Genomic DNA, 56247 nt, shown 5'->3' on the forward strand with positions numbered 1-56247 from the left:
TGTCGATGACGCGTCCTCCCCAGGCGTAGCTCGACAGCGCTGCACCGCCGCACCTCTCCTGAACAGCCGCGCCGAAACGACGGACGCACCGGTCCCTGCCGGTGCGTCCGTTGCTTTTGTGATGCAGGGCACTCCTCTAATTGCACTCCCACATAATTAGTGTAATTATTTACTTCATGACTGATAGTGCAATAACAGCGGAAGGCGGACTCCGCGAGCAGAAACGGACGCGGACCCGTGCTGCCATCGTGGCCGCGGCCCGCAGCCTCACGCTGGAGCACGGCCTCGGTGGTTTCACCATCGAACAGGTCTGCGCCCAGGCGGACATCTCACGCAGGACGTTCTTCAACTACTTCCCCACCAAAGAGGACGCAGTCCTCGCCTACCCCGACGACGGACTCCCTCGCGACCTCGTAGACCAGTTTTTGCGCGGCGCACCCGACGGCCACCGACCGCCGCTGCTCGACGCCCTGTCGACGCTGTTCGGGGAACTCGGCGACCGGCTGGCCATCTCCGGCGAGGAGTACCTGGCCGTCTCGGACCTCATCCGCAAGGAACCCCACCTGATTGCCCGCATCTTCACGAAGGCGGAGGTGCAGCAGGAGGAGATGACCGGGCTGATCGCACAGCGCGAGGGCCTGGAACCGGATGACCGGCGGGCCCGCCTTGCCACTTTCCTGATGGGAGGGCTGGCCCGACGCTCCGTCGACGAGTTCTTCAGCCTGGAAAACGCAGCGCCCTATCGGGACATCCTCCGGCAGAACATCGCTGCACTCGCCGCTCTCTTCGACATTCCCGCACTCCCCTCTCCGACTTCCCGGAAGGACGCATCATGATTACGACGACGTCGCGCGCCGACGGCCCGCACTCGCCTGCGGCACGCGCCCGTCACAGGTGTCAGCGTATGAAGTGCGGGATGCCGTCGGCGGTCGAGGCCGTGGTCACCAGCTCAAGGTGCCGTGCGTTGAGAGGCGGCAGTGCATCGAGCGGGAACCACCGGACGTCGCTGGATTCGTCGTCGTTGACTCTCGCCACGCCGCTGACGAAGCGGCAGCGGAAATCGTGGTTGAGGAACGTCACCACGTCGCCGTTGGGGAAGGTGACGGGCCCCACGACGCCGATGCCGAGGAGCATCTCGACCTCCACCTCCACTCCCGTCTCCTCGAGGACCTCGCGCCTGAGCCCGACCGCCGGCTCTTCGCCCGGCTCCACCATGCCGGTGATGATGGTCCACTGGCCGGTATCAGCCCGCTTGCCGAGCAGCACGCGTCCGGCATCGTCGTAGACCACCGCACCGGCTCCGGGCAGCCAGAGGGGCGCGGAGCCGATTTTTTCCCGAAGGTCGAGGACGAATTGGGGTGTGGGCACCAACTCACCCTAGGGCAGCCAGGGCGATCGCCGCGCCGCCGATCAGAAACGGACCGAAGGGGACCGACGCATGCCAGCCGGCCCGTTTCCCCGAAACCAGCAGGAGGCTCCACAGCCCGCCGAGGACGAAGCCGGCGGCAGCGCCTGCCACCACCAGCTGCCATCCGCCGAAACCGAGGTACAGACCCAGCAACCCACCGAGCTTCACGTCCCCGAACCCCAGGCCTGCGGAAGGCACCAGGTGTAGGGCGAGGTAGGCGACCCAGAGGACGGCGGCGCCGCCCGCCATGGACACCACCCGGTGCGGTTCCCCGGCCATCAGGGCCGCTCCGGCGAGAAGCACCGCGGCGATCGGATAGCACGGGAGGACCATCCGGTTCGGCAGGCGGTGCGTCCGGGCATCGATGATACTCAACCGCACACCCATGGCTACGAAACCTGCCAGCGCCGCGGCCAGGAGGAGGAACGCAGCCGGGGAATCGCCCCGGTAATCCGCCAGCGCGCTGATCACCGTCCCACCGTACTGAACACTCCGATGACGGGCGTCAGGCGTCGGTGCCCTCGAGGAGTTCCGTCACGAGGGCGGCGATCGGCGAGCGCTCCGACCGCGTGAGGGTGACGTGGCCGAACAGCGGGTGGCCCTTGAGGATTTCCACCACGGCCGCGACGCCGTCGTGCCTGCCGACGCGCAGGTTGTCGCGCTGGGCGATATCGTGGGTCAGCACGATCTTCGAGTTCTGCCCGATCCGGCTCATCACGGTCAGGAGGACATTTTTTTCGAGTGACTGCGCCTCATCGACAATCACGAACGAGTCGTGCAGGCTCCTGCCGCGGATATGGGTCAGCGGCAGGACCTCGAGCATGCCCCGGTCCATCACCTCCTCCACCACTTCGTTCGAGACCAGTGCGCCCAGCGTGTCGAAGACGGCCTGCGCCCAGGGATTCATCTTCTCGTTCTCGCTGCCCGGCAGATAACCGAGCTCCTGGCCGCCCACCGCGTAGAGGGGGCGGAATACCACCACCTTGCGGTGCTCCCGCCTCTCCAGCACCGCCTCGAGTCCGGCGCACAGCGCCAGCGCCGACTTCCCCGTGCCTGCCCTGCCGCCGAGGGAGACGATGCCCACTTCCTTATCGAGCAGCAGGTCGATGGCCAGGCGCTGTTCGGCGGACCGCCCGTGCAGACCGAACACGTCCCTGTCCCCGCGTACCAGCCTGACCTGCTTGTCGGCGCCCACCCGGCCGAGGGCGGAGCCGCGTGGCGACAGCAGGATGAGCCCGGTGTTGATCGGCTGCTCCGCGGCGGTGGCATTGAGGACCGGCTGGTGCTCGTACAGCGCGTTGACCTCCTCGACGGACACCTTCAGCTCCATCACGCCGGTCCAGCCGGAGTCCCTCACGAACTCGCTGCGGTACTCGTCCGCCTGCAGGCCCATGGCCGAGGCCTTGACGCGCATCGGCAGATCCTTGGACACCACGGTCACGTCGCGGCCCTCCCCGGCGAGGTACTGCGCCACCGCGAGGATCCTCGAGTCGTTGTCCCCACTGCGGAAGCCCACCGGGAGCACTTCGGGCGACACATGGTTCAGCTCGACCCGCAGCGTCCCGCCCTCCTCTCCCAGGGGGATCGCCCGGTCCAGTCCGCCGTGCTCCACCCTTAGGTCGTCGAGGAGCCGCAGCGCTTTCCGGGCGAAGTACCCCAGCTCGGGATCGTGCCTCTTGCCCTCGAGTTCGGAAATGACGACGACGGGAAGGATCACCTCGTGCTCGGCGAACCGCAGGACGGCCCGCGGATCGGACAACAGCACGGAGGTGTCGATCACATAGGTGCGGTTTCCCCTGCTTCGCGCAGACGGGGTGAGATCAGTAGCAGCCACGGAAACTCCGCTCCGGGGCACGGTCACCCCGAACTAGTAGGGGTGTGGGGCAGTTCGGCCTGGACGCCGGGCATGGCTTCCCCGAAGAAATCGACGTGCTGGTAAGCACGGTCGGCGTCATCGGTGGCCTCCCCATCACCGGCATGGACACCGGCTGATGGACCGACAATACGCTGTCCCCCCGGACTTTGCAGATGTGCTCCTGCGTGTCGGAGAATGGATGCGAGGACGGGCCGGGGGTGCCCCTACGAGCCGAAGCGTCGTTGCCGCCGGCCGTAGTCCCGCAGTGCCCGCAGGAAGTCCACGCGCCGGAAATCGGGCCACAGCGCTTCGCAGAAGTAGAACTCGCTGTAAGCGCTCTGCCACATGAGGAAACCTGAAAGGCGCTGCTCCCCGGAGGTGCGGATCACGAGGTCGGGGTCCTGCTGCCCGCGGGTATAGAGGAAAGCCGAGATGTGCTGGTCCGTCAGTTCCCCGGCGAGTTCCTCGAGCGACTTCCCCGCCTCCGCCGAGTCGAGCATCAACTCCTTCACCGCGTCCACGATCTCGCGCCGCCCACCGTATCCGAGCGCCACGTTCACGTGAAGTCCGTCGATGCCTTCCGTCTGCCCGGCGAGCGCCGTGAGCTTCCCCGCAAGGTTGTCCGGCAGGAGGTCGAGCGCTCCCACCGGCTGGACACGCACGCGGTTGCTCTCGCCGAGACGGTCGAGGGTATTCGCGATGATGTCGAGCAGCTGCTCCACTTCTTCGGGAGGGCGCCCCATGTTGTCGGTGGACAGCATATAGAGGGTGACGACGTCGACGCCGAGTTCCTCGCACCAGCCGAGGAACTCGTGGATCTTGTCGGCTCCTGCCTGATGCCCGTGGCTCGTGGGGGCCCCGGCAAGCCTGGCCCAGCGCCGGTTGCCGTCCACCATCACGCCGATGTGGTGCGGAATCCGTTCAGGGGACAGCGAGCGCTGGAGCCTGCGCTCGTAGTAGCTGTAGAGGAACTCGGGGAATTTCCACGTCACCCCTCCTAAGGTACCGGCTGTTCCCGGGGATTCCGGAAAGGGACGCCTGCGGGCGTTGTTACCACCGAGTAACCTGTCGGCTGCTGGGTTAGAATTTCCCCATGACTTCGCGATCCTCCGCGCTTCCGCCGTCGCCCCGGCCCGAACCCGGCACGGGTGCCGGTGCGGTTGCGGGAAGTTCCGGGAAGGACGTCTTCGAAAAGGCCGAGGAGGCCCTCGAGAGCAAGCCCGCCCTGCGGGGCTGGATCCATGCGGGCACCGCGCCCCTCGCCGTCGCCGCCGGCATAGTGCTCATCGCGCTTGCCCCCACCACCAGCCTCAAGGTGGCCTCCACCATCTACGCCCTGACCGGAGCACTGCTGTTCGGTGTCAGTGCTGTCTACCACCGGGGCAACTGGAAATCGAGGACCCGGGTGGTCCTCAAGCGCCTCGACCACACCAACATCATGCTGGTGATCGCGGGTTCCTACACCCCGCTCGCCTGGGCCCTGCTCGAGCGCGACAAGGCGACTCTGCTGCTGTGGATCATCTGGAGCGGGGCGATCGCGGGGGTCCTCTTCCGCAATCTCTGGGTCTCGGCCCCCCGGTGGCTCTATGTGCCGATCTATGTGGCCCTCGGGCTGGCCGCATTGTTCTACCTGCCCGATTTCTTTGCGGCAAGCATCCCCGCAGCGATCCTGATCTGCGGAGGGGGCGCCCTCTACATTGCGGGGGCCGTCTTCTACGGCATCAAGAGACCCAACTTCAGTCCGCTCGTCTTCGGGTTCCACGAACTGTTCCACGCCTTCACCGTTGCGGCCTTCGCGGCACACTACATCGCGATCGTGATGGCCGTGCTGAACCCCGTACAGGGAACCTGAGCTAGCAGGGAACCTGGGGCTACCTGTCGCCGGCACACCGCGTGCTCGCGCAGGTCCGATGCCTCGGCGCGGGACCGCCCGGGCATGTCCTACCGGGAGTCCGGGCCGTGCTTCCCGTCGGGAACCGGGCGGGTGCCCTGCTGCGGGGCACCGGAGGCCGGGTGTGTGCCCTGACCGGAGTCTCCTGGAGAGTCCGGACTCCGCCGGGCGGAAGGACGGCCGTCACGTCCACCGTCGTCCGCCGAATCCGTGGCACCCGCATCCTGCAGCCGCGCGTCCTCGACCATCGAGTTGTACCGCACGCGGCGGATGCGCTTGGTCATGTCGCGGATCAGGAAGAACACGCCGATCACCACGAACAGGGTTGCGAGGAACCCGAGCGTTCCCGGCGTCACCGAGGCGGGGTCCAGACCCTCCCGCAATGCCGGTTCGTCGGAGGGAGCCGTCGCTGCGGCCAGGGTCAGCGGGAAAAGCACAGGTGCACCACTTTCAGGAAGAGCTGCGGGCGGGCGGCCCGTTCCTGCCAATTCTACGTTGGATGGAACTGCCGGATAGAACTAGCGCGCGTCGGTGACGCCGGCGAAGAAATCATCCTCGGGCAGGGACGTCTCCACCCGCGACGAAATGAGCGAGTAGTCCTCCCAGGGCCAGACCTTCTGCTGGAGGTCGAGGGTGACGGCGAAGAAGAACCCGGTCGGATCGATCTGCGTGCGATGTGCCAGCAGGGCCTGCTCGCGGTTGGCGAAGAACGCGCTGCACTCGATCTGCGTGGTCGTGGCATGCGTCGGAGCCGGCGGCTGGTGGCCTTCGGGATCGGCCTCGAGCCACTGGGCTATCCGCTCCGCATAGGGCGACTGCAACCCGGCCTCCTCGAGTGCGAAGTGCAGGGCACGGAAGCGTTCGGGATTGAACGCGCGGTCGTAGTAGAGCTTGTCCACCCGCCACGCCTCACCCGTGCCGGGATAGCGGTCGGGATCGCCGGCGGCCTCGTACGCCTCGACAGCCACCCGGTGCGCCATAATGTGATCGGGGTGCGGGTAGCCACCGTTCTCGTCATAGCTGAGGATCACGTGCGGGCGGAACTCGCGCACGAGCTTCACCAGGGGCGCGGCAGCGCGCTCGAGTGGCTGCAGGGCGAAGCAGCCGAACGGCAGGTCTGGCAGCGGATCCCCCTCGGGCAGTCCCGAGTCGGTGAACCCGAGCCACCTCTGCTGGACCCCGAGCGCTGCGACGGCACCGGCCATCTCGATCCTCCGGAGCCCTGCGAGATCCCGGCGGGCATGTGCGTCCCCGCTCATGGCCTGGTTCAGGACGTCACCGCGCTCCCCGCCGGTGCAGGTGGCCACCATCACGGCCGTTCCGGCCGCTGCGTACCTCGCCATCGTCGCGGATCCCTTGCTCGACTCGTCGTCGGGGTGCGCATGGACTGCGAGTAGTCGGAAGCCGCTGGAGGACGCGGTGGGGGAATCCGTGCTGGGCAACGAGGGCTCCTGGGAGTGGTATTCGGCTGGTGGTTCCACAGAGGTCACTGGAGTCCGTGGATCGACGGTAAAATAGCGGAGGTGAGTTCCGCGTACACGCCTACCCCAAGAGTAGCCAATCGCTACGGTCCCCCCAAGCCGGTCAAACCGGCCCGGCCCTTCCGCCTCCTGGTGGTCACGGTGCTTCTGGCATGCGTCGCCGCCGTCGCTGTTTTCGCGCTGACCAGCGGTAATCCCCGCATCTCGTCGAAGGATGTCGGGTTCAGCATCTCGGGCGACCTGCGAGCCAGCGTCGACTTCGAACTCACCAAGCCCGCGGATGCTGCTGCCGAATGCGCCGTCCAGGTACTGAGCGAGAATTACGCGGTGGTCGGATGGAAAGTGGTCACCATCGGCCCGAATGCGGAGACCGACGGCGTCAACAACGGCCGGACCACGGCCCACCGCGTCGAGCTGCGCACCGACTCCCCCGGTGTTTCGGGCGGCGTGAACGCGTGCTGGCTGGTGACCGACTGACCGTCCCGGAGTGCAGCACACCTCACCCATCTTGGGTATTCTCTGCACCCGAACTAGAATAGAGGGATACGTCCTGCCCCGTCTCAACGGCGAACCGTGCCCGCACGGTAGCAATGAGGTGGGGTGTTTGCTTGTGTGCCGGACCGCATTCCGCGGTGCCGGACAAACCTAAGGAGATGTCCCGTGTCCACAAACAGCGCACCCGTTGCCTGGCTCACGCAGGAGTCCTTCAACCGGCTCAAGGCCGAACTCGAGCACCTCTCAGGCCCCGGCCGTACCGAAATCGTCGCGCGTATCGAGCAGGCACGCTCCGAGGGCGACCTCAAGGAGAACGGCGGCTACCATGCTGCCAAGGAGGAGCAGGGCAAGTCCGAAGCCCGGATCCGCCAGCTCACGGCCCTCCTTGACAGCGCCCATGTCGGTGAAGCTCCCGAGGACAACGGCATCGTGGAACCCGGGATGATGGTGCAGGCCAGTATTGCCGGTGACGTGGAGTCCTTCCTGCTCGGCAGCCGCGAAGTGGCTGGAGATGCCAATATCGACGTCTACAGCGAGAAGTCCCCGCTCGGTGCCGCGATCCAGGGCAAGAAGGCCGGCGACACCGTGGTGTACACAGCGCCCAACGGCAAGAACATCACCGTGGAAATCATCTCGGCGACGCCCTACCTCGGGTAAGCACGTCAGCGGAGAAGGCGGTCCGCCCCGGAAGGGGCAGGCCGCCTTTTCAGGATCAGGGCGGCGGCAACCCCGCCGATCGCACCGAAGAGGTGCGCCTGCCAGGAGATGTTGGAGCCGAAGACCGGGAGCACCCCCCACAGGATCGAGCCGTAGGCGAGGAACACCACGCCTGCAAGCAGGATCTGGAGCACGTTCCGGTTGTAGAAGCCGCGGGCGATCAGGTAGGCGAAGAGACCGAAGACCACCCCGGAGGCGCCGATGGTCAGTCCGCCGCCGAGGATCCACACGCCGAGCCCTGAAACGAGCCAGCTGGTTCCCAGTGCCACGACGAAGCGTCGGAGTCCATCAAGGAATGTCAGAAAGCCGAGCACCAGCAACGGCAGGGAATTGCTGACCAGATGCGGCAGGCCGCCGTGCAGCAGCGGCGCGAAGAGAATTCCGTCCAGGCCGCGAACACGCCGCGGTTCGATGGCGAAGTGACCGGTCAACACGTGGCCGGTCAGCAGGTTGACGAAGAAGACGGCCCAGAGGACCGCGACCAGTATGCCTACCGTCAGCAGGCCCGTCCGTGCCCGGTGTGCCAGCATGTCAGCCCTGGATGACAACGGGCTGGAAGCCCTCCGCGCGAAGGTTGCTCAGGACCTGCTCACAGTGTTCATCGCCCTTGGTCTCCATGTTGATGGTGATCGCGACGTCGCCCATGCTGATCGACCCACCCACCCTCGTGTGGTCCACGCCCGTGACGTTGGCGTCGGACTCGGCGATGATCCGCGAAATCGTGGCCAGGGAGCCCGGGCGGTCGTCCAGCAGCATGCGGACCACCAGGTAGCGCCCGGCTGCTGCCAGTCCGCGCTGGATCACCTTGAGCATGAGCATCGGGTCGATGTTCCCGCCCGAGAGGATGACCACGGTGTTGCCCGGCAACGCGCCGTCCTCGGTGAGCTTGCCGTCGAGCAGTGCCGCGACACCCACGGCACCCGCCGGCTCCACCACCATCTTGGAGCGCTCGAGCAGGAAGATGAGTGCGCGCGCAAGGGAATCCTCGCTCACCGTCACGACGTCGTCGACGAGCTCACGAATGATCGAGAACGGAAGCTGGCCCGGGCGGCCGACGGCAATGCCGTCGGCGATGGTCGAGACCTTGGTGAGCGGCACCAGTGCGTCGGCAGCGAGCGACGGCGGGTAGGCGGCGGCGTTCTCGGCCTGCACGCCGATGATCCGGATGGTCCTGCCGAGTTCGCGTGCCCTGGCCTTCACCGCGACAGCCACTCCGGCCAGCAGCCCACCGCCTCCCACCCCCATGAGGATGGTGTCGACGTCGGGCACCTGTTCGAGGATCTCCAGTCCGATGGTCCCCTGGCCCGCCACCACATCCACGTTGTCGAACGGATGCACGAAGACAGCTCCGGTCTCGTCGGAGTACCGCTTCGCTTCAGCCAGCGCCTCGTCGACGTTGTGGCCGAACAGCACCACTTCGGCTCCATGTCCGCGGGTCGCGGCGAGTTTGGGCAGCGCCACACCGAGCGGCATGTAGATCCGCGCCTGGATGCCGAGGCGGCTGGCTGCGACGGCGACGCCCTGCGCGTGGTTTCCGGCGGAGGCGGCCACGACGCCGCGCTTGCGCTCCGCCTCGGAGAGTTTCGCCATACGGGTGTAGGCGCCCCGCACCTTGAAGGAGCCCGCGCGCTGGAGGTTCTCGCATTTGAAGGAGACATTGGCGCCGATCAGCCGGCCCAGCGCCCTTGACTCCTCGATAGGGGTATGGGCGATCACACCGTCCAGCAGCGCCTGTGCGGCCTTGACGTCATCGAGGGTGACGGGCAGGTGCGGTAGTGCCGCCTTGTCGGCGAGGGCGGTTTGCTCGGTCACGTTGTCATCTCTTCCTGGAGGGTGTGGGGGGACGGGCTGGAGCCCGACGTGCCCGGAGGTGTGAGCGCAGGGTCGTACTCCCAGGCCCGGTGGGCTATATACCGGATGACGGTATTGGCCACGGCGAGCAGGGGTACCGAGAAAAGGGCGCCCGGGATGCCTGCCACGAGGGTGCCCCCGGCTACCGCCAGCACCACGGCGAGGGGGTGGAGGGCAACTGCCGGCCCCATGATGAGGGGCTGGAGGATGTGCCCCTCCACCTGCTGCACCACCAGCACGACAGCCAGCATGATCAGTGCATTGACCCAACCGTTGGCCACGAGGGCAAGGAGCACTGCGACCGAACCCGTGGCGAGGGCCCCCACGATCGGGATGAACGAGCCGAGGAACACCAGCACGCTCAGCGGCAGCGCAAGCGGCACTCCGATGATCGCGGCTCCGACGCCGATCCCCACGGCGTCGACGAACGCCACGAGCATCTGGATCCGGACGTAGCTCGCCATCGAGCTCCAGCCCCGCCGCCCTGCACCGTCCACGGCTGCGCGCGCCCGGGCCGGCGCCAGGCCGGCGACGAAGCGCCAGATACGGGCGCCGTCGGCCAGGAAAAAAATCAGCGCGAACAGGGTGAGCAGCACCCCTGCGGCGAACTGTCCCGCGTTGGTACCGAAGGACAGTGCCCCGCTCACGATCGAGCCGCTGTTGTTCTGGAGCGCGTCACCGACGTCCTGCAGGTACTGGTTGATCTGCGTCGCCGTCAGCTGCAGGGGGCCCTGCGACAACCACGCGAGCGCCTGCTCCGTGCCGGTCCGGGCCTCCTCCCAGAGACCGTTGAAACCCACGGCGAACTGCTGACCGACGAGAGAGAGCGCGAGGCCCACCAGGACAAGGAATCCCACCACGGTGAGTGCGACGGCGGACCCGTTGCCGACGCGACGGCGTAGCGCGTCGGCCACCGGTGCCAGCAGCGAGGCGAGGAGGCCCGCGATCATCAGCGGTATGACGAGGAGGGAGATCCGGCCGAGGAGCCAGACCAGGACTCCGACCACCACGAAGACGATACCGAGTCGCCACGACCAGGAGGCGGCCACTCTGAGGGCATAGGGAACGTCCTCCCGTCCGGGTCTGGAGGACGCCCGGGAGCCTGCACCGGTTCCGGCCGGATCCAGCGCCGGGACCTGCGCGGCCCCCCGCACCAGGCCTGCGGGCACCGGTGGAACCGGATCGCTCATGGCTGCGACACGCTGGGAGATGGCGCGCTGCAGGGCGCGTCCGGGTCGTCCTCCAGGAAGTCGCGGCATGGGCCAATCCTTCCACACAAGCACCCGTGCAGGACTATTCGAGACGCGGCTCGATACCCCACTGCGCAGTGAACCTGCCCGCCGGTTCCAGCCACCGCAGCCCCTCCCCCGAGTTGAACGCGTCGGCCGGCGCCGTCATCGGCTCGATGGCGACCGCCTTGGTGACGCCGGGGTAGATGGTGCTCACGTATACGTGCGCGAAGGAGAACGATGCATCACCCCATAGGGCCACCGACCGCCCGTCCGGAGCTGAAAGCACGTGCACATGCCTGCCGCCGCGCAGCTCCAGGCCGCAGAAGGCTGCATCGAACTCGACGTCGCCGATCCGCTGCCCTCGGCGGAGGTCGAACTGTCCGGAAACCGGAACCTTCCCCGTGGGAATCGAGCGCTCGTTCGTCTCGAAACGGAAGTCGGCCTGCAGCGTCAGCGTCAGGTCCTCGGTGGGCACGTCGGAGATCTTCAGGTAGGGATGGGCACCGAGCGCGAAAGGTGCGGCCGTCTCCGAAAGGTTCTCGAGCGACTGGGTCACGGTCAGTCCCTCCTCGCTCAGGGAATACTCCGCGGTGTGCAGGAGGTGGAACGGGTAGCCGTGCTGGGGAAAGATCTCGGCCTGCAGCCGCACCGAGCCTTCGGAGACCGCTAGGGCCTGGTAAGCGGTGTTGCGGAGCAGCCCATGGGTCGCGTTGCCCTTGCTCGGCTCGGTGATATCGAGGCGCTGTTCCTTGCCGTGCAGCTGCCAGACGCCGCCGTCCACGCGGTTGGCCCATGGGGCGAGGAGGATTCCGGCACCACCGGGAGGGATCGCGGAATCCTCCCAGGTCTCCGTGAGGTGGGTTTCGTTCACGCGATAGGAGCGCAGGGCGCCCGCGAGCGAGGCGACGACAGCGGTGGCCCCGCCTGCGGTGAGGGTGTAGTTGGTTCCCGACGCGGGAACGGAAACGGCAGTCATGAAGCCGATGCTACCCGTCCGGATGCCGGGGTGTTCAGGAACGGCCCGGTAGAATATTGTTATTTTTCGTTCGAATTAGTGCGGTTATGGGAGAAGGTGGCGCACGTGTTGGCAGCTGAACGTCACGCCGCGATTCTCGGTGAACTGGAGATGCGGCCGGCTGTCCGCGTCAGCGGCCTCAGCCTCCGGCTCGGCGTATCGGAGATGACCGTGAGGCGCGACATCGATGTACTCGCTGCAGCGGGCTCGCTGCAGCGAGTACATGGTGGAGCAACACGGCGCCTCAGCGCCACGGAAGCAGGATTCTCCGTCAACAGCGGGAGACAGGGCGCCGCGAAGCGCGCCATCGCTGCAGCAGCCGCCGCGCTGGTGCTGCCGGGTATGACCATTGCCGTCACCGGGGGCACCACCACGTTCGAACTCGCGCGGCACCTGGTGCGGGTCGCGGACCTCACTGTGATAACAAACTCGCTCCCCTTCGCCGAAGAACTGCACCGCCTGCGGCCGCCGACGGATTCGCCAGGACCGGCACCCCGCCGGCAGGTGCTGCTGACAGGTGGCGAGCGGACGCCGTTGGAAGCCCTCGTCGGACCGCTCGCGACAGCCGCTATTCGGGGACTCCACGCGGACCTGTGCTTCATGGGGGCACACGGCGTCGACGTGAAGGCCGGCATCACCACACCGAATCTTGCCGAAGCCTCCACGAACCAGTCCTTCGCGGAGCAGTGCGGCCAGTTGCTCATCCTGGCCGACTCCACCAAGTTCGACGTCGTCAGCCTGGCGCGCATCACGGGGCTCGACGCCGTTGCGGGCATCATCACCGACAGCTCCCCCGACCCGCTCTATGCGGCGCGAACCGCCATCACGACTCCCCTCACAGAGCCGGGCCTGCACCCCATAGACCAGTCCAGCGAAGAAGATACCCCGTGACCCAGCCACCCGATGCACCGCACCCAGCCCGTTCCCGGACCCGACCCGGGACCCGGGTAACTCCCACCAGGCTCTCCGATGGGCGGGAACTGATCTACTTCGACGCGTCGGAGGCTTCGGCCGCGCTGCATCGCGACGCCGCCGCCACTGCGGACCAGCGAGGGCTCCCGCCCCGGGGCGGCGCCGGTACCGCACGTTACGACGCACTGACCGGCGAATGGATCGCCGTCGCTGCCCACCGCCAGACCCGCACGCATCTCCCCCCTGCGGAACAGTGCCCGCTGTGCCCCACCACGGAGGCCAACTCCTCCGAGATTCCAGCCTCGGACTACGAGGTCGTGGTGTTCGAGAACCGCTTCTCCTCGTTCGGTCCCGGCCTCGGGTCCCTGCCGGAGGACGCCGCCTGGGGGACGACGACGACGGCGTTCGGCAGGTGCGAAGTGGTGGCGTTCGACTCCTCCCACGAGGGCTCCTTCGGTTCCCTGTCACCCGGGCGCGCACGCACCGTGATCGATGCCTGGGCCCACCGCACCGAGGCACTCTCGGCGATGGACGGTATTCGGCAGGTGTTCTGCTTCGAGAATCGGGGCCAGGACATCGGCGTCACACTCCTCCACCCGCACGGGCAGATGTACGCCTACCCGTTCATCCCTCCGCGGGCAGCGGTGATGGCCGAACAGGCGGTGGCCTTCCACGATGCCACCCGCGGCACCGGAACCCTCCTGGGTTCGGCCCTGGACGCCGAGCGCGAATCCGGCGAGCGCATGGTGATCGAGGGGAAGCACTTCAGCGCCTTCGTTCCCTTCGCGGCGCGCTGGCCGCTCGAGGTACACCTCGTACCGCACCGGCAGGTTCCGGACATCGCCACCCTCACCTCGGCGGAGCGGGATGAACTCACCATGGTGTACCTCGACCTCCTGGGACGCGTCGATGCGCTCTACTCCACCCCCACCCCCTACATCTCCGCGTGGCAGCAGGCGCCCCTCGACGCCCGGCTGCGTCCCGCGAGCTACCTGCACCTGCAGCTCACGTCGCCACGGCGGGCAGAGGACAAGCTCAAATTCCTTGCCGGCTCCGAAGCCGCCATGGGCGCTTTCATCAACGACACCACGCCCGAACTCGTTGCGGATCGACTGCGCAACGCCGCACCGGCAACCTCCCGCTAGGACCTTCCATGAACCTCACAGCATCCGAACTCGCCGCCGCGTTCACCGAGCGCTTCGGCGACGAGCCGGCAGGCGTCTGGTCGGCGCCGGGCCGCGTCAACCTGATCGGTGAGCACACCGACTACAACGACGGCTTCGTCCTCCCCTTCGCCATCAACCACTCCACGGGAGTGGCTGCGCGTTCCCGCTCCGACCGCACGGTGCGGGTCTGCTCGACCTTCGCCCCGAACGACGTCGTCCAGGCCGACCTCGATACCCTCGCCCCGGGGAAGATCGACGGATGGGCCGCCTATCCGCTGGGCGTCCTGTGGGCGGTCAAGCGCTCGGGGTACAGGTCCCCGGGCCTGGACCTCCTGATCGATTCCTCGGTGCCCGTCGGCGCAGGCCTTTCCTCCTCGGCAGCCCTCGAGTGTGCCGTCGCAGTGGCCGCCAATGACCTCTCCGACGCGAACCTGTCCCGAAGTGAACTGGTGGCCATCGGGCAGCTCGCCGAGAACGACATGGTCGGCGCGCCGACCGGGACCATGGACCAGTCCGCATCACTGCTGGGCGAGGCCGGGCATGCGGTGTTTTTGGACTGCCGTTCCAGGGAGTCCCGCCTCGTCCCGCTCGACCTGGAAGGCTCAGGGCTGGAGCTTCTCGTGATGGATACCCGCGTCAGCCACTCCCATTCCACGGGTGGCTATGCTGCGCGGCGCCGTTCCTGCGAACTGGGTGCGGAACTGATGGGGGTCCCGGCACTTCGGGACCTCTCGGTGCGCGATCTCGCGGAAGCCGCCGGTCTTCTCGATGAGGAGACCTTCCGGCGGGTACGCCACATCGTGACCGAGAACGCTCGGGTGCAGGATGCCGTGGACGTCCTTACCGACAAGGGGCCGGGCGCGCTGGGGCAACTTCTGAACACGAGCCACGCTTCCATGCGGGACGATTTCGAGATTTCATCCGCCGAACTGGACACCGCCGTCGACACCGCGGTCTCCGCAGGTGCTCTCGGCGCCCGGATGACCGGGGGCGGGTTCGGCGGGGCGGCGATTGCGCTGGTGAGGTCCGAAGATTCCGCGGCAGTGGCCGACGCCGTCACCCGCGCTTTCACGAGCGCCGGCTTCACCGCACCGGTGATTTTCCCTGTACTCCCGGCGTCCGGAGCGGGACGCGTGACCTGACCCTGCGCTGCAGGGCGTATCGAACTGTCCGGCTTTTGGCGCCAAAGCCGGAATAACCGGCGTGTTCCGCCGCGACACGGTGGTTCGCCCCCGGAAACCGGGCAGCATCACCCGCGTCGGCCCGGAAAAAGGCGGCACCTGCGGAACCGGTACGGCAGACGCCAGCAGCGCCCGGATGCATGAAGCGCAGGGCGCGCCAGTCAACGACGAACGCACTGGTTTCAGACAACCGCGCCAGTTCCATCCGGCGTGTTTGTCGTTATCGAAGGCGTCTGTCGGTTGTTAAGGCGGTCGCCGGAAGCATCCCGTTCAACGGGAGCGGCCGCTGCGACATCCAGGAATTCTGAATGCCGCAACGGCCGCCGGAGGTCAGTCCGCCCCGAAGGACCGGAAATTAGTCGTCGCCGCGCAGGATGGCGAGGAGGCGGAGGATCTCGACGTAGAGCCAGATCAGCGTCACCGTCAGGCCGAAAGCAGCCGTCCAGGAGTACTTCTGGGGTGCGCCGTTCCGAACACCCTCACTGATCGAGGTGAAGTCGATGATCAGCGAGAAGGCAGCAAGGCCGATCGCGAAGATGCCGATGAAGACACCGAGGGGGATACCGAAGAGCTCGATGCCGGTACGGAGGCCCCACGCATCATCGGAAACACCGAAGACCATCAGGCCGAGGTTGATCAGCGAGAAAGCCGCGTAGCTGATCATCGCGATCATGAAGAACTTCATGGCCCTTGGTGTGGCGCGCACCTTGCCGCTCTTGAAGAGGGCGAGGGTCACTGCGAAAACGGTGACAGTGCCGAGGACGGCCTGGAGTGCGATACCGGGGTACATGGCGTCGAGGAACATGGTGAGTCCGCCGACGAATAGACCCTCGAGCGCCGCATACGCAAGGATCAGGGCCGGAACCGGCTCACGCTTGAACGAATTGACGAGGCCGAGGATCAGGCCGCCGATCATGCCCAGGATCATCAGCGGAACAGCGAGCCCCGGCAGGAAGAACGCCGGCACCGAAGCGCCGAGCAGCACCACACCGATACAGAGGACGGTCTTGACGATGACGTCGTCGAACGTCATGCGGCCCATCTGCGAGGGCCCAGCCGATGGCTGGTTGTACATCTGCTCCAACTGCTGCTGGCTGGCCGCGGTCTGGCCGGCAAGCATCGTGGAACCGTAGGCCGCTGAATTGTTGCCGCGTGCAGCAGAACGGAAGTTCTTTCCGTTGAAAACCGGATTACCGCCAAGTGCCATTGTGTGTTGTCCTCCGATAGGGGGCCGAGCGTTGAAACGAACTCTACCAATATCAACGTGGAACGAGCGTTTTTGTTCCCCGCCCACTTGGGCGGGAAAGTCAATTCCTCAGGGCCCTGGGTAACCCAGTTGTTACCTAATCGCGACCTTCGAACGGCTTATTTGGCATTTGGCGAAACACCGTCCGAGTAACATGAAGCGACCGCACAGTGACTATGGTCACATGCTCCTACGCCCGGCGGTATGCCGCCGGGCCAGCCTTGACCGTGGAGGTTCCAATCTTGATTACCCAACCGACGCCTGCACGGATCGGGAGGATGCTGCTTCTTGTGCTCGGTTTCCTTGCCACCGTGCTCCTCAGCGCTCCTTCGGCGCAGGCGTTCCAGCCGCCCGTCCCTGCAATTCAGCCTGCAGCAGTATCGTCGAGCGTCCAGTCCCAGGAGTTCGAGAACCGCATCAGCGGCGTCCTTCGCGGAGTCGACGGCCCCATCGCCGACGTCACGGTCACCGCTACCGGGAACGGCTTCGAGGGCGAGGCGACCTCCGGCGCCAATGGGTCCTGGACCATCGGGGTACCCGAGCAGGGCACCTACGAGGTGGCAATCGACGAGGACACCCTTCCTGAGGGCATAGCCCTGGCCGAGGGGCAGGAAAACCCGCGCGATGTGACCTTCGCCGGGACCTCCACCGCCAGCACTCTGTTCCTGTTCGGCGAAGGCATCGTGGCGACGACCACGAGCATCTGGACCACGCTGGCCGAGCGGGCCCTTGCCGGCTTCAGCTTCGGCCTGCTCCTCGCCCTGAGCGCAGTGGGCCTCTCCCTCATCTTCGGCACCACCGGCCTCACCAACTTCGCCCACGGCGAGATGGTGACCCTGGGCGCCGTCCTGACCTTCGGCTTCGCCACCATGGGGCTGCCCGCTCCGGTGGCCATTCTCCTCGCCGTCCTGGGCGGTGGGCTGCTGGGCTACGTGCAGGACGCCGGCCTGTGGAAGCCGCTCCGACGGCGCGGAACCGGGCTGGTCCCCATGATGATCGTCAGCATCGGCCTGGCACTGGCACTGCGCTACATCATCCAGTTCAACTTCGGCGGCGCGACGCAGCAACTGCCCGGGTCACAGAGCGCGATCATCGACATCGGCTCGGTCTCCATCTCCCGCAACAACCTGACGTCGCTGATCGTCAGCCTCGTGGTGATCCTGCTCGTCGCCTTCCTGCTCCTGCGCACCCGCATCGGCAAGGCCACCCGCGCCGTCGCCGACAACCCGGCGCTCGCCGCGGCGTCCGGCATCGACGTCGACCGCGTGATCCGCATCGTCTGGGTGATCGGCGGCATGCTCGCAGCACTCGGCGGCATCCTCTGGGCCTACTACCGGCCCGGCGTCTCCTACAACATGGGCCAGCAGATCCTCCTGCTGATTTTCGCCGGAGTGGTCCTCGGAGGATTGGGAACCGTCTTCGGCGCCCTGATCGGCTCCATCATCGTGGGCTTGTTCGTTGAGATCTCGACCCTCTGGCTCGAAGCCGACCTCAAGTATGTCGGCGCGCTTCTCATTATGATTCTCGTGCTCCTGTTCCGGCCGCAGGGTATCCTCGGCCGCAAAGAGCGCATAGGTTAGGGGCTCCCATGGATTTCGGAAACATACTTCTCAACGCCTTCGGCGAGATGATCAGCCCGACGACGGCGGCCTACGCGCTCGCAGCCCTGGGGCTCGCCGTGCACTTCGGCTATTCCGGCCTGCTGAACTTCGGCCAGGCCGGTTTCATGGCGGTCGGCGCGTACGGCTATGCCATCTCGACCCTGACGTTCAATGCTCCCCTTCCCGTCGCCGTCCTGGTGGCGCTTCTTGCGTCGGTCATCTTCGCCATCGTGCTCGGTATCCCCACGCTCCGGCTGAGGGCTGATTACCTGGCGATCGTGACCATCGCGGCAGCGGAGATCGTGCGGTACATCGTGACCACCAACGGCCTCACCGACGTCACTGGTTCGGCCAACGGCCTTGCCGCGTTCGAGGGCGGGTTCTACGAGCTCAATCCCTTCCTCAACGACAGCTACAACGTCGGCCCGCTCGCCATGAGCGGCCGCGACCTGTGGATCCGCATCGTCGGCTGGAGCGTCGTCATCCTCGCCTGCCTGATCGTCTGGCTCCTCATGCGCAGCCCCTGGGGCCGTGTACTGAAGGGCATCCGCGAGGACGAGAACGCCGTTCGCTCGCTCGGCAAGAACGTCTACGCCTATAAGATGCAGGCGCTCGTGATCGGCGGCATCCTGGGCTCGCTCGCCGGCATCATCTTCACCCTCCCCCGCGGCGCCGTGCAGCCTGCCAACTACGCGACGGAACTGACGTTCTTCCTGTACACCTGCCTCCTGCTCGGCGGCATGGCAACAGTGCTCGGGCCCGTCATCGGGGCGATGATCTTCTGGGTGGTCCTCTCCCTGACCCAGGGGCTCCTCTACGGGGCCATCGAGGTCGGTGCCATCACCTTCCTCTCGAACGTGCAGGCAGGCCAGCTGCGCTACATCCTCGTGGGCGTAGCACTGATGCTGCTCATGGTGTTTCGACCTCAGGGTGTCCTGGGCAACAAGAAGGAGCTGGCGTTCGCATGACCGAGAATCCCAACGATTTCGCCGACGCGCCGAAGGGCCCGGCTCACCGGGCCGACGACGGCGCACACGGCGCCACGGCAGCGGGTACGTCGAACACCGCATCTGCATCCGGGCACGATTTTCTCAGCGACACCAGACCCATCGCCACCGGGGAGGCGGTACCGGGCTGCCGGAAGACCGACCCTATCGTCGTCGCGCGGAACGTGACCCGCAGCTTCGGCGGGGTCAACGCCGTCGACGTCGAATACCTCGAGATTCCGCGCCACAGGATCACTGCCCTGATCGGCCCGAACGGTGCCGGAAAGACGACGCTCTTCAATCTGCTCACCGGTTTCGACGTCCCGAACAGCGGCGACTGGGAGTACGACGGCAAACCGCTCGCCAAGGTCCCGTCCTACAAGGTGGCCCGTATGGGGATGGTGCGCACCTTCCAGCTCACCAAGGTCATGGGCAAGCTCACCGTCATGGAGAACATGCGTCTGGGGGCGGCGAGCCAGCCCGGCGAAAGCCTCGCAAAGGCACTGTTCAAGAACATCTGGGGCAAGCGTGAGCGTGAGATCACCGAACAGGCCGACGTGCTTCTCGCCAAGTTCAAGCTCGACGAGAAGAAGGACGATTACGCGGCGTCGCTGTCCGGCGGTCAGCGCAAGCTGCTCGAGATGGCTCGCGCCCTCATGGTGCGCCCGCGGTTGGTCATGCTCGACGAGCCGATGGCGGGAGTGAACCCGGCCCTGACGCAGTCGCTGCTCGACCACATCAAGAACCTCAAGGCCGAGGGCATGACTGTCCTGTTCGTTGAGCACGACATGCACATGGTCCGCCACATCGCGGACTGGGTGGTGGTCATGGCCGAGGGCAAGGTGGTGGCTGAAGGCCCGCCGGATGTCGTGATGAAGGACCAGGCCGTGATCGACGCCTACCTGGGAGCCCACCACGACGTCGACCTCGGTGATTCCACCGGCATCGAACGCCTCGAAGAGGAACTGGCACACGACGAAGAGTCCGTGGTCGGCACCGACGAAGAGGGCGTTCTCGGACACCGGATCGTCGAGCTGTCCGGCTCGGGCAACCTCTCCGACGGCCACGGCACCACCCCCCTGCAGGCACATCCCGACGCTGGGCCTGCTGACCCCGACCCCGCTGACAATGACACTGATCGGAAGAAACCATGAGCCGGGAAGCAACCACGAGCGATTACGATGCCGATTCAGTGGTCAAGGTCACCGACCTGGTGGCCGGCTACCTTCCCGGGGTGAATATCCTCAACGGCTGCAGCATCGAGGCGCGGAAGGGCGAGCTGATCGGCATCATCGGTCCCAACGGCGCAGGAAAGTCGACGCTGCTGAAGGCGATGTTCGGTCTGGTGAAGGTGCATTCCGGAAAGGTGGTGGTCCGAGGACAGGACCTCACCGGGTTGAAGGCCAACCGGCTGGTGACGCAGGGCGTCGGTTTCGTGCCGCAGAACAACAATGTGTTCTCGACGCTCACCATCGAGGAGAACCTCGAGATGGGGATGTACCAGCGCCCGAAGGACTTCAAGAAGCGCTTCGAGTTCGTCACCAGCCTCTTTCCCGAGCTGGGCAAGCGACGTGCGCAGCGCGCCGGGTCGCTGTCCGGCGGAGAGCGCCAAATGGTCGCGATGGGCCGCGCGCTCATGATGGAACCGGCGGTGCTCCTTCTCGATGAGCCCTCGGCCGGTCTCTCCCCCGTCAAGCAGGACGAGACGTTCCTGAGGGTGCATGAGATCAACCGGGCCGGGGTATCGGTGATCATGGTCGAACAGAATGCGCGACGCTGCCTGCAGATCTGCGACCGCGCCTACGTCCTCGACCAGGGCAGGGATGCCTACACCGGCACCGGCCGTGAACTGATGAAGGACCCGAAGGTGATCCAGCTGTACCTCGGCACGCTCGCGGATACCGCGTGAACCGGTAATACCCACGCACGGCAGGACGGGCGTTCATGGCACAGCTACTGACCAGTGCAGCGGGCCACGGCCTGACGGCCATCTTCCGCGCCCTCAAGAGGCTGCGGCCGGAACGGCCCATCCACTCCCGCGGGCTACGCCTGACGGGGACCGTCGAAGTGACGCCTTCGGCCGGGGCCAGCGGCATCTCCTGGGTCGATACTCCCGGCACCAGTACGGTGACAGCCCGCATCTCGCGTTCGGTGGGCCTCCCTGACGGCCTGCCCGACGTCGTCGGGCTCGCTTTCCGCATTCCGCGCGGACCCGACGCCCTCGGCGCGGGCGAGTCCGACTCCCGCGCCCCCGGCAGGCCCGACGCAGCAGGCCCCTCCGGGGGCGACGTGCTGCTGTCCTCCACCGGATGGTCCCGCCCGGGACGATTCGTGCTGTCCCCGAGGCTGAGGGCGGACCGGGCACCACTCACCACGATCATTCCCTACCGGGGCTCGGAAGGGCCGGTACTGATCGGTGCACGCGCCCTGGGTTCGGAGGCCCTGCCCGCCTCGCTGAAGGGCTTTGAGCGGAAGCTGGGCCGCGGGACGTGGGCCCTGGGACTGTACTACGCGCAGCCGCGCGGACCGTGGCACCGATTCGGCGTTCTGTCCCTGCGCCTCGACCTCCACGGCGAGGTTGAGGACCCCCGGTTCGACGCGGTCCTCAATCCCCTGCCGGGGGCAGGCACCTACGGTTGGGCAAGACGCCTCCGCGAGCCCTCCTACGCCGTCGCCCGCCAGCCACCTACCAGCCCCTAGCAGCGGCTTCGCCGTCGGCCCAGTTCCCACCTCCGGACCTCCTAACGCTGCCCCAGCGCCTGTACGCCCCGGCCTCCCTGGGCACTCGATGCCTGCACGCAGAAGGCCCCGCCGGTGCACTCCTTTCGGAGTGCGGGCGGGGCCTTCTGGGGTGCAGGTACTACAGGGGGTTACAGCTGGCCGAGTTCGGACCGGCTGGGCTGCGGTACGTTGTTGCCGTCGTACTCATAAATACCGATGGCAGCTTCGGTCGGGTCGCCGTTCTCGTCGAAGGAGACCGGTCCTGAGATGCCGTCGTAGTCGATGTCCCCGCCGCCGCGAAGCAGGGTGACGCAACCGGCGAAGTCGAAGCACTTCTCGCCGTCCTTGGACACGGCCTCGAGCTGCTCGCCGATTGCGGCGCCCTCAACGCTTCCTGCGGCCTCGGCTGCGAGGGCGATCAGGTTGACGGCGTCGTAGCTTTCGCCCGAGTAGGCCCAGCTGGTGAGTGCGGGGTCGATCTCGGCCAACGCGTTTTTGAATTCGTCTCCCGTGAACGGACCAGGAATGGTTCCCTGGGCGCCTTCCATGGTTCCGGGCTCCAGATCGGCGCTGTAGTCGGAAGTGTTACCGTCCACGAGGAACACCGTAGTGGGATCGATTCCCTTGGCGACGAGCAGCGGAACAATGCTCTTGGCCTCGTCGAAGGTGATCAGGACGATGGCATCCGGCGCTGCCGCGGCCAGTGCGTCGACCTGGCTCGAGAACTGCGAATCACCCGTGTTGAACATCTCGTTGGCGATGACCTGGCCACCGGCTCCTTCAACGGTTTCCTGGATGTTGGTCTGGAGACCGGTTCCGTAGGAGTCATTGAGGGTGATCATGCCGACGGTCTGCGCGCCACACGTCATGATGTAGTTGCCGAGCGTGCGCCCCTGCAGGACGTCCGAGGGAGCGGTGCGGAAGTAGAGGCCCTGATCGTCCCAGGTCGAGAATTCAGGCGAGGTGTTAGCCGGCGAGAAGTGGACCACTCCAGCACCGGTGATCTGGTTGATCACGGTCTTGGAGACGCCCGAGGAGGCGGCGCCGATGATCGCGCTGACGTCCTGCGACAGGAGATCGGTGACGGACTGGGTGGCGATGTCCGTGGTGGTGTCGCCCGAGTCGCGGTGGGTGATGGTGATGTCCTGGCCGAGGACACCTCCGGCTTCGTTGACCTCCTGAACGGCGAGGTTGACGCCGGCGATCTCCGGAGGACCGAGGAACGCCAATGTTCCGGTGGTCGGAAGGATGGAACCGAGCTTGAGCGGCTGGTCGCTGATGGTGGTTGCTGCAGGAACAGCAGCGGGGTCCCCCTTGGGATTCGGTTCCGCGGCCTGTCCTCCTTCGCTCTCCGGACAGGCCAGTCCTCCCGCTGCTGCCTCGGATGCAGGAGCCTCGCTCGCTTCGGCCTCACTCTCCGGTGCGGAGGATCCGCCGCAGCCGGAAGCCAAGAGTGCGATCCCCAGGCCCAGGGCGGCGACCTTCGCCGCCCGCGGGGCATTCTGCCCAGTGCCAAAGCGCACTGAGTTAAGTGTTGCGATCATGAATTGTTCTCCTCGACCGAAAGGCGTCATATGCCTTTGCTGCAGTCACCAGGTGTTCCTGGTATGTAGAAAAACTAGTGCAAAATTGGAACGAAAATAAGGGAATCGTGTTACATCCTTGTAACGCTCATCACGAAGCGTAGAAAGAAGTATTGACACCAGCAATTGGACAGTATCCTGCCTTGTTCCGCTACTTGCGCAAGTAGCGGCTTTATGCCGTTGGTACCCCAGGTCGGACTCGAACCGACACTGAACAGATTTTAAGTCTGGTGCCTCTGCCATTGGGCTACTGGGGCTCCGTGCCCGTCCAGAATATCGCGGGCGCAGCACACCTGGCGACTCGATGCCACAGGTCCTGACCGCGGAACGACAGCGGCCCCGCCACCCGAGCGGGACCGCCATCGTTCTGCCTGGCCTTCAGACTCAGGCCCGCGCGCCCGCCTTGCCTGCGGCCGCCTTGCCTGCGGCCGCCTTGCCTGCGGGCGTAGGCGGCGTGCTCTGCAGCGCTGTGTCCTTCTTGGGAGGTGCCGTGGCCGCTTCCCGGAACTGCCGCTTCGGTGTCTGAAGGTCCGAGATCGGAGCCAGATCGCGCCCGAAGATGAAGCTCATGCTCCAGTTCGTGATGACACGGGCCTTGCGCTCGAACATCGGCATCGCCATGCCGTGGTACCCGCGGTGAGCCATCCATGCAGGAAAGCCTCGCATGCCGAAACCCATGATGTTGGCGACGCCCTTGAACGTACCGAAGCCTGCAACGGCTCCAAGGTTGGTGTGCCGGTATTCCTTGACCTCGCCTACACCGTAGTTCTGCGCAAGGATGTTCTTCGCGAGCAGCTTCGCCTGCCGCACGGCATGCTGTGCGTTCGGGACGCAGAAGCCTCCCACTCCGCCGCCGGTGAGGTCCGGTACGGCAGCGACGTCGCCCGCGGTCCAGGCGTGCTGGATCGGGCCGTCGTCCCCCGCAACCCGGAGTTCGGGGTTGGCCCGGAGCCTACCGCGTTCGTCCACCGGGAAATCGGTGGAGGTGACCACGGGGTTGGCCTGCACGCCGGCGGTCCAGAGCAGGGTACCGGCCTCGAACTCGTCCGCTGGAGTTTTGTCGGGCATGTTGATGAGTTTCAGGCGTCCATCCACCGCACTGGAGAGCGAGGTATTGAGCATGACCTGGATGGCGCGCGAGCGCAGGTGCTCCACCACCCACACCGCCTGCTCGGCGGTCACCTCCGGCATGATGCGGCCCATGGCCTCGACGAGGACGAACCGGAGGTCCGAGCGTTCCAGGCGGCTGTTCTTCTTCACGGCGTCGCGCGCCATATCCTCGATCTCGGTGATTGCTTCGATACCGGCGAATCCTCCGCCGACGACGACGAACGTCAGCGCTCGGTCGCGCTGGGGCCCGTCCGGCATCAACGATCCGGTCTCGATGCGCTCCAAGACCTGGTTGCGAAGGGCCACTGCCTCTTCGATGGTCTTCAGCCCGATTCCCTGGTCCTTCAACCCGTCGATGGGGAAGGTCCGGGTGATGGAGCCTGCGGCCACGACGACGTCGGTGTATCCGAGCTCGAAGGGGTCGCCGCCGCCGGCGGGTTCGATCGTCGCGGTGCGGCCGGCATGGTTGATGCCAGTGACCTTGCCGGAAATCAACTCGGTCTGGGGCAGGTGCACCCGGTGGGAGACGATTGCGTGGCGCGGCTCGATGCTCCCGGCTGCAACCTCCGGAAGGAAGGGCTGGTAGGTCATGTAGGGCAACGGATCCACGAGCGTCACGATGCCGCCACGGGACTTGACCTTCTTCTGCAGCTTGTGAGCCACATAGAGTCCGACATACCCGCCGCCGACAACAAGAACGCGCGGTCGATCCGAAAAGTGAGGGTTCAGTGCCATGCTTCGATGCTACCGGACTTTGTGAAAATCTTCACTAAGTGTGCGGGAGTTCAAAGACGGCTGATCCGGGCCCCGGACGGCCTCCATCACTGCTCGGGTTCCGGCTTCATTTCCGCCGCGTCCGAAGCACGTGGACCGTCCCTGCCGTGAGCAGGACGGCGAACAGTGCGGTGAACCCGAGGACGACCGTCGCCGGGAGGTTGTCGGGAATGCTGCCCGGCTCCTCCGCCTGAGGGACCGGTGGCTCGGGGATGTCCGGTGCTGCTTCTTCGGCCTCGGGGCCGGGAGCGGGTGTCTCACTGCCGCCCTCGCTCCTTCGGTATACCTGGATCCAGTCGGCCATACTTCCCAGGCGGTTCGCCTCAGGTACGGAGATATCGGCGTTGACCGCGGCAGCGACATCAAGGACGCCGTGGCCGTAGAGGGTATCGAACCCGGGCGCACCCGTGTCCCGGGCTGTGGCGACGATCCGGTTGACCACCTGTGCGGCGCTCAGCTCCGGATACTTCGACCGGATGAGGGCTGCTACTCCGGAAACGAGGGGTGCCGCCGCGGAGGTGCCGGACCACTCGGCGTACCCTCCCCCGGGAAGCCCTCCCACCAGGTCCTCCGAGGGCGCCGCGACTGCAATGCTGATTCCCTCCGAGGAAGCCTCACGGCTTGCCACACCCGACCGGTCGAGTCCGGCAACGGAGAGGACACCGGGGATCGTTGCGGGCGCACCGACCTGGATGAGACCCCCTGCCCGGTTACCTGCTGCAGCGACGATCACCACGTCCTGCTGCTCTGCGTAGAGGAACGCCTCGTCCCAGCTCTCCGGCCAGGTGGTGGATGTGCTCCCCAGTGACATGTTGATGACTTTGGCGCCATTGTCGACAGCCCAGCGCACCGCCGTCGGAATCTGATCGTTGATGCCGATACCGGCGGGGTTGGGCCCACTGTTCGGTCCGTCGATCCACACTGACACGGCCAGCAGTTCCGCTTTCGGCGCTACCCCCACGATTCCGTCCGGCCCCCTGCCATAGACGCTGAGAGGTCCCGGAGGCTGCGCCGCCGGAGGCGGTACAGCCTCCGGGGAGAACGCCTCCGCAGTAGGGCCGGACGTCGACGGAGCAGGACTGTCCCCGGACACTGATGGTTCAGGGCCCGGTCCGGCTTCGGCTGTGGATCCCGGCGCTGCGGATCCGGTCGCGGTAGGTGCGGGTGCGGATGGTTCGGGCGCGGGCGACGACGTCGCCGTCGGCTCCGGAACGGGCGCCAGCATCGGCGCGAGCCCCTGATGCCCGCGGCCGGCCAGCAGCGTTCCGACCAGGGTCCCGTGGACGGGCACCTCTCCGATGCCGAGTTGCCCGCCCGGGCTGCCGGCCCCGGAGGCGTCGGTGCCGCCCGTCACCGCTCCGGCAAGGTCGGGGTGCGTGCCGTCGACCCCGCTGTCGATGATGGCCACCTTGACGCCTTCGCCCTGGGTGGTGGCCCAGGCATCGGTGATGCCATAGCTTTCGAGCCAGTACTGCTTTTCCCGCACGTCGTCGGCAACGGCGGGCAGGGCACCAATCGGCAGCGTCAGGGCGACGGCAACCAGCGTGGCCGCGGCAGCGCGTAGCACCCCGCCACCATGCGTCCTGCGTTGTCCGGAAAGCAGCGGGCGCGTCATTCCGTCATTTCCCGCGCCTGGCGACGCTGAGGGCTATACCGTCGAGGATGTCGTGCTCACTGGCAGTGGCGCCTCCCACGCGGCCCTGCGTTGCCTCGGCTACCGCTTCGACGATGCACTTCCAGATGAGCGCTCCGGCACCGATGACATCCACACGGCCCGGGTGCATGTAGGGAAGGCTTGCCCGCCTTGCCCTGTCGCTGTGCAGGAGGTCCGCAGACGCCGCCTGGACCTCAGCCGTGCTGAGCACTGCTCCATGGATCCGCTCCGGAATGTATTCGGTAAGTTTCAGGGCGTGTGCGGTGACGGTGGTGATGCTTCCTGCCACGCCGACCAGCGTGGTGACCGTCCCGAGCGGCACATCCGCAGCGGCGACGGCGATCAGGGACCTCACCTCCGCCTCCATGGCGGAGATTTCGGCACGGGTGGGAGGATCTCCGTGGAGGAACCGCTCGGTGAACCGCACGCAGCCCATGTCCATGCTCCGTGAAGCCAGAACACCCGAGGAGTCGCCTGCGACGAATTCAGTGCTGCCGCCGCCGAGGTCGATCACCAGGACGGTTTCATCCTCCGCGGCGCCCAGCACGCTCACTGCCCCGGTGAAGGACAGTGCCGCCTCCTCCGCGCCGGAAATGACCTCGGGGTCGACCCCGAGCCGCGCGCGGATGCCGCTCATGAAGTCCTCCCTATTCTCGGCGTCGCGGGAAGCCGACGTCGCCACGAACCGCACCGCAGGGCTGCCGTGCCGCACGATGAGTTCGGCGTACTCTTCGGCCGCTGTGAAGGTCCGCGCGAGCGCGGCGTCTGAGAGACGCCCGGTGGCGTCCACGCCCTCACCGAGGCGCACCACCCGCATGAGGCGCTCGACGTCGGTGAGCGCGCCGGTCTCATCGATATCCGCGATGAGTAACCGGATGGAATTGGTACCGCAGTCGATGGCAGCTGTGCGCATCAGTCCTCCTGGGATGGGGTGCGGCGCGCGGCGCGCTTCCGCTCGAGTTCGTCGGCGGAAAGTCCCTGCGTCTTCCTGTGCCGGCTGAGGTCGGTGGAAGGAACGACGTTTGCGGTGTCCCAGGCGCCGTCGCAGAAGCAGGTGTCCGCCGTCCACCACTGCCTGATCCCTTCGATCGCCTCATCGCCCAGCGGATTCACTCCAGGTCCCGCTGCGAGGGAATGCCCCACGAGGACATGGAGGCATTTCACCCGCGTGGGCATACCGCCCGCCGAAACGCCGTCGATCTCCGGGACCGCCCCTGTGCCGGTACGGTCGCCGATCTCCCGCCTCACGGCCAGGTATGCCTCGTGCGCGCTCCGGTACTCCTCGGCAAGTTCCGGCTCAGTACCCAGCCGGGAGGTCATGTCGGTCATGACGCCCTCGGCCTCGAGGCGCGAGACGGCGGCGGTGACCACCGGATGTGTGAGGTAGTAGGTGGTGGGGAAGGGGATGCCGTTGGACAGCCGGGGCGCAGTGGTAGCCACCAACGGATTGCCGCAGACACAGCGCGCACCGATCTCGACGACGTCGCGGACGGGGCGGCCCAATTGCCGGCTGAGAACGTCGAGGTCATGCTGGGTAGGAGTTCGCCGGCCCTGCTCGTTCACGCGGATCCTTCCCTCGTGCACCTGCGGTGCACAGGCTGTTTTCTGGTGGGTCTCGGTGCATCGGTTGCGCTGCATCGGTTTGGTCAGTCGGTTGCGGCCCGGGAGACGGTGCTCCACAGGGAGTCCACCCAGGGCAGGTCCTCAGGCTTCGCGTCCGACCCCGCGGCGGAGGCGTCCTCGATCCCCTGGCCACCCTTGACCAGGTAGCGGGTCTCCCCCGGCATGACCAGGAAGATGCGGTCCCGCGCCTGCTGCTTGATATACGCGGGGTCGTCCCAGCGGGCCAGTTCCGTCTGGTGCTCGGCCTGCAGCTGCTCCTGCCGTGCAATATCCTGGCGCAGCGCATCGAGCTCCGCCTGCTGCTGCAGGTAGGTATTGAGCGAGGGGGCAAGGAGAACGGTAACGGCAACGAGGACGACGGCGAGGGCGAGCAGCCGGCCGGAGAACGATTTCGCGGGGATCGGCTTGGCATCTTCCGCGGGTTCGATGACGCGGTTCGGCCGTTTCGTCGACCCCGAAGGGCTGCGGCGGATAGCTCCGGCGAGTTGCGTGCGCTCGGCGGCCCGCGCTTCGGACGATGAAACGGCACGCTCGTGGAGCGGCGCCGGTCTTTCGCGCTGTGGCACCGCCCGCTCGGGCCCCCGGGACGCAGGATCCTGCGGTTCGACCCGGGATGCCGGCTGGACCGGCACCGTCTTCCGTCCAGGAGAACCGGCCTTCGGGTGACCGTGCACGGTGGAGTTCGCGGAATGCCCGTTGGGCGGCTCCCCACCCGTCCGGTCCCCCGCCGGTGGCGAGGGACGGACAGCGCGCGGCACCTTTGGGCGGCGGGCGGTCATGTTACTCCTCGGATGGTCGCTGCACGGGGCCCACTGTCGAACCCCGTCCTACGAGGGTAGCCGCCCGCCGGTTCAACTATGCAGTGAAACGCGGGAAGGCACTGCGGCCGGCGTATCGCGCGGCATCGTCGAGCTCCTCCTCGATGCGCAACAGCTGGTTGTACTTCGCCACGCGCTCCGAGCGGGCCGGGGCGCCGGTCTTGATCTGGCCGGCGTTGGTGGCCACGCAGATGTCGGCGATCGTGGTGTCCTCGGTCTCACCGGAACGGTGCGAGGTGATGGTGGTGTAACCGGCACGCTGGGCCATGGAGATCGCGTCAAGCGTCTCGGTGAGGGTACCGATCTGGTTCACCTTGACCAGCAGCGAGTTGGCCGTCTGGTTCCGGATACCCCTCTCGAGGCGTGTGGGGTTGGTGACGAAGAGGTCGTCGCCGACGATCTGAACCTTGGAGCCGATGGCCTCGGTGAGCGCCTTCCAGCCCTCCCAGTCGTCCTCATCCAGGGGGTCCTCGATGGACACCAGGGGGTAGTCGCGGACCAGTTCCTCGAAGTAGGCGCTCATCTCGGCGGTGCTGAGCGACTTGCCCTCGAAGGTGTAGACGCCGTCGCTGTAGAACTCGGAGGCGGCGACGTCCAGCGCGAAAGCGATGTCCGTGCCGGGCGTGTACCCCGCCCGTTCGACGGCGGTGGTGATGAGGTCCAGCGCGTCGCGGTTGGAGGGCAGGTTCGGCGCGAAGCCGCCCTCGTCGCCGAGGCCGGTTGCAAGGCCCTTCTCCTTCAGCACCGCCTTCAGTTCGTGGTAGACCTCGACACCCCAGCGCAGGCCCTCCGAGTAGGACTGCGCGCCCAGTGGAACGATCATGAACTCCTGGATGTCGACGTCGGAATCCGCGTGCGAACCACCGTTCAGGATGTTCATGAGCGGCACGGGGAGGACGTGCGCGTTGGGTCCGCCGAGGTAGCGGTAGAGCGGAAGGGCGGAGGACTCTGCGGCCGCGCGCGCAATGGCAAGGGACACGCCCAGCATCGCGTTGGCACCGAGGTTCGACTTGTTCTCGGTACCGTCGAGGTCGATCATCGCCTGGTCGATGGCGCGCTGGTCAGCGGCGTCGAACCCGAGCAGTGCCGGCTGGATCTGCTCGATCACGGCTTCCACGGCCTGGAGGACGCCCTTGCCGAGGTAACGGTCCTTCTCACCATCGCGGCGCTCATTGGCTTCGAAGGCTCCGGTGGACGCGCCGGAGGGGACTGCTGCGCGGCCGAAAGTGTCGTCGTCGAGCAGTACCTCGACCTCGACCGTAGGGTTCCCGCGGGAATCGAGGATTTCCCTAGCGTGGATGGCGTCGATAATTGCCATGGAAGTGCTCCTTTTCGTTGGAGTGTATGGAGGGGGATCTCACTGCAAGCCTAGTTCACGACGCCGCCGGCCGGGCCTGAAGGCACTATGCATCGGAGCTTGCATGCCGGAACGCGCCACTTCTCATGCGTTCGAGGGGCCGAACGGCGTGTCATCAGGCAACACGCCGGTTATCAGCAACGCCGGCGCCGAAAGGCGCCAGGTCCGACACACCCGGGACTGGCCAACTGCCCGACGCCATACTGCTGAACTGACCGGAAGCTTTCTGCCCAGCTTCGGCGCCGAACGGTGCAACGACGGGTTCCATGGCGCATTCGGCAGGCAGTGAATTCAGGATGCACCCGCGGCGCGGTCCTGGAAACGGTGGACGGCACTGCGCAGCGCAAGCTCCGGATCGATTCCCTGCCCGACGGCGGCTGCCGCGAGGGCGAGCAACTGGTCTCCGAACTCCTCCGCCGTCCGGACGTCCTGCTGGTCGGCCGACAGAACCGGCAGGTCGGCCGGCTGGTCGGCCGGCGGAACCGGCTCGTCGGCCGGCTGGACGTCCTGCTGGTCGGCCGGCAGAACCGGCGGGGCGGCTCCCAGGGACGCTGCCCGCGAAAGGCTTTTCGCGGCCAGTGCCAGCGCGGGAAGGTGATTCGGGATGCCGTCGAAAGGCCTGCGGTCCGGCTTTTCAGTGACTTTCACCGCCTGCCACGTGGCCACGATTTCCCGGATCGTCGCAGGAAAGTGCTCCTGCACGGAGCCGTCGGCACGGAAGACGTGGGGGTTGCGCCGCACCAGCTTGGCGGTAAGCCCCTCCACCACAGCCCCTAGCCCGAAGGTTCCGCGTTCGTGCTGGAGCTCCGCGTGCAGTACCACCTGGAAAAGGACGTCGCCGAGCTCGCCACGCAGCTCATCGAGGAGGGAAGTCTGCTTGCCGTATGCGGGAGGCACCTGCTGCGCTGCCTGTTCGGCCTCCTCCACCTGCTCCACCGCGTCGAGGAGCTCGTAGCACTCCTCCACGAGGTACTGCCGAAGGCTCGTCGGGGTGAGCGCGGCGGTCCAGGGGCAGTACTGCCGCAGCTGTCCGATCACCGTGAGGAGACGGTCGAGCGCCGGGCCCGGCTGCGGGGATGGACCTGTACGGTCCACCAGCCCGCCGTCCGGCTGTTCGGCGGGCTGGTTGACCCGCTCGCCGTCCGGCTGTTCGGCCTGCTCGCCGACCGGCTGCTTCACCCGGCTCGGCCCTACGACGCCTGGCCTGCGGCCCGATCGAAACTCGACGCCACGTGCTCGGCAAGCGCCTCGCGGTCCTCGAGCGGCAGGAAGGTGGCGTCGACAGCGTTGAGCGTCAGCTCGAGGAGGTCCCCGAGGTCGTAGCCGAACGTCTCGACCAGCAGCTCGAACTCACCGGTGAGGGTGACACCGCTCATGAGCCGGTTGTCGGTGTTGACCGTGACCTTGAAGCCGAGCTGGTACAGCAGATCGAACGGGTGGCTCTCGATATCGTCACCGAACGCCGCGACTGCACCCGTCTGCAGGTTGGATGACGGGCATAGTTCCAGGGGGATGCCGCGATCCCTGACCCAGGACGCCACGCTGCCCAGGTTGGCGATCCCGACGTCGGTGTCGTCGCCGTCCGTCCCGTCGGAACCGGCGTCGTTCTCGGAGTCGCTGTAGTCGATCTCGATGTCCTCGGCGATCCGGACGCCGTGGCCGAGGCGCAGGGCGCGGCCGTGCACCAGCGCATCGACGATACTCTCGATCCCCGCTGCTTCACCGGCATGGACGGTGGCGGGGAACTGGTGACTCGCGAGGTAGGTGAAGGCCTCGGCGAAGCGTGCGGCCGGGAAGCCTATCTCCGCTCCGGCGATGTCGAATCCGACGGCGCCCCTGCCGCGGTGGCGGACGGCCAGTTCAGCGATTTCCAGGCTGCGGTCCGCGTGCCGCATCGCGGTGATCAATTGGCCCACCTGAATGACCCGGCCGGCGGCGATCGATGCCGCGGCTCCCGCCTCAAGCCCTTCCTGCACTGCTTCGACGGCTTCGTCCAGGCTCAGCCCTCCGGCGACATGCTGCTCGGGTGCCCAGCGAACTTCCCCGTACACCACGCCGTCGGCAGCGAGGTCCTCGACGAACTCCCGAGCCACACGGATCAATGCCTCACGGGTCTGCATCACAGCGATGGTGTGGTCGAACGTCTCAAGGTAGCGCTCAAGCGATCCTGAGTCCGCCGACTCACGGAACCAAGCACCGAGCGCCTCCGCACCCTGCGCCGGCAGGGTATGCCCGATCTCCGCCGCCAGCTCGAGGATCGTGGCCGGGCGAAGGCCGCCGTCAAGGTGGTCATGGAGGGAGATCTTGGGAAGCGTGGCGATGTCGATGGCGGTGTCGGACACTGGATTCGGCTGGGTTGGAGTCACGGATCCAAGACTACGCGAGGCCCGACTCCACGGGTACGGACGGTGTCGCCGCGACAGCGGCCAGGGCCCCCCCGGCCGCTGCAACGGATCCCACCGGTATCGCGTGAGAAGGCTTGGGGCCCCGGAGGAGCGTGATGATCCGGTCCACCAGCAGCCCGAGCACAACTGCCACCGTCACGGCGACCACCACGCCGAGCAGGTGGTTGTTCTCGAACCAGGCACCGGCAAGCGCGCCGATGCCCACCGAATACGCTCCCCAGACGACGCCGGAAAGGGCCGTGAGTGCCACGAACCGCTTCCGGGAGTACCCGGTGGCGCCCGCCGTCAGGTTGACCGCCACCCGACCGATGGGCACGAAACGCGCCACCAGAAGCAACGACGCCGCCCGCTTCTCCATTTCGTAGCCCGCCCACTCGAAGGACCGCTGCATACGTGGGCTGCACATCCACCGGAAACGGCGCGTCCCGATGCCCCTGCCGATCGCATAGGCGATGTTGTCGCCCGCGAACGCCCCTCCGGCGGCCACTGCGATGAGGATCCAGGGGTTGGGCACGCCCTGGGCGATGATCAGGGAGGCGAGGCCTACCACCACCGATTCGCTCGGGAATGGTGGAAAGAACCCGTCCACCGTGCAGCACACGAAGACCAGCAGGTACACCCAGGGCTGTTCCGCGGCGGCGGCCACCAGATCACTGAGGCCGGTGGTAACAGCGTTCCAAACATCCACGCGCCGGGCTCCTCTGTGTCGGTTCCGCGCCCGTTCGCCGGAGGGGGAAACGGATTCCCCCAATCCTCCGGCCCGAAAGGACCCGCCCGCATCAGGTAAACCCCTGACAGGTTCCCGGAACCCGGCAGGGAACCCCTACTACGAGATGCGGTCGAGAATGAGCTGGTGTGCCGGACTCGACCCTTCGGGGGCGATCGTGACGGCGCCGGCCAGCGCTTCTCGCGCGCGGTCGAACTTCTCAGGAGTGTCAGTGAGCAGGGTCATCAACGGCTCGCCTGCCCGCACCACGGTTCCGGGCTTGGCATGCATCCGGACTCCGGCGCCCGCCTGCACGGCGTCCTCCTTGCGTGCGCGGCCGGCTCCGAGGCGCCATGCGGCCACTCCGACGGCGAGGGCGTCGAGCTCGACCAGCACGCCGTCGGCCGGGGCGAGGAGAACCTCGGATTCGCGGGCCCGGGGAAGCGCTGCGCGGGGGTCGCCGCCCTGCGCCTCGATCATGCGGTTCCAGATGTCCATCGCCCTGCCGTCGCGGAGCGCCGCCGCGGGGTCGGCGTCGCGGATTCCAGCGCAGGCAAGCATCTCCTCGGCCAGGCGGACGGTGAGTTCGACGACGTCGGACGGTCCGCCGCCTGCGAGTACCTCGACCGATTCCTCGACCTCGATGGCGTTTCCCGCGGTGAGGCCCAGCGGCGTTCCCATGTCGGTCAGCAGTGCGACAGTGTTCACTCCGGCGTCCTTGCCGAGCGCCACCATGGTGCGTGCCAGCTCCCGTGCCTGCTCGATATCCTTCATGAAGGCACCACTGCCTACCTTGACGTCGAGGACCAGCGAGCCGGTGCCCTCGGCGATCTTCTTGCTCATGATGGAGGACGCGATCAGGGGGATCGCCTCGACGGTCCCGGTGACGTCGCGCAGGGCGTACAGCTTCTTGTCGGCGGGCGCCAGGCCGGTTCCGGCGGCGCAGATCGCCGCGCCCACGCCGGCGAGCTGGCGCATCATCTCGTCGTTGCTGAGGTGCGCACGCCAGCCCGGGATTGATTCCAGCTTGTCCAGGGTGCCGCCGGTGTGGCCGAGCCCGCGGCCTGAAAGCTGGGGCACTGCGACGCCGAACACCGCCACCAGCGGGGCCAGCGGAAGCGTGATCTTGTCCCCCACGCCGCCGGTGGAGTGTTTGTCGCTCGTGGGCTTGCCGAGTGCCGAAAAGTCCAGCCGCTCCCCCGAGGCGATCATGGCCGCCGTCCACCGGGAGATCTCGGCCCGATCCATGCCGTTGAGCAGGATCGCCATGTTCAATGCAGCCATCTGCTCGTCGGCGATGGCACCGCGCGTGTAGGCGTCGATGGTCCAGTCGATCTGTTCGGGGCTGAGGACGCCCTTGTCTCGTTTGATGCGGATGATGTCGACGGCGTCGAATGCTTCAGTCATGGAGATTACCTGTTCGAGAGGGAATGGTGGGTCTTCTCAGGCGAGGTGCTGCGGGCCGAAAGCGTCGGGCAGCACCTCGTCGATGGTCTTGATGCCTCTGACGGTCAGCAGGACCATCCCGGGCGCCCGGAACTCATAGAGCAGCTGGCGGCAGCGTCCGCAGGGCATGAGCGTGTTGCCCGACCCGTCCACGCAGCTGAACGCCTCGATCCGGCCGCCTCCGGTCATCGCGAGGCTGCTGACCAGTGCGCACTCGGCGCAGAGCGTGAGCCCGTAGGAAGCGTTCTCGACGTTGCAGCCCGAGATGATGCGGCCGTCGTCGATCAGTGCCGCAGCGCCGACCGGGTAGTTGGAGTACGGCACGTACGCCTTCTCCATCGCGGCGGTGGCTGCTGCTGTGAGCTCCGCCCAGGGGATTCCGGTTTCAGTCATGATTCCGTCCTAACCCTTGATGTAGGGGATGCCGCTGGCTCCCGGAGCGCGCGAGCGGCCGACCAGGCCGGCGACGGCGAAGATGGTGACCACGTAGGGCAGCATGCGGAGGAACTGGTCCGGCACGGGAGTGCCTAGCAGGCTCAGCACGTTGGTGAGGTTCGTGGCAAAGCCGAAGAGGAGCGCAGCGAAGAATGCCCCGATCGGATTCCAGCGCCCGAAGATCAACGCCGCGAGGGCGATGTAGCCCTGCCCTGCCGTCATGTCGCGCCCGAAGCCGGAGACCAGCACGAGCGTGAAGAAGGAGCCACCCACGCCGGCGACCACACCTGCAAGCAGCACATTGGTGAAGCGCAGGCGGTTCACGTTGACGCCGAGGGTATCGGCGGCCTTGGGATGTTCCCCCACGGCGCGGGTGCGCAGGCCCCAACGGGAACGGAACAGCGCCACATACACCACGGCCACCGCAACGTACATCAGGTAGCCCACGATGGTCTGCTCGAACAGGATCGCCCCGAGAATGGGGATCTCCGAGAGACCGGGGATGCTGAGGACGGGGAGCTGGGGCGGGCTGTTCCACGTTTCGGAGTCTTCGCTGAGCACCGCGGAGAACAGGAAGCCGGTGAGCCCGGAGACCAGGACGTTGAGGACCACACCCACGATCACCTGGTTCACGAGGTAGCGGATGCTGAAGACCGCCAGTACGAGGGAGACGAGTACACCGGCGACCGCAGCCGCGATGAGCCCGATGATCGCGCTGCCGGACAGTGACGCAGCGACGGCTGCGGCAAACGCACCGAACAGCAGCTGGCCTTCGATAGCGATATTCACGACGCCGGACCGCTCGCACAGGACACCCGAGAGTGAACCGAAGATCAGCGGCACCGCGAGGGTGACCGACCCGGCCAGCAGGCCGTACAGCGCTACGTTGGGCGTCCGTGCACTGCCGACCACCCAGGTGAGGAAACCGATCAGGAAGAGCACGGCGAACGCCGCGAGGAGCCAGCGCGGAGCAGGTTCGCCGTGGCGCGTTCGAACGACGGCGAAGGCCGCGAGCGCGAGCATTCCCAGTGCCGTGAACCAGCCGATCAGCGGTGCGGACAGGACGAGATCGGGCAGCACGAGGGCGTCACCCGGGTCCGAGAGGCGGAACGTGACGTTCTTGGCAGGCGCCCCGAGGGCGAACACGAGCAGCGCCAGCAGCGCGAGCACCGACAGGAGGATGGAGTTCTTCCAGCTACGGACGGATCCGGAGGCGGTGTCCGCGCGGACGGGCGCCGCTGTTGCTGATGTACTCATGCTGTGCCTCCAGGGGCTGCGCTCGTGCGGTCCTTGCTGCGTTTCGGCGCGGGAAAGGCACCGGGCACCGGGAGGCGGAACAGCGACCGGACCAACGGCGGGGCCGCGATGAAGAGGACGATCAGGGACTGCACCACGAGCACGATATCGATGCTGGTTCCCGTCGAGGCCTGCATGGTGACTCCCCCTGCACGGAAGGCACCGAAGAGCAGGCCGGCGGCGAAGGTGCCCCAGGGGCTCGACCGCCCGAGGAGCGCGACGGTGATCGCGTCGAAGCCGAAGCTTGCCGCGACACCGGAGGTGAGGACCTTCTCGGTTCCCGAGACCTGGGCCACTCCGGCAAGCCCGGCGAGGGCGCCGGCGATCGCCATGGCGAGAATGTAGCCCTTGCTGACGCTGATGCCGGCGGTGCGCGCCGCGGTGGCGTTGGCTCCCACCGCCCGGAGCTCGAACCCGACGGTCGAACGGTTGAGGAGCCACCACACGAACAACGTTGCCAGGACTGCCACGACGAACCCCCAGTGCAGCCGGAACTCAGGCCCGAGCAGTGGCGGGTAGAGCGCCGTCGGATCGAGCTGGGGGCTGATGGGGTTGGTCGACCCGGGTCGCTGGAACGCGGGGGTACTGAGGAAGTACAGCACGAGGTTGACCGCAACATAGTTGAGCATGATCGTGAGGATCACCTCGTGGGCACCGGTACGCGCCTTGAGTACGCCCACCAGCCCGGCCCAGAGCGCCCCGCCCAGCATTCCCGCGAGAATCACGAGCAGCAGGTGGATGCCCGCGGGAAGGTGGAGGGTGAACCCCACCCAGCCCGCGAAGGTTGCGCCGATCAGGATCTGCCCCTGCGCGCCGATGTTGAACAGGCCGGCCCGGAAGGCCAGGGCCACGCCGAGGCCGGCGCAGATCAGCGGTGTGGCTACCGTGAGCGTCTGCGTCAGCGGATAGATCATGCGGGTGAACGTCGCACCCTCGAAGTTGAAGACGGAGCCCTGGAACAGGGCGAGATACGCACCGGAGGCGGCGGCCCACGCAGCCGACAGGGTGTCCTGCGGACGGCTGAGGAAGTACGACGCCGAGGAGGCCACCTCGGGATCCGTCAGTGCGATCAACAGGCCGCCGAGGATCAGCGACATCAGCACCGCGAGCACTGCCACGAGGGCATTTCCCGTCATGATCCGGTGCATCACCGGCTGCGATCCGGCAACCGGCTGGCTTTCCTGCACACTCACTGCTTTTCTCCCTGGATGTTGTTGGCCTGCGCCAGCGCTTCGTCGCCCGGCATGCCGGCCATCATCAGGCCGAGGACGTCCCGTGAGACGGTTCCCGGCACGATGCCCATGAGCCGGCCGCGGTACAGGACGGCGATGCGGTCGGCAAGCTCGAGCACCTCGTCGAGTTCGGTCGAGACGATGATGACGGGGGTGCCGCTGTCGCGCTCGGCGACGATGCGCCGGTGCAGGAACTCGATGGAACCGACGTCGACGCCGCGGGTGGGCTGTGAGGCGATGAACAGCTTCAGCGGACGCGAGAGTTCGCGTGCCATGACCACTTTCTGCTGGTTGCCGCCGGAGAGCGTTCCCGCTGCCGCTGCGGCCGACTGCGTCCGCACGTCGTACTCGGCGATCTTTTCGTCGGCGTTCTTCTCGATGACCGCGGAGGACATCGAAAGCCCCTTGGCGAAGGGCGCCTGGTCATAGCGGTTCAGGATCAGGTTCTCGGCGACGGAGAAGCTTCCCACGAGGCCCTCGACGCTGCGGTCCTCGGGAACGAAGCCCACTCCGGCCCGGATGACATCCTTGACCTTCCGGCCCAGGAGCTCCTGCCCCTGCAGCAGGATGGAGCCGCTGACGTGGTCCTGCAGTCCCAGGATGGCTTCCGTGAGTTCGGTCTGCCCGTTGCCCTGGACGCCGGCGATGGCGAGGATCTCTCCCCGCGCCACATCGAAGCTCAGCCCATCCACCGCGCGCTGGCCGTTGGCTGCCTGAACCACGAGGTCCTTCACGCTGAAGGACACCTCCCCCGGCCTGGCGGGCTCCTTCTGGAGCGTCAGGCTGACCGAGCGGCCCACCATGAGGGACGCGAGTTCGGTGGTGGGAGCCCCGGGGTCAGCTGTCCCCACGACCTTGCCCCGACGCACGACGGTGATGACGTCGGAGACCGCCTTGACCTCGCGCAGCTTGTGGGAGATGAAGACGATCGACTTGCCGTCCGCCTTGAGCTGGCCCATGATGCCGAGCAGCTCGTCGGTTTCCCTGGGTGTGAGGACGGCCGTCGGTTCGTCGAGGATCAGCACCTCGGCGTCGCGCACGAGCGCCTTGATGATCTCGACGCGCTGCTGGACGCCGACGGGGAGGTTCTCGACCACCGCATCGGGATCGACGTCGAACCCGTACTGGTCGGAGATCTGCCGGATCCGTGTGCGGGTCTCCTGCAGGTTGAGCATTCCGCCGGCCTTGGTGGTCTCGTTGCCCAGCGCCACGTTTTCCGCGACGGTGAAGACGGGGACCAGCATGAAGTGCTGGTGCACCATGCCGATTCCGGCGGCCATGGCATCGCCGGGACCCCGAAAGGTGACGGGTTCGTCATTGACGAGGATTTGCCCTTCGGAGGGGTCGTACAGTCCGTAGAGGACGTTCATGAGCGTGGACTTGCCAGCTCCGTTCTCTCCGAGCAGGCTGTGGACCTGCCCCGGCTCCACCACGAGGTCGATGGAATCGTTGGCGACCAGCGTTCCGAATCGTTTGGTGATGCCCTTGAGTTCGAGTTTCACAACCCAACCAGCCTGTTCTTTGCTTATCAATTCAGGTGAAGGATACCGGTTCTGCGGAAGGTGAACCCACCGGCGGCAAAAACGAACCGCTTCCCTCCCTACGGATTCATCCACGGGAGGGAAGCGGTTCGTCGATTCGTGCCGAGGTTACTGCTGGGGACTTGCCCCGGACTCGACGGTGATCTCGCCCGAGATGATCTGCTCGGTGATCTCGTCGAGCTGCGTCTGCAGGTCTTCGGGAACATTCGCTTCCTGGTCGTGGAAGGGAGCCAGTGCAACTCCGCCGTTCTCGAGCGTCCCGACGTAGGGGGCGTTGTCGAAGTCGCCCTCGACGTCGGTCTTGATGACTTCCTCGACGGCGTCGCCCATGAGCTTCATGACCGAGGTGAGGATGAATTCCTCGCCCTTGCCGGCAGTCTCGTAGCCGTCGGAGTCCACCCAGACCACCCGGGCGTTTCCGCCGGCCGCGTTGGCCTCGATCACGGCGTCGAGCGTACCGAGGCCCACGGGCCCGGCGACGGGCATGATGATGTCCGCGCCCTCGTTGATGAAGTTCTGGGTGTTGGTCTTGCCGGCCCCCTGGTCGTTGAAGTTGCCGATGAACGTACCGTTCTGGGCTTCCTTGTTCCAGCCGAGAAGCTCGACCTCTGCACCGTTCTGCTCGTTGTAGTAGGCGATGCCGTCAGCGAAACCGTCCATGAAGATGGTGACGGTAGGGATGTTGATTCCGCCGTACGTTGCCACCTTGCCGGTTTCGGAGGTGGCCGCAGCGGCGTACCCGGCGAGGAAGGCGGCCTGCGCCGTGTCGTAGATGATCGGCTTGACGTTCGGAAGCTCGATCGAGTTGTCGTCGACGATGGCGAAGTTCGCATCGACGTTGGCCTCGGCCGCAGCCTTGGTGGTGTCGGCCAGCAGGAAGCCGACGGTGATCGTCATGTCGCAGCCGCCCTGCACCATGCTGTCCACGTTGGGGCCGAAGTCGGTCTCGGCCTGGGACTCGGCCTGGTTGATCTGGATGCCGAGGTCCGCTTCGGCCTGCTTCAGGCCTTCGTAGCTCGACTGGTTGAACGAGCGGTCGTCGAATCCTCCGGAGTCGGAAACGATGCATCCGAGGTAATCGGTTCCGGCAGCAGCCGTGGCTCCCGGGGCCTCCTCGGCCGGCGGTGCGCCGCAACCACTGAGGACGAGGGCTGACGCGCCGAGGACGGCGGCGGACAGGCCGGTGCCGCGCGGAAATTTGCGCAGTGAGTTCTTCAATGTTCCTCCAGGAGAAGAGATATGCCACCCGGATGGTTCCAGTGAGTGTCCGTCCCCAGTTTCCCGGAGGTACTGGAAGCTCTGTTTTCACGAAAACCGGTTGTGGCGCGTGCGACACCGTCGGTGCAGCGTGTATGCGAATACTCTAGGGGCAGGTGAGGTGGAACACTAACGAAACGCGCCGACCTCCCGCCGATCGTTCGGGATTCGTTATCAATCCAGGTCCCGAAGCTGAGGTAATTCAGTGCCGCAGGCCGAGCACCGCACGGAGGGCCGCAGCAGCCATGACCCGGACCCCGTAGCCGATGGCAAGCTCGTCGGGTGCGTAGTCACCCCGGTGGAGATCGAAGGTCTCCCCGCCGGGCGAACGGGTCCCGAGCCTCATCATCGCGCCGGGCACTTCCTGGGTCATCCAGGCGAAGTCCTCGCCGCCCATGGACTGCGGGGTCAGCACGACGGCGTCGTCGCCCAGTTCGGCGCGCGCCGCAGCCTCGAGCAGGCCGGTCTCGGCTTCGGAGTTCACCACCGGAGGCACTCCGCGGATGTGCTCGAGCTTCACTTCGACGCCGAAGGGTGCTGCAATCTGCCGCACTGCGCTGTCCAGCAGCTCACCCGCCGATTCCCACGCTTCTCCATCGAGGCAGCGAAGTGTTCCCGACAGGAAGCCGTGGGCGGGAATGGCGTTCGGCGCGGATCCCGCGTGGATCTGGCCCCACACCACCGACACGGCACTGCGTACATCGATGCGCCGCGAAAGGACGGCAGGCACGTTGACGGCGATCGCGGCGAGCGCGAACACGAGATCCTCCGTGAGGTGCGGTCGGGAGGTGTGCCCGCCACGGCCGGCCAGTTCTACACGCACGGTGTCGGAGGCGGAGGTGATGGCGCCGATCCGGGTGCCCACCTGGCCTGCGTCGATGCGGGGGTCGCAGTGCAGCGCGAGGATGCGGGGGACGTCGTTCAGGATGCCCTGGGCGATGACGTCGAGGGCGCCGCCCGGCATCATCTCCTCGGCGGGCTGGAAGATCACGCGGACCGATCCGGCGAGGGGAGCCTCCTCGTGCATCGAGGCGAGGACGAGCGCCACACCCAGCATGACCGTGGCGTGGATGTCGTGGCCGCAGGAGTGGGCCACTCCGGTCGTGGCCGAACTGTAGGGCAGGCCCGTCTCCTCGATGATCGGCAGGGCGTCGATGTCGGCCCTCAGCCCGATCCGCAACGGACCGTCGCCGATATCGACGTAGAGCCCTGTGTTCTCCAGCCTCTTCGGCGTCAGTCCTGCCTCCTCGAGGCGCTCCACCAGGCGGTCGGTGGTCCGGTGCTCCTCATAGGAGAGCTCCGGGTGCTCGTGGAGATCCCGGCGGAAGCTGATCAGTTCCTCGAGCACCGGCGCAAGCCACACGCCGACTGGGGGGACGGCTCCGTCGGAGCGAGTAGTCTGCACCGCTACAGCCTACCGGCGCGCTACAGGACGTCGGTGTCGCCACTGGCCCGCAGGTGCTCCACCGCCTTCTTGACTTCCTGGGCGTGCTCCTTGGTGGTGACCAGCAGTGCATCCGGTGTGTCCACGATGACGACGTCCTTGATACCGATCAGCGCGATGACCCGTTTGGTGTCCGACACCACGATGCCCGAGGCGTTCTCCGAGAACACCCGCGCGCCCTCCCCCATCACCGTGAGCTCCCGATTCTCGGTAGCCGGGTTCAACCGTCCGATCGCCGCGAAATCGCCGACGTCGTCCCAGCTGAAGGCACCGGGGATCATCGCGACATCGCCCGCGGCTGCCGCGGGTTCAGCCACCGCGTAGTCGATCGCGATCTTCGGGAGGCCGGGCCAGACCCGGCGGGCCACCTCCACGCGTCGCGGGGTGTCCCAGGCAGCCGCGATCTCGGTGAGTCCCTCATAGAGCACCGGCTCGTTCGCCTCCAGGTGCTTCAGCATCAGTGCCACGGGTGCCACGAACATTCCCGCGTTCCAGCTGTAGCTTCCGCTTTCGAGGTAGCCGAGGGCAACCTCCTCGGAAGGCTTTTCGACGAACTCGATGACGGCGTGCGCGCTGGGGGCGCCCGGTACGTCGAGTGCGGCGCCGGCGCGGATATAGCCGAAGCCGGTGGACGGGTGGGTGGGTTCGATGCCGATGGTCACGATGTATCCCTGAGCCGCGGTGTGGATCGCTTCACGCACCGCCTCCTGGAAGACCTCGACCGGCGTGATGACCTGGTCCGCGGCGAAGGACCCCATGATGGTGTCCGGGTCCCGCTGGTGCAGGATGGCTGCGGCGAGGCCGATCGCCGCAGCGGAGTCCTTCGGCTCGCTCTCGAGCACCAGGTCCCGATCCTCGATCTCCGGCAGCTGCTTGAGCACTGCCCGCCGGTGCGCGATGCCGGTCACCACCATGGTCCGCCCGCCGCACAGCGGGCGAAGGCGGTCGTAGGTGGCACGAATCAGCGTACTTCCGGAACCTGTGAGGTCGTGGAGGAACTTCGGGGCCGCGGCGCGCGAGAGCGGCCAGAGCCTCGTGCCGGTACCCCCTGCGGGTATGACCCCGTAGAACCGGTTGAGCACGCTGTCGGAGTCTTGGGCAGCAGCCCTCTCAGTAGTCATTACTTCCACGTTAACGCACAGCTTCAAACGCGGCTCCGAACACCGGCTGAAAGACAGCTGCATGCAGCTCTCGCAATGTAAACAACATCACAGGGTAGGAGGGCCTAAATTGAACCCGGGTGACCGTCGGCCTAGATTACCCTTGTCTTATAGAGTGCTCTCGCACCGGCGTCATCCCTGCGTGGACGACACGCTAACGCCGCTGCGTCGCAGGGAGGTTATTTCAATGTCGAAGACACTGACACCAGCAGGCACCCTCTACCGCGGCCGCGAAGGCCAGTGGTCCTGGGTGGCGCACCGCATCACCGGGGTAGTGATTTTCTTTTTCCTCCTCGTGCACGTCCTGGATACATCCCTCGTGCGGGTCTCACCCGAAGCGTATGACGCAGTCATCGCTTCCTACAAGAACCCCCTCATGGGACTCGGCGAGCTCGGCCTGGTCGCGGCGATCGTGTTCCACGCCTTCAACGGACTCCGCGTCATCGCCGTGGACTTCTGGAAGCAGGGCCCCCGCTACCACCGCCAGATGCTCTGGGGCGTCATCGGACTGTGGGCCATCACCATGATCGCGTTTTCGATCCGCCATCTCTCGCACGTTTTCGGAGGTTAAAGACCGTGGCTGTTCCAACTATTGAAAGTCCCCGCTCAGGCAGGGTGGCCCCGGGCTACACGCGGACCAATTCCTCCAGGGGCAACTTCGAGATGATCGCGTGGCTCTTCATGCGCCTGTCAGGGGCCATCCTCGTGGTCCTGATCTTCGTCCACCTCTGGACGAGCATGGTCGCGGGAGACGGCATCAACGGTGTCGATTTCGGATTCGTCGCAGGAAAGTGGGCCGACCCGGTGTGGCAGATCTGGGATCTCACCATGCTATGGCTCGCCATGCTCCACGGCACCAACGGTGTCCGCGTGATCATCAACGACTATGCCGAGAAGAACTCCACCCGGATGTGGCTCAAGGGCGTGCTCTACGCCTCGACCGTGGTCATCGTCATCCTCGGCACCCTGGTGATCTTCACCTTCGATCCCTGCCCCGTGATCGACGGCGTCGCCCACGTTGCGGAGTACTGCCCCACCTCCTAGGCGGGTACCCCTTCGCGGGCTGCGGGCCGGGTGACCCCGATGCCCGCGGGCGTCCCCGCGACGCCTCGCCGGAAAACCGGTGCCGCATCTCCCAGGCTTCCTGATTTTGTCTTCAACAGAAAGAGCGACCAGCATGCAGGTCCACAAGTACGACGTCGTCATCGTAGGCGCCGGCGGCGCCGGCATGCGCGCAGCGATCGAATCCGGTCAGCGCGCGCGAACGGCGGTACTGACCAAGCTTTACCCGACGCGGTCCCACACGGGTGCCGCACAGGGCGGAATGTGCGCCGCCCTGGCCAATGTCGAGGAAGACAACTGGGAATGGCACACGTTCGACACCGTCAAGGGCGGCGACTATCTGGTGGACCAGGATGCAGCTGAAATCATGGCGAAGGAAGCCATTGAAGCCGTCCTCGATCTCGAGAAGATGGGACTCCCGTTCAACCGGACCCCCGAGGGCCGGATCGACCAGCGACGTTTCGGCGGGCACACACGCGACCACGGCAAGGCGCCGGTCCGCCGCTCGTGCTACGCGGCCGACCGCACCGGCCACATGATCCTCCAGACGCTCTACCAGAACTGCGTCAAGCACAACGTCGAGTTCTACAACGAGTACTACGTGCTCGATCTCCTGATGGTCGACCAGGAGGAAACGGTCGACGGCGTCACCCGCATCGCGAAACGCGTTGCCGGCGTCGTGTCCTACGACCTGGCCACCGGTGAACTCCACATCTTCCAGGCCAAGTCGGTGGTATTCGCGTCCGGCGGCGTGGGCAAGGTCTACAAGACCACCTCGAATGCGCACACCTTGACCGGGGACGGTATGGGCATCGCCTTCCGGCGCGGCATCCCCCTCGAGGACATGGAGTTCTTCCAGTTCCACCCGACCGGCCTTGCCGGGCTCGGCATCCTTCTTTCGGAGGCAGCCCGCGGCGAGGGAGCGATCCTCCGCAACTCGGAGGGCGAACGGTTCATGGAGCGCTACGCACCGACCATCAAGGACCTGGCTCCCCGCGACATCGTGGCCCGGTCCATGGCAAACGAGGTACGCGAGGGACGTGGGGCGGGCCCCAACAAGGACTATGTCCTGCTGGACCTGACCCACCTCGAGCCCGCGCACATCGACGCGAAGCTTCCCGACATCACTGAGTTCGCACGCACCTACCTCGGCGTGGAGCCCTACACCGAACCTGTGCCGGTCTTCCCTACCGCGCACTACGCGATGGGCGGCATTCCGACGAACGTGAAGGCCGAGGTGCTCTCGGACAACAACACCGTGGTGCCGGGCCTCTATGCCGCCGGCGAGGTGGCCTGCGTGTCGGTCCACGGATCCAACCGTCTCGGCACCAACTCGCTGCTCGACATCAACGTGTTCGGGAAGCGTGCGGGCCTGGCTGCCGCCGAGTACGCGCAGACCGCCGACTTCGTGGAGATCCCGGACAACCCGCTCGCCGACACGGAGGCGCTGCTCAACACCGCGCGCAGTTCCGAAGGCGGAGAGCGCGTTGCGCTGATCCGCAAGGAACTCCAGGACATCATGGACGCCAATGTCCAGGTGTTCCGCACCGAAGAGACCCTCCTCGAAGCCCTCGCAGTGATCGATGGCCTCGAGGAGCGCTACACCCGCATTTCCGTCCAGGACAAAGGCAAGCGCTTCAACCTGGATCTCCTCGAAGCTGTGGAGCTCGGCTTCCTGCTCGACATGGCGAAAGTCATGACGGCGGCTGCCCTGCACCGTACGGAATCCCGCGGAGGCCACTTCCGCGAGGACTATCCGGAACGCGACGATGAGAACTTCATGACCCATTCCATGGCCTACAAGGACCCGAGCGCAGTGAGAACCAGCGGCGTGCGCCTTGAGACCAAACCGGTGGTCTTCACCCGATACCAGCCCATGGAGCGTAAGTACTAATGAGCACCGAAACCGTTGAGAAAGAGCCGGCCTCGAAGATCGAGCTGGCCCCGGGCGTGGGCGGCGGTGGGGAGATCCCTACCTTCGACATCACCCTGAAAGTACGCCGCTACAACCCCGAGGTGTCCGATGACGCCCACTGGGACGAGTGGAAACTGACCATGTACGGCACCGACCGGGTGCTCGACGCCCTGCACAGGGTCAAGTGGGAGTTCGACGGTTCCGTCTCGTTCCGCCGCTCCTGTGCGCACGGCGTCTGCGGATCCGATGCCATGCGCATCAACGGCCGCAACCGCCTGGCGTGCAAGACGCTCCTGAAGGACCTCGACACCTCCAAGCCCATCCTCGTCGAGCCCATCAAGGGTCTTCCCGTGGAGAAGGACCTCATCGTGGACATGGAGCCGTTCTTCCAGTCCTACCGCGAGATCATGCCGTTCCTGATCAGCAAGGGCCACGAGCCCTCTGCGGAGCGGCTGCAGTCAGCCGAGGAACGTGAGCGCTATGACGACACCACCAAGTGCATCCTGTGCGCCGCGTGTACGTCGTCGTGCCCGGTCTTCTGGACCGACGGCCAGTACTTCGGCCCGGCGGCGATCGTCAACGCGCACCGTTTCATCTTCGACTCACGCGACGACGCCGGAGACATGCGGCTCGAGATCCTCAATGACAAGGAAGGTGTGTGGCGGTGCCGCACCACCTTCAACTGCTCGGAAGCGTGCCCGCGCGGCATCCAGGTGACGAAGGCCATCTCCGAAGTGAAGCAGGCCATCCTGACCCGCAAGGTGTAGGCCTGCAGCACCTCTCTGCGGGAACGTCCGCGGCAGCATACGGAAGAAGGAGGCGGTCCACATCGGTGGACCGCCTCCTTCTTTCGGTTCATCTGCGGGTCCACTCCGGTTTGGTGCGGCTTTCGCGTGGCGTGGACAGGCACCTCTCATTTGCGGGCTGCGCGCCTGCTCTGCTGGCGGAGGGTTCCCGCCCTGGCCTCGGCGGTACTGCGCTCGGCGTGCGCGGTGGCATCGGCGGCACCTACCGCGCACCACGCCGCGGCGATCAGGTAGACCTGGCTGAGCAGGAAGAACCAGATGAACAGGCCGAGGATCACGGCGAAGGGCAGGAGCAGCGGGTTCCGCTCTACCCCGCTGCCCAGCAGCTGGGTGCTGAACGTGCGCAGGATGGTGCTTCCCCCTCCCGCGAGCAACGCCCCCCGGAGAAGAACGCCGCCCGGCATGTCGATCCGGGACGCGGAATGGAGGAGGATCACTGCGACGGCCGTATCGAGCAGGATCATCACCACGAAGCCGGCGAGCTGTGTGAGGGGACGGGCCGCTTCGGAGAGACCCAGCCACTCGAGCACGACGTCAAGCACCGTGTTCACGACCACGCCCACGCCGGTCGTGATGACCAGGACGACTCCCAGGACCAGGAGGATCCCGGCGTCCTTCACCCGGACGAGGATCGGGTGGAACCACACCGGATCCAGCCCGAAGATGCTCCTCATGCCCTGCCGCACTCCGGAAATCCAGCCGAGCGAGGTGAAGACCATCACCGTGGTGGACACCACCAGTGCCAGACCGTAACCGTTCGTGGCGCCGAACAGGTCCTCCGGGCTGACCAGACCGCCAGGGCCGTCCTCGGTCTTCTTGATCAGCCCTGGAGTCGTCGAATCGACGGTGTCGACGATGAGTTGCTGGAGCTCGGTGTTCCCGGAGATCACGAGGCCCAGGGTCGAGAAACCGACCACGAGCAGCGCGCCGATGGCGAAGAACATCCGGTACGCGACCCCTGCGGCCAGAAGCGGACCCCTGTTCCGCGTGTACAGCAGCAGCACACGCACCGGCTTCAGAGCGAAAAACCGCGCCAGGACGACGAGGAGCCGGGCGACGCCGAGGGAGCCCCGACCCGCGCCCTCGCGTCGAAGCCTCCCGAGGTTCCGGCGTGCTTCGAGGACCTTCCGGTTCAGTTCGTGGCGGTCGGTCGGCGAGGGCTGTTCAACTACCGGAGGTTTCGCTACCTTCAGTGTCTTCGCCAAAGTTCAGCTCTTCCCTTAGCTTCCACGAGCCGGACGATTGGTGCTCGTACAGCCCCATACTACGGACCTCGAAGGACGCCTCGAAGGACTCCAGTTCCTCCACGGCGGCGTCCATTCCGGCGTCACTGACGTCGTGGGCCACAGTGACATGGGGGTGGAACGGGAAATCGAGGGTTCGTTCCAACGGGCCGGCCTGCAGTTTCTCGTGGAGCCCGACGCACTCCTCGAATCCCTGGTCCACCTTGAGGAAGACCACGGGCGACACGGGACGGAAGGACCCTGTGCTCTTCAGCGTGACGGTGAAAGTACTCTGCGCCCTCGCCACCGCGCGCACATGCTCCATCGTGCCCTGCCAGTCCATGGCGGGTGTCGTGGTAATCAGCGTGATGTGGGGCGGCACCAGAACAGCCATCGGATCGCCGAAGGAGGCCCGCCACTTCTCCAGCTCGGTGGCGAGCGGTTCCGGAATCGGGATGGTGATCCCCACGCAGCTCAGACCGGGCGGCTGTTCCGGTTCTGCGTCGGCCGGCGAGTCGAGCGGCCGGTAGGTGGAGGCGCACATCGCTAGGGCACTCCCGCGCCGGAGGTGATCCCGGCAGCAGATCGGGCAACGGATCCGGCAACGGGCAGGAACCCGACCTTCGCATACACGTCGGCGAGTGTTGCCGCTGCGATCCCACGGGCCTTTGCCGCGCCCTTGGCCAGCAGCCGGTCAAGTTCCGCGGGGTCGGACAGCAGCTCCTGGGCGCGCATCCGTACCGGACCGAGGGTCTCGACGACGACGTCGGCCAGGTCCACTTTCAGATGGCCGTACATCCGGCCCTCGTAGTCGGCTTCCAATTCGGCGACGCTGCGGCCGGAGAGGCCCGAGAAGATGGTCAGCAGGTTGGAGATCCCCGGTTTCTCGGCGGCATCGAACCGGATGCTCGTACCGGCGTCGGTGACTGCGGACCGAATGCGCTTCGACGTCACCTTCGGGTCGTCGAGGAGATTGATCAGCCCGGCGGGCGACGACGCCGACTTCGACATCTTCGACGTCGGATTCTGCAGGTCGTAGATCTTTGCCGATTCCTTCTGGATGAACGGCTTCGGCACGGTGAATGCCTGCCCGAAGCGGGTATTGAAGCGCTGGGCCAGGTCGCGGCTCAGCTCGACATGCTGGCGCTGGTCCTCCCCCACAGGCACTCCCTCGGGCTGGTACAGCAGGATGTCGGCTGCCTGGAGGATGGGGTAGGTGTAGAGCCCCACACTGGCACTGTCGGCGCCCTGCTTCGAGGCCTTGTCCTTGAACTGCGTCATGCGTGATGCCTCGCCGAAGCCCGTGATGCAGTTCAACACCCAGGCGAGCTGGGCGTGCTCCGGAACGTGGGACTGCACGAACAGGGTCGCCTTCTCGACGTCGACTCCCCCCGCAATGTACTGGGCAGCGGTGCTGCGGGTGCGCGCTGCGAGCTCCACCGGATCCTGGGGGACGGTGATCGCGTGAAGATCCGGGATGAAGAAGACGGCGTCATAGTCCTCCTGCATGCGGACCCAGTGGACCAGAGCGCCGAGGTAGTTGCCGAGGTGGAGCGAGCCGGCGGACGGCTGCATCCCGGAGAGGATGCGCGCCCGGGCGGGGAGTGTGGGGAGGACCATATGGCTGAGTTCCATTCCCTAGATCGAATAGTCGACGACGAGCGGCGCGTGGTCGGAGAAGCGGGTGTCCCAGCTCGCTGCCCGGTCCACCACCGCGTTCACTGCGGCGTCGGAAAGCCGCCGGGTCGCAAGGTGGTAGTCGATCCGCCAGCCGACGTCGTTGTCGAAGGCCTTTCCGCGCCAGGACCACCAGGTGTAGGGACCGTCGATGTCACCCGAGAGGTTCCGGTGGACATCGACGTAGCCCCCCTCCGGTGAGAAGAAGGAGTCGAAATACTTCCGTTCCTCCGGAAGGAAGCCCGCGCTCTTGAGGTTTCCCTTCCAGTTCCGGATGTCGCGGACGGTGTGCCCCACATTCAGGTCTCCGACCACGAGGGCGTGGTCGGAGGAATTGCGCAGCACCTGGAGGCGCGCGCTCATCGCGTCGAGGAACCGGTACTTGTCGTCCTGTTTCGGCGTACCCACGTCGCCCGAATGGACGTAGGCGCTGGCGACCGTCAGGGTGCTCCCCTTGACGGTGAAGTCGGCTTCGACCCAGCGGCCGGCTGTCGCGAAGTATTCATCGGCAATCCCCACCCGGGTCGCGGCGAACGGCAGCCGGGATGCTATCGCCACCCCTGCCCGCCCCTTGGCTTCTGCCTCGGCGTGCACCAGGTGCCAGGTATCTCCCAGCAGTGCACCGACCACCGCGTCCGGTGCCCTCACCTCCTGGAGGCAGAGGACGTCCACGTCCCTGTCGAGGAGCCAATCCTGCATGCCCCGCTTGTAGGCGGCACGTATTCCGTTGACGTTCACGGACGCGACCCGCAGGGGTTTTTCGAAGGTATCGGAAGCGAGACTCACCTGATCAACCTTACCCCGCGGCCTCCGGTGATCGCTGTTGGACGGCATGTGCGCCGCTGCGGCCGGGGTCAATCGACGACCGTGCCCTCCACCGGACCGTCGTCGTTCCCCTTCATCATGGACCGGGCGTTATGGGAGGTGATTTCAATGGTCTCCAGGGCGCGTTCCACCATGGCCTCATCGCTGCCGAGGTATTCGCGGACCACACCCACCTGGACCTGGACGATCTTGAAACTGTGGTCGAGCTTCCTGTCCCGCACGAGGGTGGCTTCGTCGAACACGCGGGCATCCTGCCCTCCAGCGGAACCCATGCCGGAACGGTGGGCCTCGTTGATCTTCACGGCTGCCCGCCGGGCGGCCGAGCGGAGGCTGAACACCACGAAACTGAACACGAGCAGCCAGCCGAGCGAGATGATCACCACCAGCCACCCGACGACGTCGTTCTCGTTCGCCGCGAAGACCACGGCGACCAGGAACACCACCAGCATGACCGCCATACCGGCACTGCCCATCCGCATACTGATTCCCCGGCCCGCCGGCCGCCCGGTGCTTCCCAATGACTGCATTCCCCCAGTCTCCCAAACAACAGGCGCAATCCGTGCAGCCGTCCACCGCGGGCGAACGGTCAGGGAATTAAAAGAATTCTCCCATCCGCCCATCCGTGACAGCGGTCACGCCGAAGTACCGGTACGCGCGCATCCACAGCGCGCATCATTCGCACTATGGAGGAATTCCCGATGAACAAGAAAATGCGCTTCCTCGCAGTACCAGCCCTGGCCCTTAGCACTGTTGCTATGGCCGGCGCCCCCGCCATAGCCGCCCATGACGGAACCTACTCCTCGACCCTGGGCCAGCTCAGCGGCACCACCGGTTCGGGCACCATCACCCTGGACGTCACCGGCGACAAGGCCATGGTGAAGCTGCAGGTTTCCGGTCTCGCCGAGACCTTCATGGACGCACCCTACCCCCACGTTCAGCACATCCACGGCGGAGCCCTGGGTGAGTGCCCCACCACCGCTGATGACGCCAATGGCGACGGAATCCTCAGCACCACCGACGGTGCTGCCTCCTACGGTGGAATCCTCACCACCCTGACCACCTCCGGTGCAACAACCCCGGCCGAGGGCCTGAACCTCGCGCTCGGCGGCCAGGGCGGCAGCTACACCGTCGAGCGTGAAATCACGCTCGACATGGCCACCCAGGAGGCCCTCGCCGCCGGCACAGCCGTCGTCGTCGTCCACGGCCTGGACCCCGCCACCGTCACCGCCACGACAGAGGCCTTCAGCGCACCCAGTGACCTGGAGCCCTCACTTCCCCTCGGCGCCACCTCACCGGCACTGTGTGGAACCCTCGTCGAGTCCCAGATGGGCGACATGCCTGCCGGTGGAGCAGACACCGGCGTTGCCCAGGAAACCGGCAGCAATACCGCAATGCTCGCCCTCGGTGGCGGACTCCTCCTCGCGGCGGCAGCCGGCGGAACCTACGTCGTACGCCGTCGTAGCGCCGACGTCTGATCCCCGTCAGTAACTGACGGATAAGTGAACCGGCCGGCGTTGGGGCGTTCCCGCCCCGGCGCCGGCCGGCTTCTTTATGAGCCGACTTCAGTCGAGCACAAGACAGAACGGGTGCCCGGCGGGGTCAAGGTAGACCCGGAACGTATCGGTTCCCGCGTCCAGGCTGACGGCGCCGAGGGCAAGGACCTTCGCCTCGGCGACATCGAGGCTGTCCACGCGGATGTCCAGATGCACCTGCTGGGGCACGATCTGGCCCGGCCACCGGGGCGGCATGTAATGCTCGACGCGCTGGAAGGCCAGCGCCTGTCCGTCCGGAGCCGTGCGGATGGTGATCCAGTCCGGATTGTCCTCCACCCTCGTCATGCCGAGCACCGCCTCATAGAAGGTGGCCAGCCGGTCGGTGTCGGCGCAGTCGAAGACAGTGGAAGAAACGAATCCGATCATCCTCCCAGTATGGTGCGAACCTTAGCTTCCCGCCAGCTTCCCGCCACCGTCCTTCCCGCCCTGGCCGACGTGCACGGCGCCTCGGTCAGGTGCCCACGTAGGCCGCGAGGTGCTTGCCGGTGAGCGTGGAGCGGGCGGCGGCGAGGTCGGCGGGGGTGCCTTCGAAGACGATTCGCCCGCCGTCGTTGCCGGCGCCGGGGCCGAGGTCGATGATCCAGTCGGCGGAGGCCATCACCGCCTGGTGATGCTCGATCACGAGAACCGACTTTCCGGAGTCCACGAGCCTGTCCAGCAACCCGAGCAGCTGCTCGACGTCGGCGAGGTGCAGTCCGGAGGTGGGCTCGTCGAGGACATAGATGTCGCCCTTCTCCGCCATCTGGGTGGCCAGCTTGAGCCGCTGCCGCTCGCCGCCGGACAGTGTCGTGAGCGGCTGGCCGAGACTGAGGTAGCCGAGCCCGACGTCGGCGAGCCGGCCGAGGACCTTGTGTGCGGCCGGCGCAGGCGCCGCGCCGTCGCCGAAGAAGTCCTTTGCTTCGGCCACCGACATCGCAAGCACCTCGGCAATGTTCCTGGCCCCCAGCGTGTACTCGAGCACTGACGCCTGGAACCGCTTGCCCTCGCATTCCTCACAGGTGGATTCGACGGTGGCCATGACGCCCAGCTCGGTGTAGATGACGCCGGCGCCGTTGCAGGCGGGGCAGGCGCCCTCGGAGTTGGAGCTGAAGAGTGCCGGTTTCACGCCGTTGGCCTTGGCGAACGCCTTGCGGATGGGGTCGAGCAGTCCGGTGTAGGTCGCCGGGTTGCTCCGGCGTGAACCGCGGATCGCCCCTTGGTCGACCACCACCACGCCGTCGCGGCCGGCGACCGACCCGTGGATCAGCGAGCTCTTTCCGGAGCCGGCGACGCCCGTGAGCACGCAGAGCACTCCGAGCGGGAAGTCGACGTCCACGTCCTGGAGGTTGTGCGCTGTCGCGCCGCGGACCTCCAAGATGCCGGAGGGTGAACGCACCGAGTCCTTGAAGGCCGCCCGGTCGTCCAGGTGGCGGCCGGTGGTGGTGTCACTCCCTCGCAGACCCTCCACGGTGCCCTCGAAGCAGACGGTACCACCCGCCGTTCCGGCCCCAGGGCCGAGGTCGACGACGTGGTCGGCAATCGCGATGGCCTCGGGTTTGTGTTCCACGACGAGCACGGTGTTGCCCTTGTCCCGCAGCTGCAGCAGGAGGTTGTTCATCCGCTCGATGTCGTGGGGGTGCAGGCCGATCGTGGGCTCATCGAAGACGTAGGTGACGTCGGTGAGCGACGAGCCGAGGTGGCGGATCATCTTGGTGCGCTGTGCCTCTCCACCGGACAGGGTTCCCGACGGCCGGTCGAGGGAGAGGTAGCCCAGCCCGATTCCGGCGAAGGAGTCGAGGAGGTGCTGCAGGCCTTTCAGGAGCGGCGCGACCGAGGGCTCCCGGAGTGCGCGTACCCATCCGGCCAGGTCGCTGATCTGCATCCCGCACAGGTCGGCGATGTTCTTGCCCCGGATCCTCGAGGACCTGGCTTCCCGGCTGAGTCGCGTGCCGTCGCACTCCGGACAGGCCTGGAACGTGATGGCGCGTTCCACGAAGGCCCGGATGTGGGGTTGCATCGCGTCGACGTCCTTGGACAGCATCGACTTCTGGATCTTCGGGATCAGGCCCTCGTAGGTGAGGTTGATGCCCTCGACCTTGATCTTGGTCGGCTCCTTGTAGAGCAGGTCGTGCATCTCCTTCTTGGTGAACTTCGCGATCGGCTTGTCCATCGTGAAGCCGGCGCCGCTGAAGATACGGCCGTACCAGCCGTCCATGCTGTAGCCGGGAATCGTGAGCGCACCCTCGCCGAGCGATTTGCTGTCGTCGTACAACGCGGACAGGTCGAAATCGGAGACCGACCCCATCCCCTCGCATCGCGGACACATGCCGCCGAGATATACCGCGTTCTGCACGACGCTCTTCTCGACCCTGCCGCTCTTCTCCGTGCTCATCACTCCGCTCGCCTTGCGCGTCGGAACGTTGAAGGAGAACGCGGTGGGGGGCCCGATGTGCGGCTTCCCGAGCCTGCTGAAGAGAATACGCAGCATCGCATGGGCGTCGGTGGCGGTGCCCACCGTGGAGCGGGGATTCGCACCCATCCGCTCCTGGTCGACGATGATCGCCGTCGTCAGGCCTTCCAGTACATCCACGTCCGGCCGCGCCAGCGTCGGCATGAAACCCTGCACGAAGGCGCTGTAGGTCTCGTTGATCATCCGTTGCGACTCCGCGGCGATCGTGCCGAACACCAGCGAACTCTTGCCCGAACCGGAGACACCGGTGAACACCGTCAGCCGGCGCTTCGGGATATCCAGGTGCACGTCCTTCAGGTTGTTCTGACGTGCACCGACCACACGGAGCACATCGTGGCTGTCGGCAGTATGCGGTGCAGGCGCTTGCCGGTCCGTGCGCGGGGACATGCTCATCGGATCTCCATCTGTTGGGCGTCCTACCGGAGGAAGAGCTTCCGCAGCCGGACGGTGGTGAGGAACATCCCGAACGCGATCATTCCCAGGAAGTAGGACACATGGATCAGGGTTGCAGGGGTGAAGATTCCGACACTGAGCTGACGCAGGAGTTCAACCCCGTGCCATAGCGGCAGTGCCTGGATGAGCCACTGGATCATCTGGGGGTACACGCTCAGCGGGTAGAACGTGGCCGAGAACAGGAACATCGGCAGCATCACGAAATTGATCCACTCCATCTGCTGGAAGGTTTTCATGTAGCTCGTGATTCCCATGCCGAAGGAGGCGAACCCGAAAGCCACCAGCACGGCCGCAGGAACCATGAGCAGTGCCCAGGGCGTCGTGATGAGGCCCATCAGTCCCATGACGGCGGTGAAACCCGTGGCGTACATCGCGCCCCGCAGCAGTGCCAGGAAGATCTCGCCGATCGCAACGTCCAGCGGGCCGAGCGAGGTGGAGAGCATGCCCTGGTACAGCTTCGCGAAGTTCATCTTGAAGAAGACGTTCCAGGTGCTGTCATAGACGGCGCCGTTCATCGCCGAGACAGCCAGCAGCGCGGGCGCGATATAGGCCGCATAGCTGATTTCCTGCCCTCCGGGCCCGACGACGGTTCCCACCAGCGCTCCCAGCCCCACGCCCATCGAGACCAGGTAGAGCACCGGCTCGAAGAAACCGGACACCATGATCAGCCAGTTGCTGCTTCGCG

Annotated in this window: 55 protein-coding genes and 1 tRNA gene (2 of these 56 running past the window's edge); 18 read left to right on the plus strand and 38 right to left on the minus strand. The window is 66.3% G+C overall.

Going from position 1 to position 56247, the window contains the following annotated elements; genetic code table 11:
• Together IWX65_RS03840 and IWX65_RS03845 are read left to right on the plus strand one after the other, a co-directional pair.
• On the plus strand, nt 1-29 hold the end of the coding sequence (locus tag IWX65_RS03840) for a class II fumarate hydratase (RefSeq protein WP_196881126.1). It extends 1450 nt beyond the left edge of the window; only the last 29 of its 1479 coding nucleotides appear in the window; its start codon lies off the left edge, out of view; its stop codon occupies nt 27-29.
• A gap of 147 nt (nt 30-176) precedes the next feature.
• Nucleotides 177-836 carry a TetR/AcrR family transcriptional regulator gene (locus IWX65_RS03845; protein ID WP_196881127.1) on the plus strand — a complete coding sequence of 220 codons (660 nt, stop codon included), beginning with the start codon at nt 177-179 and terminating at the stop codon, nt 834-836.
• A gap of 61 nt (nt 837-897) precedes the next feature.
• On the opposite strand, the gene IWX65_RS03850 is transcribed toward IWX65_RS03845, so the two are convergent.
• From IWX65_RS03850 to IWX65_RS03865, 4 genes are all read right to left on the minus strand, one after another.
• Nucleotides 898-1368, minus strand: a complete 471-nt coding sequence (locus IWX65_RS03850; RefSeq protein WP_196881128.1) for an NUDIX hydrolase — start codon at nt 1366-1368, stop codon at nt 898-900.
• A gap of 4 nt (nt 1369-1372) precedes the next feature.
• Nucleotides 1373-1879, minus strand: coding sequence for a prepilin peptidase (locus IWX65_RS03855; RefSeq protein ID WP_334683630.1), 507 nt, complete (start codon nt 1877-1879; stop codon nt 1373-1375).
• A 34-nt stretch (nt 1880-1913) separates the two neighbouring features.
• Nucleotides 1914-3242 (minus strand): PhoH family protein, encoded by a 1329-nt coding sequence (locus tag IWX65_RS03860; protein WP_334683631.1) that lies wholly within the window; start codon nt 3240-3242, stop codon nt 1914-1916.
• A 245-nt stretch (nt 3243-3487) separates the two neighbouring features.
• Nucleotides 3488-4255, minus strand: a complete 768-nt coding sequence (locus tag IWX65_RS03865; protein ID WP_196881130.1) for an isoprenyl transferase — start codon at nt 4253-4255, stop codon at nt 3488-3490.
• A gap of 101 nt (nt 4256-4356) precedes the next feature.
• Here IWX65_RS03865 and trhA point away from each other — a divergent pair, with 101 nt between their 5' ends.
• Complete coding sequence (gene trhA, locus IWX65_RS03870) at nt 4357-5115, plus strand: PAQR family membrane homeostasis protein TrhA (protein ID WP_196881131.1); 759 nt, start codon at nt 4357-4359, stop codon at nt 5113-5115.
• A gap of 89 nt (nt 5116-5204) precedes the next feature.
• Here trhA and IWX65_RS03875 read toward each other — a convergent pair whose 3' ends face one another.
• Nucleotides 5205-5591, minus strand: a complete 387-nt coding sequence (locus tag IWX65_RS03875; RefSeq protein ID WP_196881132.1) for a hypothetical protein — start codon at nt 5589-5591, stop codon at nt 5205-5207.
• Nucleotides 5592-5672: 81 nt separating this feature from the next.
• Nucleotides 5673-6596, minus strand: coding sequence for a mycothiol conjugate amidase Mca (gene mca / locus IWX65_RS03880; protein WP_196881133.1), 924 nt, complete (start codon nt 6594-6596; stop codon nt 5673-5675).
• Between the two features lie 81 nt (nt 6597-6677).
• Between mca and IWX65_RS03885 the strand changes: the two genes are divergently transcribed.
• Both IWX65_RS03885 and greA read left to right on the plus strand, forming a co-directional pair.
• Nucleotides 6678-7112: a DUF4307 domain-containing protein gene (locus IWX65_RS03885; protein ID WP_334683632.1), complete on the plus strand. Its 435-nt coding sequence runs from the start codon at nt 6678-6680 to the stop codon at nt 7110-7112.
• A gap of 183 nt (nt 7113-7295) precedes the next feature.
• Entirely contained in the window at nt 7296-7787 is a 492-nt protein-coding gene (greA, locus tag IWX65_RS03890; RefSeq protein WP_196821738.1) for a transcription elongation factor GreA, read from the plus strand.
• Between the two features lie 5 nt (nt 7788-7792).
• Here greA and IWX65_RS03895 read toward each other — a convergent pair whose 3' ends face one another.
• The 4 genes from IWX65_RS03895 to IWX65_RS03910 are packed head-to-tail and all read right to left on the minus strand — an operon-like array spanning nt 7793 to nt 11906.
• A complete protein-coding gene (locus tag IWX65_RS03895; protein WP_196881134.1) occupies nt 7793-8377 on the minus strand; it encodes a rhomboid family intramembrane serine protease in 585 nt (194 codons plus the stop codon).
• Nucleotide 8378: 1 nt separating this feature from the next.
• Nucleotides 8379-9659, minus strand: a complete 1281-nt coding sequence (gene ilvA / locus IWX65_RS03900; RefSeq protein WP_334683633.1) for a threonine ammonia-lyase — start codon at nt 9657-9659, stop codon at nt 8379-8381.
• Nucleotides 9656-10957, minus strand: coding sequence for an AI-2E family transporter (locus IWX65_RS03905; RefSeq protein ID WP_334683634.1), 1302 nt, complete (start codon nt 10955-10957; stop codon nt 9656-9658). The genes ilvA and IWX65_RS03905 overlap by 4 nt, the downstream gene beginning before the upstream one ends.
• 34 nt (nt 10958-10991) lie before the next feature.
• The gene (locus IWX65_RS03910) at nt 10992-11906 is read right to left on the minus strand and encodes an aldose 1-epimerase family protein (protein WP_196881135.1); all 915 of its coding nucleotides are present in this window, start codon (nt 11904-11906) and stop codon (nt 10992-10994) included.
• Nucleotides 11907-12011: 105 nt separating this feature from the next.
• Here IWX65_RS03910 and IWX65_RS03915 point away from each other — a divergent pair, with 105 nt between their 5' ends.
• The 3 genes from IWX65_RS03915 to galK are packed head-to-tail and all read left to right on the plus strand — an operon-like array spanning nt 12012 to nt 15165.
• Nucleotides 12012-12836 (plus strand): DeoR/GlpR family DNA-binding transcription regulator, encoded by an 825-nt coding sequence (locus IWX65_RS03915; protein ID WP_196881136.1) that lies wholly within the window; start codon nt 12012-12014, stop codon nt 12834-12836.
• Nucleotides 12833-14002 (plus strand): galactose-1-phosphate uridylyltransferase, encoded by a 1170-nt coding sequence (galT, locus tag IWX65_RS03920; protein WP_196881137.1) that lies wholly within the window; start codon nt 12833-12835, stop codon nt 14000-14002. Before IWX65_RS03915 ends, galT begins: the two co-directional genes overlap by 4 nt.
• An 8-nt stretch (nt 14003-14010) precedes the next feature.
• A complete protein-coding gene (gene galK / locus IWX65_RS03925) occupies nt 14011-15165 on the plus strand; it encodes a galactokinase (RefSeq protein ID WP_196881138.1) in 1155 nt (384 codons plus the stop codon).
• A 394-nt stretch (nt 15166-15559) separates the two neighbouring features.
• Here the strand turns inward: galK and IWX65_RS03930 are convergent, their stop codons facing one another.
• Nucleotides 15560-16411 carry a Bax inhibitor-1/YccA family protein gene (locus tag IWX65_RS03930; protein WP_196881139.1) on the minus strand — a complete coding sequence of 284 codons (852 nt, stop codon included), beginning with the start codon at nt 16409-16411 and terminating at the stop codon, nt 15560-15562.
• Nucleotides 16412-16728: 317 nt separating this feature from the next.
• Between IWX65_RS03930 and IWX65_RS03935 the strand changes: the two genes are divergently transcribed.
• From IWX65_RS03935 to IWX65_RS03955, 5 genes are read left to right on the plus strand one after another with little or no spacing between them, the layout of a single operon-like run.
• Entirely contained in the window at nt 16729-18030 is a 1302-nt protein-coding gene (locus IWX65_RS03935) for a branched-chain amino acid ABC transporter permease (RefSeq protein ID WP_196881357.1), read from the plus strand.
• An 8-nt stretch (nt 18031-18038) separates the two neighbouring features.
• A complete protein-coding gene (locus IWX65_RS03940) occupies nt 18039-19019 on the plus strand; it encodes a branched-chain amino acid ABC transporter permease (protein WP_196881140.1) in 981 nt (326 codons plus the stop codon).
• A complete protein-coding gene (locus IWX65_RS03945; protein ID WP_196881141.1) occupies nt 19016-20191 on the plus strand; it encodes an ABC transporter ATP-binding protein in 1176 nt (391 codons plus the stop codon). The genes IWX65_RS03940 and IWX65_RS03945 overlap by 4 nt, the downstream gene beginning before the upstream one ends.
• The gene (locus tag IWX65_RS03950; RefSeq protein ID WP_196881142.1) at nt 20188-20946 is read left to right on the plus strand and encodes an ABC transporter ATP-binding protein; all 759 of its coding nucleotides are present in this window, start codon (nt 20188-20190) and stop codon (nt 20944-20946) included. The genes IWX65_RS03945 and IWX65_RS03950 overlap by 4 nt, the downstream gene beginning before the upstream one ends.
• A gap of 35 nt (nt 20947-20981) precedes the next feature.
• Nucleotides 20982-21737, plus strand: coding sequence for a hypothetical protein (locus IWX65_RS03955; RefSeq protein ID WP_334683636.1), 756 nt, complete (start codon nt 20982-20984; stop codon nt 21735-21737).
• A 170-nt stretch (nt 21738-21907) separates the two neighbouring features.
• Here the strand turns inward: IWX65_RS03955 and IWX65_RS03960 are convergent, their stop codons facing one another.
• The 19 genes from IWX65_RS03960 to IWX65_RS04050 all read right to left on the minus strand — a co-directional run bounded on the left by IWX65_RS03960 (nt 21908) and on the right by IWX65_RS04050 (nt 43560).
• Nucleotides 21908-23302: an ABC transporter substrate-binding protein gene (locus tag IWX65_RS03960; RefSeq protein ID WP_196881143.1), complete on the minus strand. Its 1395-nt coding sequence runs from the start codon at nt 23300-23302 to the stop codon at nt 21908-21910.
• Nucleotides 23303-23522: 220 nt separating this feature from the next.
• A tRNA-Leu gene (locus tag IWX65_RS03965) sits at nt 23523-23598 on the minus strand.
• A gap of 127 nt (nt 23599-23725) precedes the next feature.
• On the minus strand, nt 23726-25186 hold the full coding sequence (locus IWX65_RS03970; protein WP_196881144.1) for an NAD(P)/FAD-dependent oxidoreductase: 1461 nt from the start codon (nt 25184-25186) through the stop codon (nt 23726-23728).
• A gap of 106 nt (nt 25187-25292) precedes the next feature.
• Nucleotides 25293-26840, minus strand: a complete 1548-nt coding sequence (locus tag IWX65_RS03975) for a S8 family serine peptidase (RefSeq protein WP_196881145.1) — start codon at nt 26838-26840, stop codon at nt 25293-25295.
• A gap of 4 nt (nt 26841-26844) precedes the next feature.
• Nucleotides 26845-27795: a Ppx/GppA phosphatase family protein gene (locus IWX65_RS03980; RefSeq protein ID WP_334683670.1), complete on the minus strand. Its 951-nt coding sequence runs from the start codon at nt 27793-27795 to the stop codon at nt 26845-26847.
• A complete protein-coding gene (locus tag IWX65_RS03985; RefSeq protein ID WP_196881359.1) occupies nt 27792-28517 on the minus strand; it encodes a DUF501 domain-containing protein in 726 nt (241 codons plus the stop codon). The genes IWX65_RS03980 and IWX65_RS03985 overlap by 4 nt, the downstream gene beginning before the upstream one ends.
• Nucleotides 28518-28525: 8 nt before the next feature.
• On the minus strand, nt 28526-29281 hold the full coding sequence (locus IWX65_RS03990; RefSeq protein WP_196881147.1) for an FtsB family cell division protein: 756 nt from the start codon (nt 29279-29281) through the stop codon (nt 28526-28528).
• A gap of 76 nt (nt 29282-29357) precedes the next feature.
• Nucleotides 29358-30638, minus strand: a complete 1281-nt coding sequence (eno, locus tag IWX65_RS03995; protein ID WP_196821724.1) for a phosphopyruvate hydratase — start codon at nt 30636-30638, stop codon at nt 29358-29360.
• A gap of 330 nt (nt 30639-30968) precedes the next feature.
• A complete protein-coding gene (locus IWX65_RS04000; protein ID WP_442859161.1) occupies nt 30969-31775 on the minus strand; it encodes a MazG nucleotide pyrophosphohydrolase domain-containing protein in 807 nt (268 codons plus the stop codon).
• Between the two features lie 92 nt (nt 31776-31867).
• Complete coding sequence (locus tag IWX65_RS04005; protein ID WP_196881148.1) at nt 31868-33043, minus strand: adenosine deaminase; 1176 nt, start codon at nt 33041-33043, stop codon at nt 31868-31870.
• Nucleotides 33044-33053: 10 nt separating this feature from the next.
• Complete coding sequence (locus IWX65_RS04010) at nt 33054-33770, minus strand: DedA family protein (protein ID WP_196881149.1); 717 nt, start codon at nt 33768-33770, stop codon at nt 33054-33056.
• Between the two features lie 138 nt (nt 33771-33908).
• The gene (locus IWX65_RS04015; RefSeq protein ID WP_196881150.1) at nt 33909-35195 is read right to left on the minus strand and encodes a thymidine phosphorylase; all 1287 of its coding nucleotides are present in this window, start codon (nt 35193-35195) and stop codon (nt 33909-33911) included.
• A gap of 36 nt (nt 35196-35231) precedes the next feature.
• Complete coding sequence (locus IWX65_RS04020) at nt 35232-35627, minus strand: cytidine deaminase (protein ID WP_196881151.1); 396 nt, start codon at nt 35625-35627, stop codon at nt 35232-35234.
• Nucleotides 35628-35636: 9 nt separating this feature from the next.
• Nucleotides 35637-36926, minus strand: coding sequence for an ABC transporter permease (locus tag IWX65_RS04025; RefSeq protein WP_196881152.1), 1290 nt, complete (start codon nt 36924-36926; stop codon nt 35637-35639).
• Nucleotides 36923-38113 carry an ABC transporter permease gene (locus IWX65_RS04030; RefSeq protein ID WP_196881361.1) on the minus strand — a complete coding sequence of 397 codons (1191 nt, stop codon included), beginning with the start codon at nt 38111-38113 and terminating at the stop codon, nt 36923-36925. Before IWX65_RS04030 ends, IWX65_RS04025 begins: the two co-directional genes overlap by 4 nt.
• 41 nt (nt 38114-38154) lie before the next feature.
• Nucleotides 38155-39699 (minus strand): ABC transporter ATP-binding protein, encoded by a 1545-nt coding sequence (locus IWX65_RS04035; protein ID WP_196881153.1) that lies wholly within the window; start codon nt 39697-39699, stop codon nt 38155-38157.
• 147 nt (nt 39700-39846) lie between these two features.
• Nucleotides 39847-40956: a BMP family lipoprotein gene (locus IWX65_RS04040; RefSeq protein ID WP_334683639.1), complete on the minus strand. Its 1110-nt coding sequence runs from the start codon at nt 40954-40956 to the stop codon at nt 39847-39849.
• Nucleotides 40957-41197: 241 nt separating this feature from the next.
• The gene (locus IWX65_RS04045) at nt 41198-42400 is read right to left on the minus strand and encodes an amidohydrolase (RefSeq protein WP_196881154.1); all 1203 of its coding nucleotides are present in this window, start codon (nt 42398-42400) and stop codon (nt 41198-41200) included.
• Between the two features lie 20 nt (nt 42401-42420).
• Nucleotides 42421-43560: a mannose-1-phosphate guanylyltransferase gene (locus IWX65_RS04050; RefSeq protein WP_196821715.1), complete on the minus strand. Its 1140-nt coding sequence runs from the start codon at nt 43558-43560 to the stop codon at nt 42421-42423.
• A gap of 226 nt (nt 43561-43786) precedes the next feature.
• Here IWX65_RS04050 and sdhC point away from each other — a divergent pair, with 226 nt between their 5' ends.
• The 4 genes from sdhC to IWX65_RS04070 all read left to right on the plus strand — a co-directional run bounded on the left by sdhC (nt 43787) and on the right by IWX65_RS04070 (nt 47343).
• Entirely contained in the window at nt 43787-44170 is a 384-nt protein-coding gene (gene sdhC / locus IWX65_RS04055; protein WP_196881155.1) for a succinate dehydrogenase, cytochrome b556 subunit, read from the plus strand.
• Between the two features lie 5 nt (nt 44171-44175).
• Nucleotides 44176-44643: a succinate dehydrogenase hydrophobic membrane anchor subunit gene (locus IWX65_RS04060; RefSeq protein WP_196881156.1), complete on the plus strand. Its 468-nt coding sequence runs from the start codon at nt 44176-44178 to the stop codon at nt 44641-44643.
• Nucleotides 44644-44776: 133 nt separating this feature from the next.
• Entirely contained in the window at nt 44777-46555 is a 1779-nt protein-coding gene (sdhA, locus tag IWX65_RS04065; protein ID WP_196881157.1) for a succinate dehydrogenase flavoprotein subunit, read from the plus strand.
• Nucleotides 46555-47343 carry a succinate dehydrogenase iron-sulfur subunit gene (locus IWX65_RS04070; protein ID WP_196881158.1) on the plus strand — a complete coding sequence of 263 codons (789 nt, stop codon included), beginning with the start codon at nt 46555-46557 and terminating at the stop codon, nt 47341-47343. The genes sdhA and IWX65_RS04070 overlap by 1 nt, the downstream gene beginning before the upstream one ends.
• A 146-nt stretch (nt 47344-47489) precedes the next feature.
• Here IWX65_RS04070 and IWX65_RS04075 read toward each other — a convergent pair whose 3' ends face one another.
• The 5 genes from IWX65_RS04075 to IWX65_RS04095 all read right to left on the minus strand — a co-directional run bounded on the left by IWX65_RS04075 (nt 47490) and on the right by IWX65_RS04095 (nt 51634).
• A complete protein-coding gene (locus tag IWX65_RS04075) occupies nt 47490-48587 on the minus strand; it encodes a YihY/virulence factor BrkB family protein (protein ID WP_196881159.1) in 1098 nt (365 codons plus the stop codon).
• Nucleotides 48547-49149, minus strand: coding sequence for a 2'-5' RNA ligase family protein (locus IWX65_RS04080; protein WP_196881160.1), 603 nt, complete (start codon nt 49147-49149; stop codon nt 48547-48549). Before IWX65_RS04080 ends, IWX65_RS04075 begins: the two co-directional genes overlap by 41 nt.
• A 2-nt stretch (nt 49150-49151) precedes the next feature.
• Nucleotides 49152-50240, minus strand: coding sequence for a tryptophan--tRNA ligase (gene trpS / locus IWX65_RS04085; RefSeq protein ID WP_196881161.1), 1089 nt, complete (start codon nt 50238-50240; stop codon nt 49152-49154).
• Between the two features lie 3 nt (nt 50241-50243).
• The gene (locus IWX65_RS04090) at nt 50244-51068 is read right to left on the minus strand and encodes an exodeoxyribonuclease III (protein WP_334683640.1); all 825 of its coding nucleotides are present in this window, start codon (nt 51066-51068) and stop codon (nt 50244-50246) included.
• A 68-nt stretch (nt 51069-51136) separates the two neighbouring features.
• Complete coding sequence (locus tag IWX65_RS04095) at nt 51137-51634, minus strand: hypothetical protein (protein WP_196881163.1); 498 nt, start codon at nt 51632-51634, stop codon at nt 51137-51139.
• 171 nt (nt 51635-51805) lie between these two features.
• Between IWX65_RS04095 and IWX65_RS04100 the strand changes: the two genes are divergently transcribed.
• Nucleotides 51806-52582 (plus strand): CHRD domain-containing protein, encoded by a 777-nt coding sequence (locus tag IWX65_RS04100; RefSeq protein ID WP_196881164.1) that lies wholly within the window; start codon nt 51806-51808, stop codon nt 52580-52582.
• An 87-nt stretch (nt 52583-52669) separates the two neighbouring features.
• Here the strand turns inward: IWX65_RS04100 and IWX65_RS04105 are convergent, their stop codons facing one another.
• From IWX65_RS04105 to IWX65_RS04115, 3 genes are all read right to left on the minus strand, one after another.
• Nucleotides 52670-53026, minus strand: coding sequence for a VOC family protein (locus IWX65_RS04105; RefSeq protein WP_196881165.1), 357 nt, complete (start codon nt 53024-53026; stop codon nt 52670-52672).
• An 85-nt stretch (nt 53027-53111) separates the two neighbouring features.
• Entirely contained in the window at nt 53112-55502 is a 2391-nt protein-coding gene (locus IWX65_RS04110; protein WP_196881166.1) for an ATP-binding cassette domain-containing protein, read from the minus strand.
• A 23-nt stretch (nt 55503-55525) separates the two neighbouring features.
• A protein-coding gene (locus tag IWX65_RS04115) for an ABC transporter permease (protein WP_196881167.1) crosses the window boundary here: on the minus strand, nt 55526-56247 show its 3' portion. Its footprint extends 112 nt past the window's final position; only the last 722 of its 834 coding nucleotides appear in the window; its start codon lies off the right edge, out of view; it ends in the stop codon at nt 55526-55528.

The sequence above is a fragment of the Arthrobacter sp. CAN_A214 genome (assembly GCF_015751955.1).
Classification (GTDB): domain Bacteria; phylum Actinomycetota; class Actinomycetes; order Actinomycetales; family Micrococcaceae; genus Arthrobacter_D.

What these genes read in the sequence shown, in the direction of transcription:
- IWX65_RS04080 (WP_196881160.1), bottom strand. Translation starts at nt 49,149, where the DNA reads ATGTGCGCCTCCACCTACCGGCCGCTCGACTCGCCGGCCGACGCAGAA.
- IWX65_RS04095 (WP_196881163.1), bottom strand. Translation starts at nt 51,634, where the DNA reads ATGCAGTCATTGGGAAGCACCGGGCGGCCGGCGGGCCGGGGAATCAGT.
- IWX65_RS04020 (WP_196881151.1), bottom strand. Translation starts at nt 35,627, where the DNA reads ATGACTGAAACCGGAATCCCCTGGGCGGAGCTCACAGCAGCAGCCACC.
- IWX65_RS03945 (WP_196881141.1), top strand. Translation starts at nt 19,016, where the DNA reads ATGACCGAGAATCCCAACGATTTCGCCGACGCGCCGAAGGGCCCGGCT.
- IWX65_RS03940 (WP_196881140.1), top strand. Translation starts at nt 18,039, where the DNA reads ATGGATTTCGGAAACATACTTCTCAACGCCTTCGGCGAGATGATCAGC.
- IWX65_RS03905 (WP_334683634.1), bottom strand. Translation starts at nt 10,957, where the DNA reads ATGCCGCGACTTCCTGGAGGACGACCCGGACGCGCCCTGCAGCGCGCC.
- IWX65_RS04105 (WP_196881165.1), bottom strand. Translation starts at nt 53,026, where the DNA reads ATGATCGGATTCGTTTCTTCCACTGTCTTCGACTGCGCCGACACCGAC.
- IWX65_RS04110 (WP_196881166.1), bottom strand. Translation starts at nt 55,502, where the DNA reads ATGAGCATGTCCCCGCGCACGGACCGGCAAGCGCCTGCACCGCATACT.
- IWX65_RS03985 (WP_196881359.1), bottom strand. Translation starts at nt 28,517, where the DNA reads ATGCAGCGCAACCGATGCACCGAGACCCACCAGAAAACAGCCTGTGCA.
- sdhA (WP_196881157.1), top strand. Translation starts at nt 44,777, where the DNA reads ATGCAGGTCCACAAGTACGACGTCGTCATCGTAGGCGCCGGCGGCGCC.
- trpS (WP_196881161.1), bottom strand. Translation starts at nt 50,240, where the DNA reads ATGGAACTCAGCCATATGGTCCTCCCCACACTCCCCGCCCGGGCGCGC.
- IWX65_RS03975 (WP_196881145.1), bottom strand. Translation starts at nt 26,840, where the DNA reads ATGACGCGCCCGCTGCTTTCCGGACAACGCAGGACGCATGGTGGCGGG.
- IWX65_RS03950 (WP_196881142.1), top strand. Translation starts at nt 20,188, where the DNA reads ATGAGCCGGGAAGCAACCACGAGCGATTACGATGCCGATTCAGTGGTC.
- galK (WP_196881138.1), top strand. Translation starts at nt 14,011, where the DNA reads ATGAACCTCACAGCATCCGAACTCGCCGCCGCGTTCACCGAGCGCTTC.
- eno (WP_196821724.1), bottom strand. Translation starts at nt 30,638, where the DNA reads ATGGCAATTATCGACGCCATCCACGCTAGGGAAATCCTCGATTCCCGC.
- IWX65_RS04015 (WP_196881150.1), bottom strand. Translation starts at nt 35,195, where the DNA reads ATGACTGAAGCATTCGACGCCGTCGACATCATCCGCATCAAACGAGAC.
- IWX65_RS04070 (WP_196881158.1), top strand. Translation starts at nt 46,555, where the DNA reads ATGAGCACCGAAACCGTTGAGAAAGAGCCGGCCTCGAAGATCGAGCTG.
- IWX65_RS03930 (WP_196881139.1), bottom strand. Translation starts at nt 16,411, where the DNA reads ATGGCACTTGGCGGTAATCCGGTTTTCAACGGAAAGAACTTCCGTTCT.
- IWX65_RS04100 (WP_196881164.1), top strand. Translation starts at nt 51,806, where the DNA reads ATGAACAAGAAAATGCGCTTCCTCGCAGTACCAGCCCTGGCCCTTAGC.
- IWX65_RS04030 (WP_196881361.1), bottom strand. Translation starts at nt 38,113, where the DNA reads ATGCACCGGATCATGACGGGAAATGCCCTCGTGGCAGTGCTCGCGGTG.
- IWX65_RS04050 (WP_196821715.1), bottom strand. Translation starts at nt 43,560, where the DNA reads ATGACTACTGAGAGGGCTGCTGCCCAAGACTCCGACAGCGTGCTCAAC.
- IWX65_RS03910 (WP_196881135.1), bottom strand. Translation starts at nt 11,906, where the DNA reads ATGACTGCCGTTTCCGTTCCCGCGTCGGGAACCAACTACACCCTCACC.
- IWX65_RS03960 (WP_196881143.1), bottom strand. Translation starts at nt 23,302, where the DNA reads ATGATCGCAACACTTAACTCAGTGCGCTTTGGCACTGGGCAGAATGCC.
- sdhC (WP_196881155.1), top strand. Translation starts at nt 43,787, where the DNA reads ATGTCGAAGACACTGACACCAGCAGGCACCCTCTACCGCGGCCGCGAA.
- IWX65_RS03970 (WP_196881144.1), bottom strand. Translation starts at nt 25,186, where the DNA reads ATGGCACTGAACCCTCACTTTTCGGATCGACCGCGCGTTCTTGTTGTC.
- IWX65_RS03895 (WP_196881134.1), bottom strand. Translation starts at nt 8,377, where the DNA reads ATGCTGGCACACCGGGCACGGACGGGCCTGCTGACGGTAGGCATACTG.
- IWX65_RS04025 (WP_196881152.1), bottom strand. Translation starts at nt 36,926, where the DNA reads ATGAGTACATCAGCAACAGCGGCGCCCGTCCGCGCGGACACCGCCTCC.
- IWX65_RS03990 (WP_196881147.1), bottom strand. Translation starts at nt 29,281, where the DNA reads ATGACCGCCCGCCGCCCAAAGGTGCCGCGCGCTGTCCGTCCCTCGCCA.
- IWX65_RS03955 (WP_334683636.1), top strand. Translation starts at nt 20,982, where the DNA reads ATGGCACAGCTACTGACCAGTGCAGCGGGCCACGGCCTGACGGCCATC.
- IWX65_RS03935 (WP_196881357.1), top strand. Translation starts at nt 16,729, where the DNA reads ATGCTGCTTCTTGTGCTCGGTTTCCTTGCCACCGTGCTCCTCAGCGCT.
- trhA (WP_196881131.1), top strand. Translation starts at nt 4,357, where the DNA reads ATGACTTCGCGATCCTCCGCGCTTCCGCCGTCGCCCCGGCCCGAACCC.
- IWX65_RS03845 (WP_196881127.1), top strand. Translation starts at nt 177, where the DNA reads ATGACTGATAGTGCAATAACAGCGGAAGGCGGACTCCGCGAGCAGAAA.